The organism is Pseudomonas sp. B20(2017) (assembly GCF_002113125.1).
GTDB lineage: Bacteria > Pseudomonadota > Gammaproteobacteria > Pseudomonadales > Pseudomonadaceae > Aquipseudomonas.
Map to the genome: position 1 here is coordinate 187,291 of NZ_NEJP01000005.1, position 57,210 is coordinate 244,500.

A 57,210-nucleotide genomic window follows, 5' to 3' on the forward strand; every position below is an offset into this window, starting at 1 on the left:
TCACCGATGGTTTGTCCAACGGTTACCTGTCGATGGTAGTGGTCGACGGGCAACATCGGCGCGCGGGCATCGGGCGGGCGCTGGTTGAACATGTAATGGGCGACAACACCGACATTACCTGGGTTCTGCGTGCCGGGCGCGAAGGCGCGGAAGCGTTTTTCGCCAGTCTGGGGTTTGAAACATCGGTTATTGCGATGGAGCGTTTGCGGCTGCAATAGCCGACGTTTACTGTGACCCCGGCTATGCTCCACCCTCCTCCTTTCCAGCATGGATGCTGCGCAATGCTCACGATTCTGCAAAACACCCCGTTGCGGGTTTACCTGATTCTTCTGCTGGTGGTCTGTCTCGGTATCAAGGCATTTTCTCCTCGCCGTGAAAGCCGCGCCTCAATGCTCATAACACCCCCGGCGTTTCTCGCGTGGTCGCTGTACTGCGTGAATCTGACGATCAACCCGACCTTGTTTTTGAGTACCTGGTTCGGCGCGCTGTTGTTGGGCGGTCTCTCGGCCTGGCTGGTGTTCTCCCGGCGGGGCGTAGTGCTCGACGACTCCGCGACCGGGCTGATCATGCCCGGCACGGTAAAAACCCTGATCATGTATTTGATGTTCTTTTTCGCAAACTACTACTTCAATTATCAGCATGACGTGCATCCGGAGCTTTCCTCCTCCCCCGAACTGCTGCTGCTCAAGTCCGGTATTGCAGGTTTCATGTGCGGCCTGATCGGTACCCGCTCGTTGAAGCTCTACTGGACGCTGCGTGACCTGGCGTCCCGGCGGTTGCCGATAAATGCCGTCGCCAATGAATAACGCAGGGCGCTCGCGGTGCCTGGTTACCCTTCAGTAAACATCAGGATAAATAATCGGCACCGCCGGCCCCTTGCTCCGTGACAACGCCGCCGCGCTCCCCTAAATTAGTCGGCCTGAAAAAGCCTTCAGCGCTTTCTCGTCTCATCTCAAGTTAAAAAAGTAGTGAAATTTCAATGTCCGATTTCAACACCGCTGAATCCGTAGTCACTCTGTCGTCCAAAGCGGAATACGAAAACTCCATCAATCTTTCACAACACATCCCACAGGCGAAGATCATCAGCGAGATGGTGCTGGACGCCTTCCAGTCGAGCCGCGAGAGCGATCAGATCCGCGAGTTGCGCGCCGCGATCCGCCAGGCCCACGACCGCTTCGATGACGACCAGGCTTACGAACTGATGGGTCAGCTCAAAGCGCTGAAAGATGCCGAGGCCGCTGACACCGCCGCGCTCGAAGACCTGAGCAACAAATTCCCGATCAGCCGCATCCTGTCCAGCTTCAAGGACGATCCGGCGTTTCAGGAAATCGTCTACGGCTTGGCCCTCAAGGTTCTGAACCAGACCCATCAGGCGATCAGCAACCCGAGCGGCGGCAAGAGCAAGGCCGCACGCGCCAAGAAAGACGTCGAAGTGTTCAGCATCAGCAAGGACGGCATCAGCGTGACCCTGCCGATGCGCACGCCGCGTTCGCGCCTTAGTGTGGATCGCGAGGCGCTGGAATTCCTCGGTTTCAGCTTTGTGGGTGAAGGTGATGAAGCCGAAGTCGAAGGCGAAACCTTCGTCGACAACGCCGGCACCGAGCACGCCATCAACCGCAAGAACATCATTACCGCGCTGCAACAGCAGACCGCGTTCGACGGCTACAGCATCGCTGCCCAGTAACACTGGCGCTGACGAAAAAGCCCCGCTCTGAATTTCAGGCGGGGCTTTTTGTTGTGCGGTGATTGGAGGTTATGCCGATGGATGCACGGCGGCAATCATGTCGACTTCGATGGCTGCATTCTTCGGCAACTGATAGACGCCGACGGTGGTGCGAGTGTGACGCCCGACATCGCCCAACACATAACTGAATACATCCGACGCGCCGTTGGCGACTTCACTGAGGTCGACGAAATCCGGCGTGGACTTCACGTACACCGTGACCCGCAACAACGATCTGACTTTGTCCAGCGAACCGACCGCATCGACGATAAAGGCCAGGCAGCGCATCGCGCTGATGCTCGCCGCCGCCTGCGCATCCTTGAGCGTCAGCTCCTGGCCCACACGCCCCGGATACTGAATCTTGCCCTCGGTGCGCGGCACCATGCCGCTGATGTAAATCTCATCGTGATGACGGATCAACGGCGCGTAATTGCCACCCACCGTGTTCTCGCCATTGATGTCGTAGTTCAGCTCTTTTGCCAGGGCAATGAAGCGCTCGTCGCAGGTCATCCTCTCAGTCATTTCACCCAGCCTCTTGATCGATGCATGAAAACCGCAGATTACGACAGTCGAGCGCCGAGCAGTGCATGGCGCCATAACTGACAGGGTTGGATCCAAATCTAGAGGGTTTGCAATACGGTCGCAACCTGAAGAACGATGCTCGCCAGATAGTCCTTGCCGATGAATAGCCATCTCCTGAACTCCGAGCATCAATTCGTCAAACAGATCGCGTTTTTTCATATAACCCTGGCTTCCAAGAATGGGTACAAATACTGGCTACAATTCTCAATCAGGCTGATCGTACCTGTGAGAACCCATGCCAACATCGGGAGCTTTCCTAAACGCTAGTCAGCACTTTCCTAAATAGCTTGAGCGGCAATCACCCTGATCAAGGAAAGAGGAAGTGATGGAACTGTTCACCTACAAGTTGACCCATGACACTGGCTTTGCTCCCAACCCCTTCGGCCATACGCTCACGCTAGCAACGTGCAAGCCGTCAATACGACTGAACAAATCACCAGGCCAGTGGATCGCAGGATTCACTTCGAAAACGCTGACCGGCGAACCCGTGGGGAGTGAACGGCTGGTTTATTTAATGCGTATTGGCGAGAAGTTACTTTTACGTGATTACTTCACTGATCCACGCTTTCGGGACAAGATTCCAAGGAATGACAGCGACGATCCAGTCAACCAGGTTGGAGATAACATCTATCGTCCCTTGGTACCCGGAGCTTTTGAACCCTCTCACTTCGAGCAACTTAAAAACCCAAACCATTGGGGCTCTTGCGGACAGTGTGAGTTTCATCGCAAACGAGACATAGAGGGCCAATACGCTTTGATTGCTGATGAGTTTTACTATTTTGGCTCCTGCGCACCGGCCATTCCTGTTGATTACCAGCCATGCATTCCAAGAAATATGAGCAGATACGGTTGTGGCAACTCAGTTGAACAGTCCGATATTTTCATCAGGTTCATTCAGCAACACTACCAACCGGGAATACATTGCAAACCCACAAAATGGGAAGGTGAAAGAAAAAATGCCTCCTGTTCTAACAGTTCTTGCCACAGCCCTGGTAAACGTTGATTTGCCTCTGACGTATGAACTACTCACAACAAAAAACCCCGCTCATCTCTCGATGAACGGGGTTTCTCGTACAACGTTAAAACCTTACGGCGCGTACGTCATCAGCAGATCGCCCGGCACTTTGAAGTCCACGGACATCATGACGCTCAACGCGGTGATGGTGAAGATCGAGAACACGAACAGCTTGCGTGCCCAGACCTTGTCATCGACTGCCTTGTAGCCAGTCCAGGCCATGTACAACCAGTACATGCCCATGGCCGCGGCGACGGCGAGATAGCTCACACCGGCGTAGCCGCTGAAGGTCAGCATCAAGGTCGCCACGAGGAACGCCAGGATGTAGTAGAGGATGTGCTTCTTGGCCACTTCAATCCCGCGCTTCACTGGCAGCACCGGAATCGATGCGGCCAGGTAATCGTTGAAGCGGAAAATCGCGATGGCGTAGGAATGCGGCATCTGCCACAGGCTGAACATCACCAGCAGGGTCAGCGCGGCCATGTCGAAGCTGTTGCTTACGGCCACGTAACCGATCACCGGCGGCATGGCGCCCGACAGACTGCCCACCAGCGTGCCGTGAACCGACTTGCGCTTGAGGTACAGGCTGTAGAAGCCGACGTAGATGATGAAGCCGATTACGGCGAACAATGCAGCCAACGGGTTGGCCACCTTGTACAACAACGCAACGCCGAGAACACCCAGGACGGTCGCATAGGCCAGGGCCAGTTTCAGGGAGATCAAGCCCTGAACCAGCACCCGGTTCTTGGTGCGTTCCATCTTGATGTCGATGTCGCGGTCGATGCAGTTGTTGAACACGCAACCGGAGGCCACGACCAAGGAAGTGCCAATCATGGCTGCCAGAAACACCGCCAGATCGACATGCCCTTTCGAGGCCAGGAAGAACCCGCCTGCCACAGAAAGCACGTTACCGAAAATGATCCCCGGTTTGGTGATTTGGATAAAGTGCTTGAGCGACATCGGGTTTACCTCACTTCGCCATCATGTAGGTGTGGATGCTGAACATGATCCACAGCGACAGACCGACCAGCAGCACGATCACGATGGCCGTAAAGACGAACGCAATCACGTTGTTACGCTGAGCGATGGAACGGTCCAGGTGCAGGAAGTAATACAGGTGAACGATCACCTGGATCACGGCGAACAGCAGGACGATTGCCAGCGTCGTCGACTTCGGCAGGGTTGGGTACATCACCAGGCCGAACGGGATGACGGTCAGGATTACCGACAGGATGAAGCCGATGGCGTACGACTTTACGCTGCCGTGGCCAGCATCATGGCTGTCATGGGAGTGTGCATTAGCCATTACAGGGTCCCCATCAGGTAAACAACGGTGAATACGCAGATCCACACCACGTCCAGGAAGTGCCAGAACAGGCTCAGGCAGCTCAGACGGGTCTTGTTGGTCGCCGTCAGGCCGTGCTTGTTGACCTGGTACATCATGATGCCCATCCAGATCAGACCCGCGGACACGTGCAGACCGTGAGTACCGACCAGGGTGAAGAACGCGGACAGGAAGCCCGAACGGCTAGGACCGAAGCCCTCGGAGATCAGCAGGTGGAACTCGTTGATCTCCATGGCGATGAAGCCTGCGCCGAGCAGGAAGGTCATGAACAACCAGCCCAGAACCTGCTGCTTTTTACCTTTGTACAACGCCAGCATGGCGAAGCCGTAGGTGATCGAACTGAACAACAGCAGAGCGGTTTCGCCCAGCACGTATGGCAGTTCGAAGATGTCGTGGCCCGACGGGCCACCGGCGACGTTGTTTACCAGTACCGCGTACACCGCGAAGATCGACGCAAACAGAATGCAGTCGGTCATCAGGTAGAGCCAGAAACCGTATACGGTCATCTCGCCCGAGTCGTGGTGATGGTCATCGTGCCCATGGTCATGACCATGGGCGTGTCCAGCATTGGTCACTAAGTTCGACATTGTTTAAGCCTGTTCCAACTTGGTTTCAACACGGGTTGCGGAAGCAGGGATCTTCCCGGCCGCTACCAGACGCTTGTGCTGCTCGGCTTCGATGCGCTCGATTGTTTCAACCGGCACCATGTAGCCCTGATCGTCACGTGCTGCGTGGATCACGAAGTAGATGACAGTGCCGGCCAGGCTGGCGATCGCCAACCACCAGATATGCCAGATCATCGCGAAACCGAATACGGTCAGGAGTGCGCCCATCACCACGCCAGTGGCGGTGTTGTTCGGCATGTGGATCGGTTCGTACTTGGCCGGAGCCTTGTACGCGGTACCGTTTTCCTTGGCCTCGGTGAACGGATCGATGCAGTCTGCTTTTGGCAGTACAGCGAAGTTGTAGAACGGAGGTGGCGACGAGGTCGACCATTCCAGGGTATGGGCATTCCACGGGTCACCGTGTTCGCACATGTTTTCCGGTTTCTTGCGGTCACGCACCGACACGTACAGCTGGATCAGCTGGCAGGCGATACCCACAGCAATCATCAGCGCACCGAACATGGCAACGTACAGGTACGGTACCCACTCAGGGTTGGTGGTGGCGTTCAGACGACGGGTCATGCCCATGAAGCCCAGAGCGTAGAGCGGCATGAACGCGACGAAGAAGCCCGAGATCCAGAACCAGAACGCTGCTTTACCCCAGCCTTCGTGCAGCTTGAAGCCGAACGCTTTCGGGAAGTAGAAGCCGAAGCCTGCGATGTAGCCGAATACCGCGCCGCCGATGATCACGTTGTGGAAGTGCGCGATCACGAACAGGCTGTTGTGCAGAACGAAGTCAGCACCCGGGATGGCCAGCAGTACGCCGGTCATGCCGCCGATGGCGAAGGTCACCATGAAGCCCAGGGTCCACAGAACCTGGCTGGTGAAGCGCAGACGGCCCTGGTAGATGGTGAACAGCCAGTTGAACAGTTTCACACCCGTCGGGATGGAAATCAGCATCGTCGCCAGACCGAAGAAGGCGTTGACGCTGGCACCCGAACCCATGGTGAAGAAGTGGTGCAGCCAAACCATGAAGCCCAGTACCGAGATCGCGCCCGAGGCGTAGATCATCGAGTGGTGGCCGAACAGTTTCTTGCCGGTGAAGGCCGAGATGACTTCCGAGAAAATGCCGAATGCCGGCAGGATCAGGATGTAAACCTCAGGGTGGCCCCATGCCCAGAACAGGTTGACGTACATCATTGGATTGCCACCAAGTTCATTGGTGAAAATGTGGAAATCCATGTAACGGTCAAGAGTCAGCAGTGCCAGGGTAGCGGTCAGGATCGGGAACGAAGCCACGATCAGAACGTTTGCCCAGGTGCAGGTCCAGGTGAAGATCGGCATGTCCATCAGCTTCATGCCTGGGGTACGCATTTTCAGCACGGTCGCGAGGAAGTTAACCCCCGTTAGCGTTGTACCCAGACCCGATAGCTGTAGCGCCCAGATGTAGTAGTCCATCCCCACGCCAGGGCTGTATTGCAGACCCGACAGCGGTGGATAGGCAACCCAGCCGGTCTTGGCGAATTCGCCGACGCCCAGGGACAGGTTGATCAGCACGACGCCGGACACCAGCAGCCAGAAGCTCAGTGAGTTCAGGAACGGGAACGCAACGTCACGCGCGCCGATCTGCAGCGGCACTGCAAGGTTCATCAGGCCGGTGAAGAATGGCATCGCCATGAAGATGATCATGATCACACCGTGAGCGGTGAAGATCTGGTCATAGTGTTCAGGTGGCAGGTAGCCAGGCGAACCCTCGGTGGCCATGGCCAGCTGGGTACGCATCATGATGGCGTCGGCAAAACCGCGCAGCAGCATGACCATGGCGACGATGATGTACATCACGCCGATTTTCTTGTGGTCGACCGATGTCAGCCACTCGGTCCACAGGTAAGTCCACTTCTTGAAGTAGGTGATTGCAGCGAACAACGCCAGACCACCGAGCGCGATCATCGAGATGGTGACCATCACGATCGGCTCGTGGAAAGGGATCGCTTCCCAACTTAATTTACCAAACATCGTTTACTCCTCTGCCCCGGCAGCTGAATGCGAATTCGAGTCCATATCCGTTGCCGCCACTTCTTTCTCTTTCTTCTCGTGCTTCAGCGGCTTGCCCGGTTTCATGCCTTCGTACTTGTCGACGATGGTCTGGAACAGGTTCGGCGTGACCGAGGAGTAGAGCTCGACTGGATTGTTCTGGCTTGGCTTGGCAAGGGCTGCGTATTCAGCTTGTTCAAGCTGTTTAGGTGCCTTTTTGACTTCACTTACCCAGGCGTCGAAATCTTCCTGAGAAGTTGCGATAGCCTTGAATTTCATACCGGTGAAACCAGCGCCGCTGTAGTTGGCGGAGATACCGTCCATTTCAGCGTTGCGGTCAGCGATCAGGTGCAGCTTGGTAGTCATGCCCGCCATCGCGTAGATCTGGCCGCCCAGGCCCGGGATGAAGAACGAGTTCATCACCGCGTCCGAAGTGATCCGGAAGTTAACTGGCGTGTGCGCCGGGAACACGATCTTGTTGACCGTGGCGATGCCTTGTTCCGGGTAGATGAACAGCCACTTCCAGTCCAGCGCGACCACTTCGATGGTCACCGGCTTGACGTCGGATTCGATCGGACGATACGGATCCAGCGAGTGGGTCGACTTGTAGGTGATGTAACCCAGGGCAATGATGATCAACACCGGGATGGTCCAGACTGCCACTTCGATCTTGGTCGAGTGCGACCATTTCGGGGTGTAGACGGCGTTCTTGTTGGACGCACGGTACTTCCAGGCGAACAGGAAGGTCATGACGATGACCGGCACAACAACCAACAGCATCAGCAGCGTAGCGGTGATGATCAGGTTGCGCTGTTCCAGGCCGACCTGGCCCGTTGGATTGAGCAAGGTCATGTTGCAGCCTCCCAGCAACAACGTGCCGAGCAGCGGCACTAGGCCTAGTAATCTGGGGTACCTGTTTTTACTCATCTCACGACCTCTAAAGCAGCTTGCGCAATGCAGTTGGGTTTTGATCGCCAACACTTCACCCTGCCAAGGGTTGGCATTTTCTTTGGATTGAATAAGGGCCGCCCGTCGCGCGTCAGACGCTCGACAAAACCTGGGACAGCGGTCAGTTCTTATTCGAATTCGTGGTCAAAGGCCTTGTTACAGACCAATTCCATTTGGTGCGGAAAGTTGGAAGGCACCGACACCTGGGTGTCTCGCAAGCCGCTCGGCTGCTCGACACCCGACTTCCTGCTCGCCTCCTTAATAAAGGCTGAACAGTGCCGGGAATTCAGTGCGGGCGATTGTAGATAGGTAGCGCCCTATACACCATGTCTTATCCCGAAATAATTTTTATCGCTCAGAGCAACAATCCATCACCGTTTTTGCAAAAGTTCCGCATGTTATCGAAATCGATTCTCAACAAAAACACCAAAAAATGTAGGTCTATCGGCCTCAGTTCAGACAGCTCCGAGAGCTTTTTCCCACCGCGCGATCCGCGCAAAGCCCGATATGCCAAGGCTTTTGGCCATCTGTCGGAGTCTGTTAAAACTGCCTGTTCCGGCACACGCGTGCAAAAACCGAAAAACGCTTAAACAGACCAATCCTTTTTTGTAACAGCACTCCAATCCGGGCCTGTGAATCGCCCTGCGACAGGGCGTGTGTGACAACATGTCGCACACCTGTCGCACCCTTCCTTGCCGTTCGTCACGGTGTTTTCACACAGACCCTGAAATGCAAAACGCCTCGAGTCGCATCACTGCAAATCGAGGCGTTTGTTTTATCGGCGCAGGCGCCGAAAAGTTGATTCAGCGCAGCGCTTTTCGGTTACGCGAGGTCAGCAGCGGCACCAGAACCACCACTAGCACGAAGGCCACCAGTGCCCATTGCGCCAGCGACAGGCCGAGGATCGGCGGGTACGGCGTCGAGCAGAAACCGTCGACCTGGAAGCCCAGCGGGAAGATCTTCGCCAGCGGCAGATCATCGACGATCGGCTGCAACACATCGATGCCGCAACTCACTGCCGGATAGAACTGGGTGTACACGTGATGCCCGGCAACGGCAGCCCCGGCGATGGCACAAATCACCACCAGCACCTCAAACACCGTGATGCTGCGCCGGGTGCGCATGGCCGCGCCGATGAACGCAAACAGCGCGATCAGCAGCAACGCATATCGCTGCAGGATGCACAGCGGGCATGGTGCCTCGCCCAGCACGATCTGCATGTACAGCGCGCCGCCGATCAGCGCCAGGCAGATGATGCCCAGCAACACCAGATAGCGCCGCTCACGTCCCAATCGAATCGTTTCCTCGCTCATCGCGTTTCCCTTTCATGTCCATGGTTCAGCTGGCCGGCGGCTGCGCTTGCAGTTGCGCCATCAGGCTGATGTTGTCTTCGATATGCCAATTGGCCGCGATGCGACCGTTGTCGATCTGATAGATATCGGTTGCCCGGAAGTCTACACGCTGGCCCTGCCCTTTGAGAGCCTTGAACGTGCCGGTGAAATGCCCGCGAAAGTGCAGATGCACCACCACGCGATCACCGGCGACGATCATTTGCTCGATCTCGCAACTCAAGTCCGGCACCGCCGTGCGAAAGAACTTCGACGCCAGCAACGGCCCGGTCGGCCCCTGCACCCGGCCTTCCGGAGGGGTCTTGTCGATGAACTGCGGCGACAGGGCGGCGGTGGCCAACGCCTCCTCGCCCGTGTTCCAGAAACTGCCGTAACGCCGCGCCGCCAGTTCCATTGCATCACGCTGCGCCTTGGGCAGGCTCTGATCGACGATCAGGGTCTGGGGTTCGATCAAGGCGGGCTCGGCGAACGCAAACGGACTGGACAACAAGGCAACCGACAGGCCCAACGCGGCCAGGCTGAAACGACGGGAAGAGGCGAAGTGCGACATGGGGGCGATCCTGATCATGTAAACGAACGAGCGCCTATCATCAGCATCGGGGAATAAACGATAAACCGGTTAAGAAACGATTAACCTTTAAACAGAATTTAAGAATCAGGACCGTGTAACGGCCTTCGCGAGCAAGCTCGCTCCCACAAGAATCGATGTCGTATACACATTCTGTGAACGACGCCAAACCTGTGGGAGCGAGCTTGCTCGCGAATGAAGGCGACTCTGTTCCGAATTATTCCAGAGCAGCAGCCGGCCCGAAGAACTCATACCGGCTCTGCTTCTCCGGCACACCCAGCGCCTTCAGGTGACGTTTGATCGCCCCCATGAAACCTTTCGGTCCAAGGAAGTAGGCGTCCACATCACGCTCCGCCGGCAGCCACTCGCCAAGTTGTTCTTCACTCAACAACCCGAACTTGTCAGCCGCCGGGCTCACGCCGTCATCTTCGGCGTAGCAATAGAAGCGCTTGAGCTGCGGATGACGTGCGGCCAGACCATCAATCCAGTCACGGAACGCATGCACGCTGCCGTTGCGGGCGCTGTGGATGAAGTACACCGGACGCTCGGTTTCCAGTGCCGCTTCCAGCATCGCCAGCGTCGGCGTGATGCCGACGCCGCCGCTGATCAGCACCAGCGGTTTGTCGCTGGCGGTCAGGGTGAACTCGCCCGATGGCGGGAACAGCTGAATGCTCGCACCGACGTGCAGTTGATCGTGCAAGTGATTGGAGGCACGGCCACCCGGTTCGCGCTTGACGCTGATGCGGTACTGACCTTTGTTGACCAGGGCCGACAGCGAGTAATTGCGGCGGATTTCTTCGCCGTCGAGGATCAACTTCATGCCGATGTACTGGCCTGGCTCGGCTGCGAGGATCGGGCCCTTGTCCGCAGGCTCGAAGTAGAACGAGGTAATTTCCGCGCTCTCCTCGACCTTGGCAGCGACGATGAACTCACGCGCCCCGCGCCAGCCGCCGACGGCCTGCTCTTTCTGGTCATAGATGGCGGTTTCTGCGCCGATCAGGATCTCGGCCAACTGACCGTAGGCCGCGCCCCAGGCATTCATCACTTCCGGCGTGGCAATTTCATCGCCCAGCACTTCGGAGATAGCGCGCAGCAGGCAGGTGCCGACGATCGGGTAGTGTTCCGGCAGGATTTGCAGGGCCACGTGCTTGTTGATGATCTTCGCCACCAGATCGCCCAACTGGTCGAGTTGATCGATGTGACGGGCGTACATCAGCACACCGTTGGCCAGGGCGCGGGGCTGGTCACCGCTGGCCTGGTGAGCCTGGTTGAACAGCGGGCGGACTTCCGGATACTCGGAGAGCATCATCCGGTAGAAATGGGTGATCAGCGCTTCACCGCCGCTTTCCAGCAGAGGCACAGTGGATTTGACGATGGCACGATCCTGGACGCTAAGCATAAGGGTGACTCCTGGCTTTCTCTAAAAGTGCCTTATCCATTCCAGTATTCGTGCCAACTATTTTTTATATATAAATCAATAGCTTGAAAATTATGTAGTCAGATCGACACAAGCACCTCTATAGTCGCTTCGACTACAACGCGTCTCTTTGACTACAAACCTATGTCCGCCAAATCATTGCTCACCGCCCTGCTCCCGCTGGTCTCCGACCTGTCCCGCGAACTGCCCGAAGGCGAGCGCTATCGACGCCTGCTCGAAGCCATGCGCGCCCTGCTGCCCTGCGATGCCGCCGCACTGTTGCGCCTAGACGGTGAATGGCTGGTGCCGCTGGCGGTGGATGGCTTGAGCACCGACACTCTTGGCCGTCGCTTCAAGGTCAGCGAACACCCGCGCTTTGAAGTGCTGCTGGCCGGTAAAGGGCCGACCCGTTTCGCCGCCGACAGCGATCTGCCCGACCCCTATGACGGGCTGGTCGACGGCCTCGACGATCACCTCGAAGTTCACGACTGCCTCGGCTGTCCGTTGTTCGTCGATGAAAAACTCTGGGGCCTGATCACCTTGGATGCACTCGATCCAGAGCGTTTCGAACCGATCGAACTCGATGCCCTGCAAGCCTTCGCCAGCCTCGCCTCCGCCACGGTCAACGCCGCCGAACGCATCGAACGTCTGGCGATTCGCGCTGAAGACGAACATCAGCGCGCCGAGGTCTATCGCCAGGCCAGCGGTCAGCAGAATCGCGAAATGATCGGCCAGAGCAAGGCGCATAAAAGGCTGGTGGAAGAAATCAATCTGGTCGGCGGCAGCGACCTGACCGTGCTGATCACCGGGGAAACCGGGGTCGGCAAGGAACTGGTAGCCCAGGCGATCCACGCCGCCTCCAAGCGTGCCGACAAACCGATCATCAGCCTCAACTGCGCGGCCCTGCCGGACACGCTGGTGGAAAGCGAACTGTTCGGCCACGTGCGCGGCGCCTTCACCGGCGCCACCAGCGACCGGCGCGGCAAGTTCGAACTGGCCAACGGCGGCACACTGTTTCTGGATGAAGTCGGCGAGTTGTCGCTGACCGTCCAGGCCAAGCTGTTGCGGGTGTTGCAAAGCGGCCAGTTGCAACGTCTGGGTTCGGACAAGGAGCATCAGGTCGATGTGCGCCTGATCGCCGCGACCAACCGCGACCTGGCCGAAGAAGTGCGCAGCGGCCGCTACCGCGCCGACTTCTACCATCGCCTCAGCGTCTACCCGTTGCGGGTGCCGGCGCTGCGTGACCGGGGCCGCGATGTGTTGTTGCTCAGCGGTTATTTCCTGGAACAGAACCGCTCGCGCATGGGCCTCAACAGCCTGCGCCTGAACAGCGACGCCCAGGAGGCGCTGCTGGCTTACACCTGGCCGGGCAACGTGCGGGAGCTGGAGCATTTGATTGGACGCAGTGCGCTGAAGGCGTTGGGCAACTGCAAGGTGCGGCCGAAGATTCTCAGCCTGAGCGCGATGGACCTGGATCTGCCGCGCGAGGTTGTGGATAACTCCACGGAGCCGGCCTCTGGTGGCGCGACACCTTTACCACTGATCAGCGGCGATTTGCGCTTGGCCACCGAGCAATATCAGCGGCAATTGATTGCTGCGGCGCTGGAACGCAATCACGATAACTGGGCGAGCGCGGCGCGGGAGCTGGGGCTGGACCGGGCGAATCTGGGGCGGATGGCGAAGCGGTTGGGAATGAAATGAACGCCCCGCCGTCGGATTGGCGCCAGAATCCCTAAAGCCTGCCGCTTACAAGTCGATAACCCGGCATCGATACCTGCTGGCGATCCGTGCGATCGCCGCTCACCTTTCTCCACAGAAGGTTTTTATGTCTTCCAACAAAGCCCGCGCAGATTCACTTTCGCTTCTGCTGTTTACCTTGCGCAGCGGCAAGCTGATGGCGATCAACCTGCTGAAGGTCAGTGAAATCATCCCCTGCCCGCCACTGACCAAGCTGCCGGAGTCGCACCCCCACGTCAAAGGCATCGCCACTTTGCGCGGCGCTTCGCTGTCGGTGATCGACCTGAGCCGTGCCATCGGCGAGCGGCCGCTGGAAGACCCGAACGGCGGCTGCCTGATCGTCACCGACGTCAGCCGTTCGAAACAGGGTCTGCATGTGCAGGCGGTGAGCAAAATTGTGCATTGCCTGACCACCGACATCAAACCGCCGCCGTTCGGTTCCGGCGGTTCGCGCGCCTACATTACCGGCGTGACTTCGGTGGACGGCACGCTGGTGCAGGTGCTGGACATTGAAAAAGTCATCCACGGCATCGCCCCGGCGCAGATCGAAATGGCCCCGACCGAGCTGAGCATGGAAGACGCCGAAGTGCTGGGCAACGCGCGAATCCTGGTGGTCGACGACAGTCAGGTGGCGCTGCAGCAATCGGTGCACACCCTGCGCAACCTCGGCTTGCAATGCCACACCGCGCGCAGTGCCAAGGAAGCCATCGATTGCCTGCTGGATCTGCAAGGCACGGCGCAGCAGATCAACCTGATCGTCTCCGACATCGAAATGTCCGAGATGGACGGTTACGCCTTCACCCGTACCCTGCGCGAAACCCCGGACTTCGCCCACCTCTACGTGCTGCTGCACACCTCGCTGGACAGCGCGATGAACAGCGAAAAGGCCCGCCTCGCCGGGGCCAACGGCGTGCTGACCAAGTTCTCCTCGCCGGAGCTGACCCACTGTCTGATCGAAGCGGCCAAATTTGTCGCCGCTCAGGGCCACTGAGTCTTGAGCGAAACGTTCTGTTTTCTGATGCGGCGCGACCTGAGCCAGGACGTGCCGACCATCGAATGGCCGAACGGCATCGAACTCACGACCTACAGCGCCGAACGCGCATCCGCCGTGCATGAACTGATGCAAATCGGTTACCGCGAAGGCGGTGGTCGGGTGCCGGCGCTGGACGTCTGGCAACAGCAGTTCGAAAACGATCCGGAATACGATCCGGCGCTGTGTTTCATTGCCAGCGATACCCAAGGCGTCATTGGCGTGGCGCAATGCTGGACCAGTTCCTACATCAAGAATCTGGTAGTGCATCCTCGCGCTCAGCGTCTTGGATTGGGCCGGGCGTTGTTGCTTCACGCGTTCAAGGCATTTCGGGATCGACACGAAGGGTTTGTCGACCTGAAGGTGCTGGAAGACAACCGGCGAGCGCAACGCTTGTACGAAAGATCTGGAATGTACGTGGTTCGCCGGGAATTGGTGCCGGACTGACAGACTGCCATCGCTGGCAAGCCAGCTCCCACAGGTTTCCGGGTGCTTGCAAAATCTGTATACGCCATCAATCCCTGTGGGAGCGGGCTTGCCCGCGATGAGGGCCTCAAGACAACTTTTCCCGCTCAGGCATACTCCAACCTTGGCCTAAACCCAAGGATGCCCGAACCATGAAACGCCTCGCCCTCTCAGTGCTTTGCCTCATCGCCCCGTTGGCCCACGCCTCCAGCCCCGACGCCTGGGCGGCCTACGACAAAACCGTACTCGCCAGTTGCACCAAGGCCAGCGGTCTGAAAAACGCCAAACCGGTCGGCAACGCCGCGCAATTCGATGACCGCGTCGGCTACACCGCCCTGTTGCTGCAAGGCCAGTACCCGCAAAAACACATGAAGGGCCAGCAAGGCACCGAGCTGTGCCTGTACAACAAAAAGTCGAAAACCGCGTTCGTCACCGAATGGGACTCGATCCGCACGACCGCCAAACCCTGAGCGGATGGCGCACAACTTGCTTCACTCCGGGCCTGTACGGCGGCTTTACGTCGCCGATTCACACCCTGATTGAAGATTGCCCGCTCAATGAATACGACCTTTTCCTGCGTAGGCTGCGGCAAATGCTGCACCGATCACCACGTGCCTCTGACCCTGGCCGAAGCCCGCATGTGGGCGGACGACGGCGGTCAGGTGATCGTGCTGGTGGAGGCGTTTCTCGCCAACGGCCTGGGCCTGCCGGAACAGCAGCGCGAGCATGCGCAACGCCGTTCGGCGGTGGTGCGCAGCGGAATGTCCGACGCCCATGTGGCGATCACTTTTGCCGCCTACAACGTCGGCCCCTGCCGGAATCTTGACGAAGACAAGCTGTGCCGCATCTACGAGCGCCGGCCGTTGGTGTGTCGTATCTATCCCGCCGAAATCAATCCGCACATCCCGCTGAACCCCGCTGCCAAGGACTGCCCGCCAGAGTCCTGGGAGCAAGGCCCGGATCTGATCGTCGGTGGTGAACTGGTCGATCAGGAACTGGTGACGCTGATCCAGCGCTCCCGCCAGGCGGATCGCGATGACATCCGGATCAAGGATGCGATCTGCGGCTTGCTCGGCATCCGCACCACCGCGCTCAAGGGCGACGGGTTTACCGCGTATTTGCCGGACATGGGCGCGTTTGCCTCGGTGATCGATCAGGTCACGGCGCAGCCGTTGAGCGAAGTTTCCAGCGAATGGCTGTTCCATGTCTCCGGCGACGACATCGCCGGGCAAGTACGGGCGGCCGGGGCACAAGTAGTGTCCGAACCGCCGCAGACCTACGCGTTCATTTCGTTGCGGGCGGCTTGATCCGGAGTTTTCGCCAAGGCTAATGGCCCCTTCGCGAGCAGGCTCGCTCCCACAGAGGAATGCATTTCAAATGTGGGAGCGAGCCTGCTCGCGAAGAGGCCGGCCCAGGCAACCTCAATCCCGAACCTGCCGTCGCCCCCAGAACTCCCGCGCCAGCGAACGCAAATCCCCCGCCAGCCCCGCCACATCCTGTGAGTTGAGCTGGCTCTGGCGCCCCTCATCCACCGTCAGCTCGCACGCCGTGCGAATGCTGACGATATTGCGGTTGATGTCCTCGCTCACCGCGCTCTGTTCTTCGACCGCTGCGGCAATCTGCAGACTCATCTCGGTAATCTGCTCGACCCGCCCGCTGATCCCGTCCAAGGCCCGGGCCGCACGCTGCGCCTGTTCGACGCTGTTATCCACATGCTCGCTGCTCTGCTGCATCACCAGCACCGCATCCCGTGCGCCGTTTTGCAGGGTGCTGATCATCCGTTGAATCTCGTTGGTCGACTGCTGGGTACGCTGAGCCAGACCGCGCACCTCATCGGCTACCACCGCAAACCCGCGCCCCGCATCCCCGGCCCGCGCCGCTTCGATCGCCGCGTTGAGCGCCAGCAGATTGGTCTGCTCGGCGATGCTACGGATCACCTCCAGCACCCCGGAAATCTCGCTGCTGTGACCTTCGAGCTGATGAATCACCTCGGTCGCCCGGCCCAACTCCTCGGCCAGCCGCAACACCGCACTGCGACTCTCGCCGACCAGCAGATGCCCCTCACGGGTTTCCGTCCCGGCCATATCCGCCGCCACCGACGCCTGCTGCGCATGGCTGGCGACTTCCGCCACACTGGCCGCCATCTGATGAATCGCCGCCGCCACCTGATCGGTTTCCGCCTGCTGCGCCAATGTGCTGGTGTGACTGCTGTGCAGATGATCCACCAATTGCGCCGCATGCCCGGCCAGCCGTTGCGACGCATCGCCGATCCGCCCGACCACCGCACCGACCTGCGCTTCGAGCATCTGCAAGGCGAACTCGATCTGCCCGAACTGATCCCGCCGCCCGGTGTAAATGCCCTGACTCAACGGGTTGTCGGCAATCTGTTTCGCGCGTTCGGTCAGCCGCTCCAACGGCCGCAGTAACCAACCCACGCCCAGCGCACACGCGCCACTGCCGGCCACCAGCGCAGCGGCTTCGATGCCCATGGACTCCGGCCGCAGCCAGGTTTCAATCCCCAGCACCACCGCCAGCACCGAACTGGTCAACGCCATGATCTTCGCCCGCAAACCCAACACCGGCAGCCGCTGCCAACGCGCCACCCGCCCCTCGCGCAACTGCGCATACGCCCGTTCCGCCGCCGCAATCTGCCGCGCATCCGGCCGCGTGCGCACCGACTGATACTCCACCGCCGCACCGTTCTGCGTGACCGGCGTGACATAGGCACTGACCCAGTAGTGATCACCGCTCTTGCAACGATTCTTCACCAGCCCCATCCACGACCGACCGCGCTTGAGCGTCTGCCACATATGGGCAAACGCCTGCGCCGGCATGTCCGGATGACGCAGCAAATTGTGCGGCGCACCCAGCAGCTCGTCGCGGCTGTAACCGCTGATTTTGATGAAATCGTCGTTGGCGTAGGTGATCGCGCTGGTCAGATCGGTGGTCGAGAGAATGTTCGCATCCGGCGCAACATCGACATTGCGCCCGGTCACCGGGAGATTGATCTTCATGGAAAGCGCGCTCGTTTTATTGGAAAGAGTCGGCAGGGCTGCTGACTCTAAGCGCACTAACTGGTTAAACGTTGATCTGGCTCAGGAACTGAGCAATTAGCCATCACTGTGACCGAAAATCACAGCGACGGCCGAGGCGGGAGTGAATCAGCGCTTGCCCATCGAACGGCGAGTGCCCGACGGCGCCACACCCGGAGTCTTGGCGTGACGATCACCGTCCTTGCCCTTGAACTGCGGCTGTTTGGCCGCTTTGGCAGCCGCCAGCTCACCCGGCTTGAACGGAAACTTGAACGCAGGAATGGTCGGCTTGGATTCGCCGGCCTCGGCCAGCTCTGCCGGGACATCGCTCACAGCGTTGTCGATTGGGGAAGTCATGAAAGCTCCGGAAAGCAAAAAGTCCGGCCCGGTGGATGAGCCGCGAAGGCGCGCAGTATACCTGCGCGCGCGGACTTTAAAGAGTCCCCGAAAGGGTACGACCGGTCCCTTTTGGGGACTGCTCGACTAACGGATCACGTCTGCGGATCAACCCGATCCAGCGCCCGATTCACAGCAAGCTCCGCCAGCATGATGATCTGCTGGATTCCCAACGCCGTACTGCGCTGCGGCCCCGAAAGCTCATTGGCGAAATTGCTGGCAATGGTACTGGCCGAGGCCAGGGACTCGCAGGCATTGGCCAACAGGCTTTCGGTGTCCATATTGGGAGTGACCATATACATCGTGCTCGGGCGAAGCTTGGAAGGATTGGGGCAGAGGTAGTAGTCGAGGGCGCGTTTGATCGCTTCGCGGTTACGGGCGAGGTCTTCGGCGCGCATGGCTTCTTCGAGTGGGGTGGGTGATTCGAGGGGTGGGTCGGGTACGGGCTTCGTCATTGAAATGTTCCTGTTCAATAGCCAGCACTCGTCGTTTCTCACGCGACGAAGTGGTGGCAGCTATGTGCGGAGTGAGAAACCGGTAGGAACAGATCCGGCCGGACCGAAGTCCGCCCGCACACAGCCGCCATAAAACATTGCAGGCAGCAAATAAGCCGGCGGCAATTATGGTGGTACTGATGATGGATTAACAGTTCCTAAGGGTTCTCACACCCGATCACAGAGTTTTCTGCGACAACCAAAGACTAGAGAGCGTGCTTCCGACGGACAACCTGAAAACATTGTGGGAAGGTTCGGTAAACCCCACACATTTTTAAACATTCAAAAATGGAACGCGGAGCGTCCCGGGCTGCATTCCCACGCGGAGCGTGGGAACGATCAATCCCCACAAGATCTGGTCGGCTATCATGCCGCCATCGCCAGCAAGCTGGCTCCCACAAAAAAGCAGTTCGCTTCTCGCTTCTCGCTTCTCGCTTCTCGCTTCCCACCACTCAACACGATGAGCGTTAGCTCGAGTAAAGCTTTTGACGTGCCGGCCCCATCGGAAGGCTGAGTGGAGGGATTTATCCGGGGGTGGGAGCGCAGCGACCGTGCGGCGAAGCCGCATGCATCGAGAGGAGGTGCAGCGAAGCAAACCGTAGGCGATGCCCCCGGATGAATCCCGGAACGAAGGAACACCGAGCCACAGCGAGGCGCCGAACGCAGGGGCCAAGCCTTTTGCTTACTTTTCGGCGTTTGGAAAAGTGAGCCGCTGTAAGAGCGGAACCGCCAGCCGCAACACCCGAAGAAACGGATATACACCCAAACCCAAAACAGCATGGTCGGCCCAAAGGCCGCCAAGTCAAAAGCCGAAACTGACAGCGCCGTCAGCTAGCCGTCACCCTCCTGACCCCCAAACGAGTTTATAAAGAACCAACCTGCCCAACCTCCGTCCCCTGGCGCCCCAACGCATGCAAATCCAGAAGAAAAAGGCCCTGCTCGCCACCCTGCTGATCGCCCTCGCAGTCGCCGGCCTGTGGTATGCGATAAAACCCGCACCGGCCAAACTCGCCGCCCCGACTGCGATCCCGGTCAGAGTCGTCGCCGTCAGCGAAAAAGACGTCCCCCGCTACACCAGCGGTATCGGCTCGGTCATCTCTTTGCACAGCGTCGTAGTGCGCCCACAGATCGACGGCATCCTCACCAAGCTTTTGGTCAAGGAAGGTCAACTGGTGAAACAAGGCGACCTGCTCGCCACCATCGACGACCGCTCGATCCGCGCCAGCCTCGATCAGGCCCGGGCGCAACTGGGCGAAAGCCAGGCGCAACTACAAGTCGCCCTGGTCAACCTCAAGCGCTACAAACTGCTCAGCGTCGACGACGGCGTGTCCAAGCAGACCTACGACCAGCAACAGGCACTGGTCAACCAGCTCAAGGCCACCGCCCAAGGCAATCAAGCCTCTATCGACGCAGCGCAGGTACAGCTTTCCTACACCCAGATTCGCTCCCCGGTTACCGGCCGCGTCGGGATTCGCACGGTCGACGAAGGCAACTTCCTGCGCATGACCGACACTCAGGGTCTGTTCACCGTGACCCAGATCGACCCGATCGCCGTCGAGTTTTCCCTGCCGCAACAAATGCTGCCGACCCTGCAAGGCCTGATCAGCGATCCGCAGCGCGCCCAGGTCAAGGCCTACATCGGCGCCGACACCGACGGCGAAACCGGCAACCTGCTCGGCGAAGGCCACCTGACCCTGATCGACAACCAGATCAACGCAAACACCGGCACCATCCGCGCCAAGGCCGAGTTCGACAACCCCAACCAGAAACTCTGGCCGGGCCTGCTGGTGACGGTAAAGATTCAGACAGCGCTGGATAAAGATGCGCTGGTGGTCCCGCCCACCGTCGTACAGCGCGGCCTCGATCAACACTTCGTGTACCGGGTCAACGGCGACAAGGTTGAAGCCGTGCAGGTGCAGATGGTTTATCAGGGCAGCGGTCAGGACATCATCAAGGGCGTGCAACCCGGTGACGTTTTGGTCAGCGACGGCCAGTCGCGGCTCAAGCCCGGTTCGACCGTGCAGGTCATGAGTGAACCGCCGCAAGTGGTGCAAGCGGAGCCCAAGCCATGAAGCAGCACAAAGGCGTTTCGACCTGGTGCATCGATCACCCGGTGGCGACGATTCTGCTGACCATCGCGCTGGTGCTGGTCGGGGTGATTGCCTTCCCGCGCCTGCCGATTGCCCCGCTGCCGGAAGCGGAATTTCCTACGATTCAAGTCTCAGCACAGTTGCCCGGCGCCAGCCCGGACACCATGGCTTCGTCCGTGGCCACGCCGCTGGAGGTGCAATTCAGCGCCATCCCCGGCATGACCCAGATGACCTCCAGCAGTGCGCTGGGCTCGACCCTGCTGACCTTGCAATTCACCCTCGACAAGAGCATCGACACCGCCGCCCAGGAAGTGCAGGCCGCGATCAACACCGCTGCCGGCAAACTGCCGAAAGACATGCCGACCCTGCCGACCTGGAAGAAGGTCAACCCGGCCGACAGTCCGGTGTTGATCCTCAGCGTCAGTTCCACGCAAATGCCAGGCACCGAGCTCAGCGACCTGGTGGAAACCCTGCTTGCGCGTCAGATCAGTCAGATCGACGGCGTAGGCCAGATCAACATAACCGGTCAGCAACGTCCGGCGATTCGCGTTCAAGCTTCGGCGGACAAACTGGCGGCCATCGGCCTGACGCTTGCCGACATTCGTCTGGCGATCCAGCAGACCAGCCTCAACCTCGCCAAAGGTGCTTTGTACGGCGAATCGAGCATTTCCACGCTGTCGACCAACGACCAGTTGTTCCACCCCGAGGAATACAGCCAACTCATCGTTTCCTACAAGGACGGCGCCCCGGTTCACCTCAAGGATGTCGCCAAAGTCGTCAACGGTTCGGAAGATGCCTACGTGCAGGCCTGGGCCGGCGATCGTCCGGGCGTGAACCTGGTGATCTCCCGCCAGCCCGGCGCCAACATCGTCGAAACCGTGGACCGGATTCAGGCCGCCCTGCCCGGCCTGGAAGCCATGCTGCCGGCGTCGGTGCAGGTCAACACCCTGATCGACCGTACCCAGACCATCCGCGCCTCGCTGCATGAAGTGGAAATCACCCTGCTGATCGCGATCCTGCTGGTGGTGGCGGTGATGGCGCTGTTCCTGCGCCAGTTGTCGGCGACGATGATAGTGTCGGCGGTGCTCGGCGTGTCGCTGACCGCCAGTTTCGCGCTGATGTATTTACTCGGCTTCAGTCTGAACAACCTGACGCTGGTGGCCATCGTCGTGGCGGTAGGTTTCGTGGTCGACGATGCAATCGTGGTGGTGGAAAACATTCACCGCCATCTGGAGGCCGGCGACAGCATGCGCGAAGCCGCGATCAAGGGCGCCGGCGAGATCGGTTTCACCGTGGTGTCGATCAGTTTCTCGCTGGTGGCGGCGTTCATTCCGCTGCTGTTCATGGGCGGCGTGGTCGGGCGCTTGTTCAAGGAGTTCGCCCTGACGGCCACTTCGACCATCATGATTTCCGTGGTGGTATCCCTGACGTTGGCGCCAACACTGGCGGCGCTGTTCATGCGAAAACCGGTGCATCACGCCCATGACAAACCGGGCTTCAGCGAACGCCTGCTCGGCTGGTACGAAAAAGGCCTGCGCCGCGCCCTCGCCCATCAGAAACTGATGATCGGCGTGTTCGGCATTTCCGTCGCGCTGGCGATTGGCGGCTACGTGTTTATCCCCAAAGGTTTCTTCCCGGTGCAGGACACCGGTTTCGTCCTCGGCACCACCGAAGCCGCCGCCGATATCTCCTACAGCGACATGGTGAAAAAACACTTGGCAATGGCCGAAATCGTCGCCGCCGACCCGGCCGTTCAGGCGTTTTCCCACTCGGTCGGCGTGTCCGGCAGTAACCAGACCATCGCCAACGGCCGCTTCTGGATTGCCCTGAAACCACGGGGTGACCGCGATGTTTCGGCCAGCCAGTTCATCGACCGCATCCGTCCGCAACTGATGAAAGTCCCCGGCATCGTGCTTTACCTGCGCGCCGGCCAGGACATCAACCTCAGCTCCGGCCCGAGCCGTGCGCAGTATCAATACGTGCTCAAGAGCAACGACGGGCCGACCCTCGCCACCTGGACCCAGAAACTCACCGAGAAACTGCGCAGCATCCCGGCGTTCCGTGACATTTCCAACGACCTGCAACTGGGCGGCAGCATCACTCACATCAGCATCGACCGCAGCGCCGCCGCGCGTTTCGGCCTGACGGCGAGTGATGTCGACGAGGCGCTGTACGACGCCTTCGGCCAGCGGCAGATCAATGAGTTCCAGACCCAGGTCAACCAGTACAACGTGATCCTGGAACTGGACACCAAGCAGCGCGGCAAGGCCGAAAGCCTCAACTATTTCTACCTGCGCTCGCCGCTCAGCGGAGAAATGGTGCCGCTGTCGGCGCTGGCCCGATTCGACGCGCCGACCATCGGCCCGCTGTCCATCGCCCACGACGGCATGTTCCCGGCCGCCAACCTGTCGTTCAACCTGGCGCCCGGTGTGGCGCTGGGCGATGCGGTGATCCTGCTCAATCAGGCCAAGGCCGAGATCGGCATGCCGACCGCGATCAGCGGCAACTTCCAGGGTGCGGCCCAGGCGTTCCAAAGTTCCCTCGCCAGTCAACCATGGCTGATTCTCGCGGCGCTGGTGGCGGTGTACATCATCCTTGGCGTGCTCTACGAGAGCTTCGTCCATCCGCTGACGATCATCTCGACCTTGCCGGCGGCGGGGCTGGGTGCGGTGATCATGCTGTGGATCTGCGGTCAGGACTTTTCGATCATGGCGCTGATCGGGCTGGTGCTACTGATCGGTATCGTCAAGAAGAACGGCATCCTGATGATCGACTTCGCGCTTGAGGCGCAGCGTCATCGCGGGCTGTCGCCGCAGGATGCGATTTTCGAGGCATGTATCACGCGGTTCCGGCCGATCATCATGACCACGCTCGCCGCCCTGCTCGGCGCTCTGCCGCTGATGCTCGGCTACGGCACCGGCGCCGAACTGCGCCAGCCGCTGGGGATCGCGGTCGTGGGCGGATTGCTGGTCAGCCAGATGCTGACGCTGTTCACCACGCCGGTCATATACTTGTGGCTTGAGCGGCTGTTCCACAAGCCCAAACCATCGCCCGTCGCGGCGCTGGCAACGACAGACTGAGGCGGGTCATGCGCGTTCTGATTATCGAAGACGAAGAGAAAACCGCGGACTATCTGCACCGCGGCCTGACGGAACAGGGTTATACCGTGGATCTGGCCCGCGACGGCGTCGAGGGCCTGCACCTGGCGCTGGAAAGCGACTACGCGGTGATCGTCCTCGACGTGATGCTGCCGGGCCTCGACGGCTTCGGCGTATTGCGCGCGTTGCGCGCGCGCAAGCAGACGCCGGTGATCATGCTCACCGCCCGCGAGCGGGTCGAAGACCGGATCCGGGGCCTGCGCGACGGCGCCGACGATTACCTCGGCAAACCGTTTTCCTTCCTCGAACTGGTGGCGCGCCTGCAAGCGCTGACCCGGCGCAGCGGCGGTCATGAACCGGTGCAGGTGAGCATCGCTGACCTGTGGATAGATTTGATCAGCCGCAAGGCCACCCGCGCCGGCACCCGGCTGGATCTGACCGCGAAAGAGTTTTCGCTGCTCAGCGTGCTGGCCCGGCGTCAGGGCGAAATCCTCTCGAAAACCGCGATTGCCGAGATGGTCTGGGACATCAATTTCGACAGCGACGCCAACGTGGTCGAAGTCGCGATCAAGCGCCTGCGGGCCAAGCTCGACGGGCCATTCGACGAGAAACTGCTGCACACCATCCGTGGCATGGGTTATGTGCTGGAGAGCCGTGGTGTCCAGTAACTCGATTGCGCTGCGCCTGAGCGGGATGTTCACGCTGGTGGCGCTGCTGGTGTTCCTGCTCATCGGCGGCGCGTTGTATCAACAAGTGGACAAAGGCCTCGGTCTGCTGCCGGAAGCGGAACTGGATGCGCGTTACAGCGTGCTCGAATCCGCGCTCAACCGCTATGGCACGCCCGAGCACTGGGTGAAGATCAACGCCAAGCTCAAGCTGCTTGGCGAAGAAGACAAGCGCATCCATTTCTGGGTGGTCAGCGGCAATCCGGGGTACGAATTCGGCGAGCCGGATGCCTTGATCCGTGCGTTCGCCCAAGGTGCGCCGGGCATGCACGACCTGCAACTGCCCGACCATCCTTACCCGCTGAAAGTGCTGCTGACCGAACTGCCGGCCAAGGATCAGCGCCCGCCGCTGCGCTTCATGATCGGCATCGACACCGAGACCCTTCACCAGACCCAGCATCAGTTGCTGATCGCGCTGATTAGTCTGGCGGTGATCGGCGTGCTGCTGGCCTCGGCATTGGGTTACTGGGTGGCGCGAATCGGCCTCAAACCGCTGATCAAACTGTCCCATGAAGCCCAACGCCTGGCGCCGCCGTTGCGGGCCGGACGTCTGCGTCTGTCGCCGTTGCCACCGGAACTGGAGCAGTTCGTCGACTCGTTCAACTCGACGCTGGAGCGAGTCGAACAAGCCTATTCGCGGCTGGAATCCTTCAACGCCGACGTCGCCCATGAGCTGCGCTCGCCGCTGACCAACCTGATCGGCCAGACCCAGGTCGCCCTCACTCGCGGGCGTTCCGCCGAACATTATTTCGAAGTGCTGCAATCCAACCTCGAAGAGCTGGAACGCCTGCGCTCGATCATCAATGACATGCTGTTTCTGGCCAGCGCCGATCAGGGCAGCAAGGCCACCAAACTGACCTCGACTTCACTGGCCGATGAAGTGGCGACCACCCTCGAATACCTCGACTTCATCCTCGAAGATGCGCAGGTCCAGGTTCGGGTAAGCGGCGACGCGCAGGTGCAGATCGAGATCGCTCATCTGCGCCGGGCCTTGATCAATCTGCTGAGCAACGCGGTGCAACACACCGCGCCCGGTCAGGTAATCGAAGTGCAGATCGCGGTCGAGGAACATCAGGTCAGCATCGGCGTGGCCAACCCCGGTTCGCCGATTCCCAGCGAGCATTTGCCTCGGTTGTTCGAGCGCTTCTACCGGGTCGATGCTTCGCGCAGCAACAGCGGCAACAATCACGGGTTGGGGCTGGCGATCGTCAAGGCAATTGCGCTGATGCATGGCGGTGATGTGTTCGTGCGCAGTGATAGCGGGATGAACACCTTCGGGATTCATTTGCCGGTCTGACCCCACCCCTCATCGCTCCCACGCTCTGCGTGGGAATGCCGCCCGGGACGCTCAGCGTTCCAGAGTCGGACACAGAGCTTCCATCAAGGTGTTCCCACGCCGAGCCCAGTAATGTTCACCTGTTGATCTTTGCTTGCGCTGTAACAGTCATTTATGAAAATCACGCTGTTTCCCAACGCCCGGCAACCTTATCTTTGCCCGCACCAAACAGCACTTGCCAAGCAAGAAGGTTTTCAAGATGTCCAACAGTATGGGTATTGCCAGCGCTTTCGTTTTGTCCTCATTGATCCTGTCGCCGATGGCGATGGCTGAAGAATCGCAGTCGTTCGTAGCGCAAAATGCCGCTCGCGCTCACGCTTTCGAACAGCATCAGGCAGAAGTGATGGCCAAGGCTCAAGACGCTACGCAAGCCCCTCAGGCCGCAACGTCACAGGCTCAAGCATCCGAGAAAGACAGCTGAGTCGCACACCGCGAAACGTTTCCCTCGACGCGGTTGTTTGGCTCTTCCCGTTCAACCGTCGTCATTCCAGGCCGCTGATTTTCAGCGGCCTTTTTTCGTTGTGGTCTGAAAGCTGTCCGGTTCGTCTTTAACAATTAGAATCATCCCGCACCTCAAGACATTGAAGTGTCAGTTGACCCAAGGAGCTTTACCGCACGTGCGTTACCCAGTTCGCTTCACCCCGTTGTTCATTGCAATTGCCGCAACGATTGCCACCGCCGCCCATGCTGCCGAAGCCGAGAAACAAGGATTCGTCGAAGGCGCTAGCCTCAACCTCAACGCCCGCAACTACTACATGAATCGCAACCGCTTGCAGAACGCGGACGACAACATCGAGTGGGGCCAGGGCTTCCTCGGCAAATTCGAGTCGGGCTACACCGAAGGCACGGTCGGTTTCGGCATCGATGCCCACGCCATGCTCGGCTTGAAGCTCGACGGCGGCGGCGGCACGGACAACTCCAGCATCGTGCCGGTCAGCGACGGCAACGGCAAAGCACCAGGCTCGTTCTCCACGGCGGGCGGCACCCTGAAAATGCGTGCGTTCGATACCGAGCTGAAGGCCGGTGATCTGTTCCTCGCCAACCCGGTGATCGCCGGTGGCGAGACGCGCATGCTGCCGCAGACATTTCGTGGCCTCAGCCTGACCAACCACAGCTTCGACGGCTGGATGATCGAAGGCGGCCAGGCCAGCTTCACCAAACCCTACAACCAGAGCGGCCACAAACGCATCGGCACCTCGTACGGCAGCCTCGCGGATGGCGACAAGAGCCAGCACCTGAACTGGGCCGGCGTAGCCTTTAGCGGCGTCGAAGGCCTGACCAGCAGCCTTTACGCTTCCGAGCTGAAGGACATCTGGAACCAGTACTACTACGACCTCGACTACACCTGGGCGCTGAACGATCTGGTGACCCTCAACCCGGGTCTGCACTTCTATCACACGCAGGACACCGGCGACGCGCTGCTGGGCAACATCGACAACAACACCTACAGCCTGCATTTCACTGTCGGTATCGGCAGCCACAGCGTTACCGCCGCGTATCAGCGGGTCAACGGCAACACGCCGTTCGACTACATCAGCCAGGGTGACAGCGTTTACCTCGACAACTCGCAGCAATATTCGGACTTCAACGGCCCGAACGAACGCTCGTGGAAACTCAAGTACGCCTACGACTTCGCCGGCGTCGGCCTGCCGGGGCTGACCTCGGCCGTGTCCTACTCACGCGGCACGCTGGACCTGACCAAGGTCGATCCGGACAGCAAGGGTTACGCCTCGTGGTACAGCGCTGAAGGCCGCAACGCCAAGCACTGGGAGCGCGACATCGACCTCAAGTACGTAGTGCAAAGCGGTCAGGCCAAAGACCTCGCTGTTCGCCTGCAATGGGCGACCAACCGTGGCGGCAACGGTTACGGCGCGCTGGACACGGACACAGATGAATACCGTGTGATCATCGACTACCCGATCAACGTCTTCTAAGATCGGCGCTACAGTAAAAAGGCCAGCCTCGCATGCTGGCCTTTTTCTTGCCTGTAGCACCAAAGCGGGTACAACTACGCTTACAAGAATCTTCAACCGATAACCGAACCATGATCGCGAGCCGTACCCCACCTGCTCCGGGCAAGACCGGACGCCCCGAGCTGCTGTTGATCCTCGGCAGCCTGCTGAGCGTGATCGCGATTGTCTGCATCGTCACGTTCCTGCTGATCCGCGAACACGCCAATGCTCAGGAGTCGGCTACCCGTGGTGCGACCACCATCGCCCAATTGATCGACGCCGATGTGCTGCGTACCGTCGAGCTGTATGACCTGACGCTGCAAGGCCTGATCGCCGCCGCCCAGCGTGACGACCTGAAAGACGTGTCGCCGCAGATTCGCCATCTGGCGCTGTTCGATCGCTCCACCACGGCACGCTTCAAGGGCGACATTCTGTTGCTCGACAAGCATGGCGAAGTGATTGCCGACTCTTCGCGGGTCGATCCGCTACCGGGTAATTTCGCCGACCGTGACTACTTTCTCGCCCACGCCTTCAACCGCGACACCGGCATGTTCATCAGCCGTCCTTTCAAGCCCCGTTGCGACTGCGATGATGCTGACCAGTGGCGGATCAGTTTCAGCCGGCGGATCTCCTCCGACACCGGCGAGTTTCTGGGCGTGGCCGTGGCGTCGATGAAGCTCGATTACTTCGATCAGTTGTTCAATAGCCTCGACATCGGCATCGACAGCACCCTCAACATCATCAACAACGACGGCATCCTGCTGGCGCAAAAGCCTTATCTGCAGAGCGATTCGATCGGCAAGAGCTTTGCCGCCCGTCCCAATGTGGTGCGAATTCTGCGCGACAGCGGCGGCAATGGCAGTTTCAGTAGCATTTCGAGCATGGATTACCAGCAACGGCTGTACACCTATTCGCGGGTCGGCAATTTGCCGTTGACCGTGATCGTTGCCCTGTCCAGCGAGGAAGTGTTCGGCGCGTGGAAACGCACAGCAATTCTGATCAGCGGCGCTACCGGGGTGCTCTGCACCGGCCTGCTGTGGCTGACCTGGCTGTTGGCCCGGGAACTGCGATTACGTCATCGCGCTGAACGTGAACTGGCGCAATTGGCAGCGACCGATGCCCTGACCGGCGTCGCCAACCGGCGGATGCTCGATCAGTCGCTGCGGCACGAATGGTTTCGCGCCCAGCGCTCGGGCAAACCGTTGTCGTTGCTAATGGTCGATGCCGATCACTTCAAGGCATTCAACGACAGGCATGGCCATCAGGCCGGAGATCAGGCGCTGCGTGAACTGGCGAGGGTGATCACCGCCAATGTACGGCGCCCGGCGGATCTGGTCGCGCGTTATGGCGGTGAGGAGTTTTCGGTGATCCTCGCGGAAACCGACAGCATCGGAGCGCAACAGATCGCCGAGCACATTCGTGCGGCGGTGGAGCAGTTGCCCAGCGTGAATGAAGGCCAGTCGCCGATGACCGTGAGCATCGGCATCAGCACCTGGACGGCGACGAGCGAGATCAGCCTGGAACAGCTTTTGTTCGCAGCGGACAAGGCGTTGTACCAGGCCAAGGAAGGTGGCCGGAACCGGGTCGTCGTGGCCTGAAAACAGACATAAAAAAAGGCCACCCAAAGGTGGCCTTCAAAAAACTAGAGAGGTTTTTTACTTACACCGCCGCAACCGGGCGCATGTAAGAGATTGGTGCGGTGCTGGCGTCTTCGAACGTCACGACTTCCCAAGCATCTTTCTGCTCAATCAACTTGCGCAGTAGCTGGTTGTTCAGTGCGTGGCCGGACTTGAAGCCCTTGAACTCACCAATCAGGCTGTTGCCCAGCAGGTACAGGTCGCCAATTGCATCGAGGATCTTGTGCTTCACGAATTCGTCTTCATAGCGAAGGCCGTCTTCGTTCAGTACGCCATCGGCATCGACCACGATCGCGTTTTCCACGCTGCCGCCGAGTGCGAGGTTGTGCTTGCGCAGGTACTCGATGTCACTCATGAAACCGAAAGTACGGGCGCGGCTGACTTCTTTTACGAACGAAGTGCTGGAAAAATCCACGCTTGCACTTTGGGTGCGGTCCCGGAAAACCGGGTGATCGAAATCGATCTCGAAGCTCACCTTGAACCCTTCGAAAGGGACGAAAGTGGCGCGCTTGTCGCCGTCTTCCACTGTCACTTCACGCAGGATACGGATGAATTTCTTGGCAGCGTCCTGCTCTTCCAGGCCAGCCGATTGAATCAGGAATACGAAAGGTCCTGCGCTGCCATCCATGATCGGGACTTCAGACGCGGAGAGCTCGACGTAGGCGTTATCGATGCCCAGGCCAGCCATGGCCGAGAGCAGGTGCTCCACCGTGTCTACCTTCACGTCACCGTTGACCAGCGTCGTCGACATGGTTGTCTCGCCGACGTTGGCCGCGCGAGCCGGTATCTCGACAACCGGATCGAGATCGGCACGGCGAAAGACGATCCCGGTGTCGATCGGTGCAGGCTTGAGGGTCAGGTAAACCTTCTCCCCGGAGTGCAGACCTACACCGGTGGCACGGATAATATTTTTCAGTGTGCGTTGTTTAATCATGGCATGGGCCGCTTCAGCGCAAATTGCGAACTGGTATCAACAAAGGCTGGCGATGATAGCAGACCGAGCCTTTGCTGAACACCAATCACCTGAATACCCCTGATACATTTCATCAATCGGCCTGACGACGCAGGAAGGCCGGGATGTCCAGGTAGTCCAGGTCATCTTGCGGATTCATCTTCGCGGCAGTCGCAGCACCGGCCTGAGCCTGGTTGCGCATGACGGTCGGACGGTCCAGGTCACGGTAATTCACCGCTGGCTGCTCCTGACGAGCGGGTGCCGGTTGCTGCACTTGAGCAGCCGCCATCGAGGTGTGAACGGTGTTGTCGATGACCTTCACAGGCTTCTCGATTTTCGCGCCCAGACCGGTAGCAACCACGGTCACGTGCAGTTCGTCGCGCATGTCCGGATCGATAACGGTACCGACCTTGACCATTGCGTGCTCGGAAGCGAAGGCTTCGATGATCGAACCCACGTCGGAGTACTCACCCAGGGACAGGTCAGGACCGGCAGTGATATTCACCAGGATGCCGCGTGCGCCTTGCAGGTTCACGTCTTCCAACAGCGGGTTGCGGATGGCCGCTTCGGTCGCTTCACGTGCACGGTTCGGACCGCTGGCGCAGCCAGTGCCCATCATCGCCATGCCCATTTCGCTCATCACGGTACGTACGTCGGCGAAGTCGACGTTGATCATGCCCGGACGCTTGATGATGTCGGAGATACCGCGAACGGCACCGGCCAGTACATCGTCAGCCTTGGCGAAAGCCGACAGCAGGCTTGCGTCCTTGCCGAGGATGGTCAGCAGTTTTTCGTTCGGAATGGTGATCAGCGAGTCAACGCTTTCCGAGAGCATGCGGATGCCTTCGTCGGCGATCTGCATACGCTTGCGGCCTTCGAACGGGAACGGACGGGTCACGACCGCAACGGTCAGGATGCCCATTTCCTTGGCCACTTCGGCGATGATCGGCGCAGCACCGGTACCCGTACCGCCGCCCATGCCGGTGGTGATGAACACCATGTTGGTGCCGGCCAGCACTTCAGCGATGCGCTCGCGATCTTCCAGCGCGGCCTGACGGCCGACTTCCGGGTTGGCGCCGGCGCCCAGGCCTTTGGTCACGCCGGTGCCCAGTTGCAGAATGGTGCGCGCGCCGATGTTTTTCAGCGCTTGAGCATCGGTGTTGGCGCAGATGAATTCCACGCCTTCGATGTTGCTCTTGACCATGTGGTTGACAGCGTTGCCGCCGCCACCGCCAACACCGATAACCTTGATTACCGGGCTTGCGGGGATGTTGTCTACGAGTTCGAACATTTTCCCTCTCCTTACATTCTCTAGTTTTTTCGCCTACTGCTGTTTGTTGCGGTGCTGCGGTAAAGCTTTAGAAGTTGCCTTGAACCCACTTCTTCAAACGGTCCAGCAACGGCGCCTGCGGCTCATCGTTGCTGTAGCTGTCGCGGCTGCCGATGCCCGAGAACGAGATCCCGTCGGACTGCTTCTGCAGGCCGTACATCAACAAGCCGACGCCAGTGGAATAAATCGGGTTGCGTACCACGTCATCCAGACCTTTCACGCCATGCGGCACGCCCAGGCGGACCGGCATGTGGAAGATTTCTTCGGCCAGTTCAGTGGCGCCTTCCATCTTCGAAGTACCGCCGGTCAGCACGATGCCGGCCGGGATCAGGTCTTCGTAGCCGCTGCGACGCAGCTCGGCCTGGATCAGGGTGAACAGTTCGTCGTAACGCGGCTCGACCACTTCGGCCAGGGCCTGACGAGACAGTTCGCGCGGTGGACGGTCGCCGACGCTCGGCACCTTGATGGTTTCGCCGGCACCGGCCAGTTTGGCCAGGGCGCAGGCGTAGCGGATCTTGATCTCTTCGGCGTATTGGGTCGGGGTGCGCAACGCCATGGCGATGTCGTTGGTCACCTGATCGCCCGCGATCGGGATCACGGCCGTGTGGCGGATCGCGCCTTCGGTGAAGATCGCGATGTCGGTGGTGCCGCCGCCGATGTCGACCAGGCACACGCCCAGCTCTTTCTCGTCGTCGGTCAGAACCGAGTAGGCCGAGGCCAGTTGCTCAAGAATGATGTCATCGATTTCCAGACCGCAGCGACGCACGCATTTTTCAATGTTCTGTGCGGCGTTGACGGCGCAGGTGACCACGTGAACCTTGGCTTCCAGACGCACGCCGGACATGCCCAGCGGCTCGCGCACGCCTTCCTGGTTATCGATCACGTAGTCCTGCGGCAGGGTGTGCAGCACACGCTGGTCGGCAGGGATCGCTACGGCCTGGGCGGCGTCGAGTACGCGCTCCAGATCCGCCGAGCTGACTTCGCGATCACGGATCGCGACGATGCCGTGGGAGTTCAGGCTGCGAATGTGATTGCCGGCCACGCCGACGAACGCCGAGTGAATGCGGCAGCCCGCCATCAGTTGGGCTTCCTCGATCGCGCGCTGGATCGACTGCACGGTGGACTCGATGTTGACCACCACGCCTTTTTTCAGGCCGCGGGACGGATGAGTGCCGATCCCGACGATATCGAGCGTGCCGTCGTCCGCAACCTCGCCGACCAGCGCCACCACTTTGGAGGTGCCGATATCGAGACCGACGATCATTTTGCCGCTTTGCACGTTTGCCATGGGTCCTGCCTCTTCTTAATTCTTTGCGACAGCGGGTTGGGCTGTCGTCGGCGCTACTGGTTCCCGCCAGCCAACAGCGAGGCCGTTGGCATAGCGCAGATCGATGCGCGCAATGTTCGTAATCTGTTCTTTGAGCGTCTTGTCATAGATGGCAATGAAGCGGCGCATCTTTTCCACCAGGTTGCCGCGTCCCAGCAGCAGCTCGATGCCGGGACCGGAACTGCCGGCACCGGTGGTCAGGAACCAGCTGCCACGTTCACGCAGCTCAAGCCGCGCAATCGAGAAGCCCAATGGCCGGAGCATCTGGCTCAGCACCTGGTATTGCTGCATCACTTGCTGCTGGGCCCGCTGCGGACCGAACAGCTGCGGCAGGTGTTCGTAGTTCGCCAGTTCCTTGGGCGTGAACGCCTGGCCCTGGTTGTTGAGCAATGACTCGTCGCCCCAGCGGGCCACCGGCAGTTGCTCTTCGAGGCGGATCACCACCTGATCCGGCCACACCCGACGAACTTCGGCGTGGGCGATCCACGGCATCTGCTCAAGCTCCGTGCGCATGCTCGCCAGGTCGATGGTGAAGAAGCTCGACGCCACGTAGGGGGCGATCCGCTGCTGCACCGCTTGCTGGCTGATGTAACTGAGGTCGCCCTGCACCGCGATCTTGGTGATCGGCCGGTCGGCGTACGGCAGCAAACGCTGCGCGCCTTCGTAAGTGCCGAACCCCAGGGCCACCAGCAGCACCGGCCAGAACAGACTTTTCAAAAAGCCGAAGTTGGCTTTTGGCAGGCGCGCGGACATCGGCTCTTTGGCCACCATTCGGCTGGCACCCCGCGGCACCGGCTTGCGGCCGGGTGCGGGTGGCTGATGTCTGAGCTGTGCGCCTTGCATGGTCTTAACCTCGCGCCTCTTTCTTGCCATCGGCATCGACACTGGCGGCCAGAATGGCCAGGACCAGTTGCTGGAAATCCAGACCGGCCGCTTTCGCCGCCATCGGTACCAGGCTGTGATCGGTCATGCCGGGAGCCGTGTTGACTTCCAGGAACCAGAATTTGCCATCGGCGTCCTGCATCACGTCCGCCCGGCCCCAACCGGCAATACCCAGCGCCTCGCAGGCTTGCGCCGTGAGGTCCATGAGTTCTTTTTCCTTGGCGGCATCGAGCCCGCACGGAATCCGATACTGGGTATCGTTGGCGATGTACTTGGCGTCGTAGTCGTAGAACGTGTGTGGCGTACCCAGGGCGATAGGAGGCAACACCTGGTCACGCAGGGTGGCAATGGTGAACTCGGGACCGTGGATCCATTGCTCGACCAACACTTGCGAATCGTAGGTACTGGCCGCTTTCCATGCGTCGATCAACTCGGACGCGGAAGTCACTTTGGCCATCCCGATACTTGAACCTTCATGCGCCGGTTTGACGATCAAAGGGAAGCCCAGTTCCGTCGCTGCCGAAATACAATCGGCCTCGCTGCGCAGCACGGCGTGACGCGGCGTCGGAATCCCGAGCGTGTGCCAGACCTGCTTGGTGCGCAACTTGTCCATCGCCAGCGCCGAAGCCAGGATGCCGCTGCCGGTGTACGGAATGCCGGCCACTTCGAGCAGGCCCTGCATGCTGCCGTCTTCACCGCCGCGACCGTGGAGAATGATGAACGCACGGTCGATCTTCTCGCTCAGCAGGCGCTGCAGGATGTCGGCGCCGACATCGATCCCGAACGCATCCACACCCGCGCTTTGCAGCGCAGTGAGCACGGCGTTGCCGGACTTCAGCGAGACTTCACGCTCGGCACTCAGGCCACCGAACAGCACGGCCACACGGCCGAAGTCTTTCGGGGCAATGGTGGAGAACAGATTGGCGTAGGCAGCAGTCATTTCAACTTCCCCTCGACCGATGCCGCCACGGCACCGGCGAACAACTCGCTTTTCAACAGTTTCGGTGCGAGACCGCCGATATCACCGGCGCCCTGGCACAGCAGAATGTCGCCGGCACGCAGCAGCGGCTTGACCAGCGGCGCCAGGTCGACGCCGCGCTCGATGTAGATCGGGTCGAGCTGACCGCGCTGGCGGATGCTGTTGCACAGCTTGCGGCTGTCGGCGCCCGGGATCGGCTCTTCGCCGGCCGGATAGACTTCCATCAGCAGCAGTACGTTGGCGTCGGCCAGTACATTGACGAAATCGTCGTACAGGTCGCGGGTGCGGCTGTAGCGGTGCGGCTGGTAGACCATCACCAGACGGCGCTCAGGCCAGCCACCACGAACGGCTTTGATCACCGCTGCGACTTCGGTCGGGTGGTGACCGTAGTCGTCGACCAGCATCACATTGCCGCCGTCCACCGGCAGTTCGCCGTAGACCTGGAAGCGTCGGCCGACGCCCTGGAACCCGGACAGGCCCTGGACGATGGCTTCATCGCTGACGCCTTCGTCGGTGGCGATGCAGATGGTTGCCAGCGCGTTGAGCACGTTGTGGTTGCCCGGCATGTTCACGGACACATCCAGCGGCTCGCGATCAGGACGCAGCACGGTGAAGAAGGTCTGCATACCCTGCTGGCGCACATTGATCGCGCGCACGTCAGCGTCTTCGCTGAAGCCGTAGGTCACGGTCGGACGCTTCACCTGCGGCAGGATTTCACGCACCACCGGATCGTCCAGGCACATCACCGCCAAACCGTAGAACGGCAGGTTGTGCAGGAACTCGACGAAGGTTTTCTTCAGTTTGTTGAAGTCGCCGTCGTAGGTCGCCATGTGGTCTGCGTCGATGTTGGTGACCACGGCCACCAGCGGTTGCAGGTGCAGGAAGCTGGCGTCGCTCTCGTCGGCCTCGGCGATCAGGTAACGGCTGGTGCCGAGCTGGGCATTGGTGCCCGCTGCATTCAGACGGCCACCGATGACGAAGGTCGGATCCAGGCCACCGGCCGCGAACACCGAAGCGATCAGGCTGGTGGTGGTGGTCTTGCCGTGGGTACCGGCAACGGCGATGCCGTGGCGATAGCGCATCAGTTCGGCGAGCATCTCGGCACGCGGCACCACCGGAATACGACGCTCAAGGGCGGTCGCCACTTCCGGGTTGGAGGTGTTGACGGCGCTCGACACCACCAGCACATCGGCGGCAGCGGCGTTCTCGGCACGGTGGCCGATGAAGATCTGTGCACCGAAGGATTCCAGGCGCTCGGTCACCGGCGAAGCTTTCAGGTCGGAACCGGACACTTCATAGCCCAGGTTCAGCAACACTTCGGCAATACCGCACATGCCCACGCCGCCGATCCCGACGAAGTGGATGCGACGGATGCGGCGCATTTCCGGTTGCGGCATGGCTTTCTGATTCTCAACCATGGGCCACCTCCAGACAGGTATCGACCACGCTACGGGTGGCTTCGGGTTTCGCCAGTCGGCGGGCCGCTTGGGCCATTTGTTCGAGTCGTTGCGGTTGCATCAAGACCTCTGTCAGGCGCGCGGCAAGGTCCGCGGCACCAGTCGTTCTTTGCGGCATCAGGAAGGCAGCGCCTTCGCGGGCCAAATAATCGGCGTTGCGGGTCTGGTGATCGTCGATCGCGTGGGGCAAGGGCACCAGCATCGAGGGCAGACCGGCGGCGGCCAGTTCGCTGATGGTCAATGCGCCGGCGCGGCACACCACCAGGTCAGCCCAGCCATAGGCCTGGGCCATGTCTTTTATGAACGGCTGCACCTGCGCATCCACGCCGGCGGCGCGGTAGCGCTCTGCAGTCACTTCCTCGTGGTTTCTGCCAGCCTGATGGAACACTTCCGGACGCAAGTCGGCAGCGACTTGTGCCAGGGCTTCAGGCAGCAACTTGTTCAACGGCTCTGCGCCCAGGCTTCCGCCCAGGATCAGCAAACGCGCCTTGCGTCCGGCCAGGGCCGGGCGCGGTGTTTCGAGGAACAGCTCGCTGCGCACCGGGTTACCGGTGGTACGGCGGCTGTCCGACAGGGTAAAGGTGTCAGGGAAGGCTTCACACACCCGGGCGGCGAACGGCACCAGCAACCGATTGGCGGTGCCGGCCACGGCGTTCTGCTCATGAACGATCACCGGCACGCCGGCCAGTTTGGCGGCGATACCGCCGGGGCCGGTCACATAGCCGCCGAATCCGACCACGCACACCGGACGCAACCGGCGAATGATCGCCCGCGCCTGCCACACCGATTTCAGCAACATGAACGGTGCCTTGAGCAACGACAGCTTGCCCTTCCCGCGCAGGCCAGTGGCGTTGATGCGGTGCAATTCAAGACCTGCCGCCGGCACCAGATCGTTCTCGATCCCGCGCGGCGTGCCGAGCCAGTGCACGGTGTAGCCGCGCGCCTGGAATTCACGGGCACAGGCCAGCGCCGGGAACACGTGCCCGCCGGTGCCGCCGGCCATGATCAATACGTTAGCGCCCATGGTTCGGCTCCTCGGCGAAGTCGCTCTCATGGAATTCCATCTCTTCACTGCCCAGGTGGGTCCGGCTCTCCCACTCGATCCTCAGCAACAGGCCAAGGCAGGCGCAGCAGATCACCAGGGAACTGCCGCCATAGCTGAGGAACGGCAAGGTCAGGCCCTTGGTCGGCAGCAGGCCGACGTTCACGCCGATGTTGATCAGGAACTGGCCGATCCACAGGAACGACAGCCCGTAGGCAACATAAGCGGCAAAAAACTGTTTGGCTTTCTCGGCCCACAGACCGATGTACATCCCGCGAATACACACGAACACGAACAGCGCCACGGTGCACAGCGAGCCCACGGCGCCAAGCTCTTCGGCCAGAACCGAGAACACGAAGTCGGTGTGCGCTTCCGGCAGGTAGAACTGCTTCTGCACGCTGTTGCCCAGGCCAACGCCCAGCCATTCACCGCGACCGAACGCGATCAAGGCTTGCGACAACTGATAACCGGCACCGAACTGGTCGGCCCACGGGTCGGCGAAGTTGGTCAGACGCGCCATCCGGTACGGTTGCATCTGAATCAGCAACACCACCGCTCCGACGGCCAGCACCACCATCAGCGAGAACCGGAACAGCCCGACCCCGCCGAGGAACAGCATCGCCGCCGCAGCGCCCATCATCACGACGGTGGCACCGAAGTCTGGCTCCATCAGCAACAGGCCCGCCATCGGCAGCAGCACGATGAACGGCTTGAAGAAGCCCATCCAGCTCTCGCGCACTTCTTTCTGGCGACGCACCAGGTAACCGGCGAGGTAGATCACCACGAACACCTTGGCGATCTCGGACGGCTGGACGTTAAAGAAGCTGAAGCCGATCCAGCGCATCGAACCGTTCACCTCACGTCCGATACCCGGGATGATCACCATCACCAGTAATCCGAACGCGCCGATCAGCATCATCCAGCCCAGTCGTTGCCAGGTGGCAATCGGGATCATCATCGTGACGATGCACGCACCCAGGCCCAGCACCACGTAGATCAGGTGACGGGTCATGTAATACAGAGCACTACCCGACTGCGCCGCGCCGACTTCAGTCGATGCCGAAGCGATCATGATCAGGCCCAGACCGAGCAGCGCCAGGCAACCGGCGAGCATCGGGAAGTCGAGGTCGATCCCGCGTCCGGTGATCAGCGGCGACGGGTATGGCTTGATGATGTTTCTCAAGCTCATGCCAGGTCCTCCACGGCGCGGACGAACTGGTGACCACGGTCTTCGTAGTTCTTGAACATGTCGAAACTGGCGCAGGCCGGTGACAGCAGCACGACGTCACCCGGCTGGGCGGCGGCGCGGCATTGGGCGACCGCGTCGACCAGCGTGGTCGCGCGAATCAGCGGCACGGCATCGCCGATCGCTTCGCCGATCTTGTCGGAGTCGCGGCCCATCAGGATCACGGCGCGGCAATGGGTTGCCACCGGATCGCGCAGGTCCTTGAATTCGGCACCCTTGCCGTCGCCACCGGCGATCAGCACGACCTTGCCGTCGATGTCCGCCCCCAGACCTTCGATGGCAGCCAGTGCGGCGCCGACGTTGGTGGCTTTGGAATCGTTGTAGTAACCGACGCCGTCCAGATCACGCACCCACTGGCAACGGTGTTCGAGACCGGCGAAGGTGCGCAGCGCTGCCAGCATGGCGTCGAACGGCAGCCCGACCGCGTGGCCGAGCGCCAGCGCCGCCAGGGCGTTGGACTGGTTGTGGGCGCCGCGAATCTTCAGTTCGCGCACCGGCATCAGGTTCTGGAATTCGAAGGCCAGGTATTTCTCGCCATTCTCTTCGCGCAGGCCGAATGCCTTGAAATCGGGTTTGGTCAGGCCGAAGGTCCAGCACGGCTGGCCCTCGCCCATCAGCGGACGGGTCAACGCATCCTGACGGTTGACCACGAACTGCTTCGCGCCACGGAAGATCCGGTGCTTGGCCAGGTGATAGGCCGGCAGACCGCTGTAGCGGTCCATGTGGTCTTCGCTGATGTTGAGCACGGTCGCCACTTCGGCGTTGAGCTGGTCGGTGGTTTCCAGCTGGAAGCTCGACAGCTCCATCACGTACAGCTCGACGTCATCGCTGAGCAGATCCAGCGCCGGCGTACCGAGGTTGCCGCCCACGGCCACGCGTTTGCCGGCCGCAGCCGCCATCTCGCCGACCAGGGTGGTGACGGTGCTTTTTGCGTTGGAACCGCTGATGGCCACGATCGGCGCCTTCGCGTTACGCGCGAACAGCTCGATGTCGCCGGACAGCTTCACGCCACGGGCCGCGGCGGCTTGCAGGGCCGGGGTCGCCAGCGCCAGGCCGGGGCTCACGTAGAGCTCGTCGGCACGGCACAGGAACTCGACGTCCAGCTCGCCACAACGCACTTCCACGTGCGGATAGTCACGCTGGAGCGTGGCCAGTTCCGGTGGATTTTCCCGCGTGTCGGCCACGGCAAACGCCACGCCCCGGTTCGCCAGGAAGCGAACCAGGGACATGCCGCTCTTGCCGAGGCCGACAACGATGCGGAAGTGGTCAGAAGCGATCAGAGACACTCGTTCTACCTCAGCTTCAGGGTGGCAAGGCCGATCAGCACGAGAATCACGGTGATGATCCAGAAACGGACGATCACGCGCGGCTCGGGCCAGCCCTTGAGTTCAAAGTGGTGGTGAATCGGTGCCATGCGGAACACACGGCGACCGGTCAGCTTAAAGGACGCAACCTGAATGACGACTGACAGGGTTTCCATCACGAACACGCCGCCCATGATGAACAGGACGATTTCCTGACGGACGATTACCGCGATGGTGCCCAGGGCCGCACCCAGCGCCAGTGCGCCGACGTCACCCATGAAGACTTGCGCCGGGTAGGTGTTGAACCACAGGAAGCCCAGGCCGGCACCGATCAAGGCGCCGCAGAACACGATCAGCTCGCCTGCGCCCGGTACGTAAGGGATCAGCAGGTATTCAGCGAACTTCACGTTACCCGACAGGTAGCAGAAGATGCCCAGGCCACCGCCGACCATCACCGTCGGCATGATCGCCAGACCGTCGAGGCCGTCGGTGAGGTTGACCGCGTTGCTCGAACCGACGATCACGAAGTACGTCAGCACGATGAAGCCGGCGCCCAGCGGAATGCTGTAGTCCTTGAGCATCGGCAGGATCAAGGTGGTTTCCACCGGAGTGCTTGCAGTCATATAAAGGAAGATTGCCGCACCGAGGCCGAACACCGACTGCCAGAAATATTTCCAGCGGCTTGGCAGGCCACGGGAGTTCTTCTCGATCACCTTGCGGTAGTCATCGACCCAGCCGATGGCGCCGAACAGCAGGGTCACCAGCAGCACGACCCACACGTAGCGGTTGCTCAGGTCAGCCCACAGCAAAGTGCTGACACCGATCGAAGACAGAATCAGCGCGCCGCCCATGGTCGGCGTACCGGATTTGGACAGGTGCGATTGCGGGCCGTCGTTACGAACGGACTGACCGATCTGACGGTTCTGCAGGGTGCGGATCATCCACGGGCCGTAGCACAGCGACAAGACCAGCGCGGTCAGCACACCGAGAATCCCGCGCAGGGTCAGGTACTGGAAGACCGCGAAGCCTTTGTAGAACTGTTGCAGATACTCCGCTAGCAGCAGCAGCATTAATGTTTCTCCAGACTGGACCCGCACAGGGCCGCAACGATGTTTTCCATCGCTGCGCTGCGCGAACCCTTGATCAAAATGGTGGTGTTTGTGTCCTGCTCGGCGCCGAGGGCCTGGATCAGTTCGGCTTGGGTGCCGAAGTGATGCGCCTCGTTACCGAATGCGTTCACAGCGTGGACCATGTTCGGCCCGACGGCGTAAAGCGCGGAAACCTTGCCCCGGGCGTATTCGCCCACGTCGCGGTGCCCCTGCTCCGCCCAGTCGCCCAACTCGCCGATATCCCCGAGCACCAGGACGGTGCGACCGGAAAAGCCGGCGAGTATATCAATGGCCGCGCACATAGAGGTGGGGTTCGCGTTGTAAGTGTCATCGATCACGCGCATGCCGTTTTTCGCCAGTTGCGCGACGGTGCGCCCCTTGACCGGTTGTACCGCGCCAAGCCCGGTGGCGATGCCGAACAGCGACACGCCCAAAACGTGCGCGGCAGCGGCGGCGGCCATGGCGTTGGCGACGTTGTGGGTGCCGAGCAGATTCAGTTGAACCCGCTCCACACCTTCAGGACTGTGCAGGTTGAACGCCGGGCAGCCACGGGCATCGGTGGCCAGGTCGCTGGCGTAAAAATCCGCCTGAGTGTTGCTCAGGGCAAACGTCAGCACCTTGCGGGCGCCGGCGCGGGTCTTCCAGATGCCAAACGCCTTGTCATCGAGGTTCAGCACCGCGACGCCGTCGGCCGCGAGCCCTTCAATGATTTCGCCCTTGGCTTCGACGATTTTCTCCGGCCCGCCGAACTCACCAACGTGGGCGGTCCCGGCGTTGTTGAGGATCGCCACATGCGGCTTGGTCAGCCCGACGGTGTAGGCGATTTCACCCAGGCGCGAGGCGCCCAGTTCGATCACCGCCGCGCTGTGTTCCGGGGCGAGTTCGAGCAGGGTCAGCGGTACGCCGAGGTCGTTGTTCAGGTTGCCACGGGTCGCGTGTACCGAACCGCGCGTGCGCAGGATGCTCGCGAGCATTTCCTTGACTGTGGTCTTGCCACTGGAACCGGTAACGGCGGCGACCGGCTTGGTGAAGGCGGCACGGTTCAGCGCACCCAATTGGCCGAGCGCCTGGCGGGTGTCCTTGACCAGCAATTGCGGCAGCGTGCTGTCGGCGACTTCGCGCTCGACCAATGCAGCAACGGCGCCTTTGGCGGCGACTTCATTCAAATAGTCATGACCGTCGAAACGCGGGCCGGTCAGGGCGATAAACAGTTGGCCGGCCTTGATCGCGCGGCTGTCGATGCTCACGCCGTCAAAACTGGCGTCGGCACTGATCAGACGGGCATCGAGCGCGTTGGTCAATTCGCTGAGTTTCAGGGCCTTAAGCATGGGCCACCTCCCACGCGGTCAAGGCGTGATCGGCCTCGACCAGATCCGAGAATGCATGGCGTTCGCCGTTGATTTCCTGATAGTCCTCGTGACCTTTGCCGGCCAGAACGATCACGTCATCCGCCGACGCGCCGGCAATCAGTTGCGCGATGGCCTGGCCGCGACCGGCCACGAACGTCACCTTGTCCACAGCCGTGAAACCGGCGCGGATGTCATCAAAAATGACGGCTGGATCTTCGGTACGCGGATTGTCATCGGTCACCAGCACGCGGTCGGCCAGACGCTCGACCACTTCGGCCATCAGCGGACGCTTGCCGCGATCGCGATCACCGCCGCAGCCGAACAGGCACAGCAATTGACCTTTGACGTGCGGACGCAATGCGGTCAGAACTTTTTCCAGGGCATCCGGCGTGTGGGCGTAATCGACCACTACCAGCGGCTGGGTGCCGCCGCCGAGACGCTGCATGCGTCCGGCCGGACCTTCGAGTTTCGGCAACACCTTGAGGATTTCGTCGAGCGCGTAGTCGAGACCGAGCAGCGCACCGACGGCGGCCAGCACGTTGCTCAGGTTGAAACGACCGAGCAGCGTGCTGCGCAGATGGTGCTCGCCCTGCGGCGTGACCAGCGTGGCGCGCACGCCATGATCGTCGAACTGCGCTTCGCGGACATACAGATAGGCGCTGCTGTCGAGCAGGCTGTAAGTGATCAAACGCGACTCACGTTTTTCAGCGGCCAGTTGCCGGCCGAAATCGTCGTCGAGGTTGACCACGCGGCACTTCAGGTCATTCCAGGCAAACAGCCGGGCTTTGGCCTCGGCGTAAGCTTCCATGGTGCCGTGGTAATCCAGGTGATCGCGGGACAGGTTGGTCATCACCGCCACATCGAATGCCAGCGCGGTAACCCGGCCCTGATCCAGACCGTGGGACGAGACTTCCATGGCCACGGCTTTGGCGCCGGCCTTTTTCAGGTCGCCCAGGGTCGCTTGCATGGCAATCGGATTCGGCGTGGTGTGCAGGCCGCTTTGCAGCGCGCCATGGAAACCGGAGCCGAGGGTGCCGACGATGCCGCAATGCTGACCGAGCAGATCCAGCGCCTGCGCTACCAGTTGGGTCACGCTGGTCTTGCCGTTGGTGCCGGTCACGCCGATCAGGTTCAGGTGATGACTTGGCTCGCCGTAAAAACGCCCGGCGATGTCCGACAGCTGCGCCGCCAGGCCCTTGACCGGAATCAGCGGCACTTCGGTGATCGGCAGCACGGTGGCGCCTTCCACTTCATAGGCCACGGCAGCAGCCCCTCGCTGCAAGGCGTCGGCAATGTGCGCACGCCCGTCGAACTTGCCGCCGGGCACGGCGAGGAACAGGTCACCCGCGCGTACGTTGCGACTGTCGAGCGCCAGTTCACGGATCAACAGATCGTGGCCGGCGTGGGGGAAAATCTTGTTCAGACTCAGAGACATCAGCCGCGCCCTCCATTGGCTTTCAGCGGAACGGCCGGGGTGGCGTTGGCCTGTTGTGTGGTCGGCAGGTTGTCCGGGGTGACGTTCATCAGGCGCAAGGTGCCCGACATCACACGGCTGAACACCGGCGCCGAGACCAGACCACCGAAGTAACCGGCCTTGGTCGGTTCATCGATCACTACGACGATTGCATAACGTGGATCGCTCATCGGGCCGAAACCGGCGAACAGCGAGCGGTAAGAGTTTTCGGCGTAGCCCTTGGTGCCGACCGATGTTTTACGCGCGGTACCGGACTTGCCGCCCACGTGATACGCCGGCACCTGCGCACGGAACACGCCGCGCGGGGCTTCGATCACTTGTTGCAGCATGCCTTGCATGGTTTTGGCGACGGCTTCCGGCAACACCTGGGTGGTCTGTGGCGCCTTGTCGGTTTTGATCAGGGTCAGCGGTGCCAGACGACCATTGTTGGCCAGCGCCGAGAACGCGTGCACCAGCTGGATCGCGGTCACCGAAATACCGTAGCCGTAAGACAGCGTCGCGGTCTCGGCCTTGCGCCACTCGCGGTAATTCGGCAGGTTGCCGACACGTTCGCCCGGGAAGCCGAGGCCGGTGTCCTGGCCGAGGCCGACTTTCTGTGCGAGGCGGAAAATGGTTTCGCCGCCGATATCGAACGCGACCTTACTCATGCCGACGTTACTGGAATTGATCAGAATGCCGGTCAGGTCGAGTACCGGACCTTCGGTCTTCGATACGTCCTTGATCGTGTATTTGCCGATCTGCAGGGAGCCCGGATACACCTCGACGGTGTCGCTCGGTTTCCAGCGGCCGGTTTCGATCGCGGCGCTCATCGAGATCGCTTTCATGGTCGAACCGGGTTCGAACACGTCGATCATCGCGCGGTTACGCATCATCGCCGGCTGCAGGTTGCGACGGTTGTTCGGGTTGTAGGTCGGCTGGTTGACCATGGCGAGGATTTCACCGGTCTTCACGTCCATGATCACCAGGCTACCGGCCTTGGCGCCGTTCTCGATGATCGCGTTGCGCAGTTCGCGGTTGGCCAGATATTGCAGACGCAGGTCAATCGACAACGCCAAGGGCTTGCCGGCCTTGGCGTTTTTGGTGACCTGGACATCCTTGATCAGCCGTCCGCGCCGATCCTTGATGACTTGCCGCTTACCGGGCACGCCGGCCAGCCATTCATCGTAGGCCAGCTCGACGCCTTCACGACCGTGGTCATCGATGTCGGTGAACCCGACCATGTGCGCTGTCACTTCACCGGCCGGGTAGAACCGGCGGAATTCTTCGATGCCGTAGACGCCGGGCACTTTCAGGTCGAGCACGGCCTGGCCCTGCTCAGGGGTCAACCCGCGCACCAGATAAATGAATTCTTTGTTGGCCTGGGCTTCGAGACGTTCGGCCAGGGCTTTCGGATCCTGCCCCAGCGCGGCGGCCAGTGCCGGCCACTTCTCTTTGGCGGTCTGCATTTCCTTGGCGTTCGCCCAGAGCGTGGTCACCGGGGTACTCACCGCCAGAGGCTCGCCGTTACGGTCGGTGATCAGACCACGGTGAGCCGGAATCGGAATGTGCCGAAGACTGCGCGCATCGCCCTGGCCTTTGAGGAAGTCACGGTCGACCACTTGCAGGTCGATGATGCGCCAGCAGATGGCTGCGACCATCACGCCGAGCAGTGCCACCATCAGACGGAAACGCCACGGGAAGAGAGCCCCCTCGAGTTTCATCATGGCGCCACCATCTTCACGTCAGCCGCGCCGGGGATGTGCATCTTCAGTTGTTCGGTGGCCAGCACTTCGATCCGGCTGTGGGCGGTCCAGGTGCTTTGCTCCAGGATCAGGCGCCCCCACTCGGCCTGCGCCTTGTCGCGCACGCTCAGTTCGTTGTAAAGGGTGTTGAGCAACTGCCGGTTCCAGTGGGCGCTATAAGACACACCGATGGCCGACACGAGCACGCCGATGAACAGCAGCAGCATGAAAAAGCTGCCGCCGGGCAGTGGCTTGGCGAAAAGCTTGCTCACCGCAGCTTCTCCGCGACGCGCATGACGGCGCTACGGGAACGTGGGTTGGCTTTGAGTTCGGCGTCGGAGGCCGTCTGCGCTTTGCCATGGACTTTGATTTTCGGTTCGAACGCAACGTGGCGAACCGGCAGGTTGCGTGGCAGGTTGTCGGCTTCGCCTTTCACCAGCTTGCGCATGAACAGTTTGACGATACGGTCTTCCAGCGAGTGGAAGCTGATCACGACCAGACGACCGCCCACTTCCAGGCATTCGAGCGCGGCTTCAAGACCCGCTTCCAGATCGCCCAGTTCGTTGTTGACGTGAATGCGCAGGCCCTGGAAAGCGCGGGTTGCCGGGTTCTTGCCCTTTTCCCACGCCGGGTTGGCGACTTTCAGGACTTCGGCCAGATCGGCGGTGCGCTCGAACGGCGTCATGTCACGGCGCTCGGCCACGGCACGGGCCATGCGACCGGAGAAACGTTCTTCGCCGTACTCCTTGAAAACACGGGCGATTTCTTCCACCGGCGCGGTGTTGACGAACTCGGCTGCGCTGATGCCACGGGACGGATCCATGCGCATGTCCAGCGGGCCATCGTTGAGGAAACTGAAGCCGCGCTCGGCATCATCGAGCTGCGGCGAAGACACGCCCAGATCCAGCAGAATGCCGCTGACCTTGCCGGCCAGCCCCTGTTCGGCAACCACCGAGCCGAGCTCGGCAAAGCTGCGCTGCACAACGACAAAGCGGCCGTCTTCGGCCGCTAGCGTTTGCCCGGTGGCAATCGCTTGAGGATCCTTGTCAAATCCGATGAGCCGACCATCCGGCCCGAGCTTGCTCAGGATCAACCGGCTGTGCCCGCCGCGCCCGAACGTGCCGTCCAGATAGCAGCCATCAGGACGTACGGCGAGAGCCTCGACGGCTTCGTCAAGCAGTACGGTGATGTGGTTAAAGCCGCTATCAATAGTCACAGGATCAGATCACGCAGTTCGTCAGGCATGGCGCCCGGTTGTTGTATGGCAGCCAGGTCAGCGGCAGAAACCGCGTTCCAGGCATCTTCGTCCCACAGTTGGAACTTGTTCAGTTGACCCACCAGCATCGCGCGCTTGTCGAGCTTCGCGTATTCGCGCAGGCGCGGCGGCACCAGGAAACGACCACTGCCGTCGAGCTCGAGGTCAACGGCATTACCAATCAATAAACGTTGCAGACGACGGTTCTCTTCGCGAAGCGAAGGAAGCGCGCGCAACTTGGTTTCAATAATTTCCCACTCATCGAGCGGGTAGACACACAAACATGGATCAACGGCATCAATGGTCACGATCAACTGGCCGGAACTGCGCGAATCGAGCTCGTCACGGTACCGGCTCGGCATGGCGAGACGGCCCTTTGCGTCGAGACTGATAGCGTTAGCTCCGCGAAACACGTCTGCGTTTCTCCAATTTTTATCGTTTTGAGCTCAAAAAACCCACTTCATGCCACTTTCCGCCACTTGCGCACACTATAGGAATGCGCCCACCACACCGTCAAGGCGCGGATTAAAGGAAAACCCTTACAGAACGGAGATTTAGGAGCATAAAAGGAGGAGCAACGAGAATCTGGCGGATGCTTTTATCCAATAACTTGAAGCAGCATTGAAAGCTGCGCTCGAAAGTTAAAGTGATTTGTTAAGAGTAAGATTTTTTCGGTATTACAAAAGCGCTTCTGCTGTTGATTGAAGCAAGGTGGGAAATGGCTATTACTGCGTTTGCCGCTGCCGGATTTCCAGCGCAGGCCTGCTGATAATAAACAGCCCTGTCGCCTTTAATTCAAGCAGGGAAAAGAAAAAGGTGGAGAGTCGATCTGTAAGCCGGGTTCTGTCTTGAACAGTCATTCGTCTACGATGGCCATCACTGGACATCTTTAGCAACCTACCCGGTCCCAGCGCGGGCCACGCCTTGGGACCCTATTTGGTCTTGCTCCAAGTGGGGTTTACCTAGCCACGAACTGTTGCCAGACGTGCGGTGCGCTCTTACCGCACCTTTTCACCCTTACCGGCGCCGAAGCGCTTAGGCGGTTATTTTCTGTGGCACTTTCCGTAGGCTCACGCCTCCCAGGCATTACCTGGCACTTCGCCCTATGGAGCCCGGACTTTCCTCCCCCCCCTAATTTTCATAGAGGGCAGCGACTGTCCGATCGACTCTCCGCCGCGCAGGTTAACGGCAGAGCGGCCGAAGAACAAGCGCTAATAGCCCGCAAACCGGTCTGCGCGACGGGTTACGCGTCTTTTTGCTGATCCAGCGCCACCTGATAAAGCACGTTTTTGCGCTCACCGGTGATTTGCGCCGCCAGGGCCGCCGCACGCTTGAGCGGCATCTCTTCCAGCAACAGATTGAGGATGCGCATCGCCTCGCTGCTGACGGCGTCTTCGGATTCCGGCGCAGTCCAGCCCGCCACCACCACAACGCATTCGCCACGTTGCTGATTGCTGTCGGCCTCGACGAATGCCCGCAACTCGCTCAGCGGCAATCCCTTGAGAGTTTCAAAGGTCTTGGTGATTTCACGAGCGAGCAATGCAGGACGATCAGCGCCGAACACCTCTTCCATATCCTGCAGACATTCCAGAATGCGATGCGGAGCCTCGTAGAAAATCAGCGTGCGCGGCTCTTCCTTGATAGCGTCCAGGCGCGCCTTGCGGCCCACGGCCTTGGCCGGCAGAAAGCCTTCGAAGATAAAACGGTCGGACGGCAAACCTGCAGCCGACAACGCCGCGATCAACGCGCACGCACCCGGCACCGGCACCACATTGATCCCGGCGGCACGAGCCTGACGCACCAGGTGATAGCCGGGATCGGAAATCAGCGGCGTACCCGCATCGGAAATCAGTGCGACGTTGTCGCCCGCCAGCAGACGGGTAATGAAGCGACTGCCTTCATCCCGCTCATTGTGTTCATGACAGGCCGCCAGCGGCGTGGAGATGCCGAAGTGCTGCATCAGGCGCTGGGAGTGGCGCGTATCCTCGGCAGCGATCAGCGCCACCTCGCGCAGGATCTTCAACGCGCGGGCGCTGATGTCATCCAGGTTGCCGATGGGCGTCGCCACCACATAAAGCGAGCCCGCAGCGGAATTCAAAGGACCTGGAGCAGTCAAAGCGCACACCTCATGATCGGTAAAAGCCGCCATTGTAGCGCGTCAGGCGCCGGACGATGCGTCCGGGTCGGACACGGTTTGTCGCACCATTGTGAGGCTGCGCACTGTTTGTATCAGCTAAATTGACGGTTTCACGCCAGTAACATCGCGCCCCGGCCAGTGCTTGGGTACAATTCGACGCTAATTTGATCGAGTATCAGGAACACTTACATGATCGCTTGCCTGCGGCTGTTCACTGCCCTCTGCCTCGCTGCCTTGCTGGCGGCTTGCGCCAGCTCCCCTTCCTCCAGCCTTGGCGAACTTCCACGGACTCCGGATGCCACCATCGAGCAACTGCTCGAACAGGCTGCCCAGGCCAAATCGCCGGACAAGGCTGCGCTGCTGCGCCTGAGTGCGGCAGACATGGCTTACCGCCAGGGCAATGCCGGGCAGTCCGCGCAAATCCTGCAGCAAGTGCCAATGGAACAACTCCAGCCGGGCCAGCAGGCATTTGCCAGCACGCTGTCCGCTGAACTGGCCATGACTCGCAATCAGCCGAAAGCCGCGCTGACTGCCTTGGGCCATCCAAGCCTGCAACGCCTGAGCGAAATGTCGGTACCCCTGCAAGTTCGCGCCGGCACTGTACGCGCCCGCGCCCTTGAAGCCGACGGCCAGACCCTGGCTGCCGCCCGCGAGCGCATCTTCATCGCGCCGATGCTGGAAGGCGAAGCCGCCAGCAAGAACCATGAAGCGATCTGGACCCTGATTGCGTCGCTGCCGGCCGATCAACTGCAAGCGAACACCACCGATGACCTCGGCGGCTGGATGAGCCTGGCCCTGGCTGTTAAAACCGCCGGCACCCTGGAGCAGCAGCAAGCCGCCATCGACAACTGGCGCAACCAGCATCCAAAACACCCAGCCGCGATCAACCTGCCGCTGCCCCTGACCAAACTCAAGGAGCTGGCCAGCCAGCCTCTGAGCAAGATTGCCCTGCTGTTGCCACAGGACGGCCAGTTGGCCTCGGTCGGCAAGGCCCTGCGTGACGGTTTCATGGCCGCGCACTATCAGGCTCAGCAAGCCGGCCAGAAACCACCGGCCATCGAGTTCTACGACAGCTCGAAACTGACCAACCTCGACGAGTTCTACCGCAAGGCCCAGGCCGATGGCGTGCAACTGGTCGTCGGCCCGCTGGAGAAGCCGCTGGTCAAACAGTTGAGCACTCGCCCGCAACTGCCGATCACCACCCTCGCCCTGAACTACAGCGAAGGTGATCAAGGCCCGGCGCAGCTGTTCCAGTTCGGCCTGGCTGCTGAAGACGAAGCCCGCGAAGTCTCCCGTCGAGCCCGTGCCGACGGCCTGCATCGCGCCGCCATCATGGTGCCGAAAGGCGAATGGGGCGACCGGGTCCTGCGTGCCTTCAGCCAGGACTGGCAAGCCAACGGCGGCAGCATCGTCGCCACCGAACGTGTCGATCAGCCGGTGCAACTGGCCCAGCAGATCGCCGACATGTTCCAGCTGCGTCAGAGCGAAGCCCGCGCCAAGAGCCTGCAGAATGCTGCCGGTACCAACGTCGCAGCCCAGCCTTCGCGTCGCCAGGACATCGAATTCATCTTCCTCGCCGCCACCCCGCAACAGGCGCAGCAGATCAAGCCGACCCTGAATTTCCAGTACGCCGGTGACGTGCCTGTCTATGCGACTTCCCACGTGTTCAGCGCCAGCGGTGACGTCAACCAGTACAACGACATGAACGGCGTGCGCTTCTGCGAAACCCCATGGCTGCTGGAAACCAGCGATCCGCTGCGCCAGCAGGTCACCGCACAATGGCCACAAGCCGCCGGTAGCCTCGGCCGCCTGTACGCGATGGGTGTCGATGCCTATCGCCTGGCGCCACGTCTGGATCAGCTCAAGGCGCTGCCAGACAGCCGCATCGAAGGTCAGTCGGGCAGCCTGGGCATGACTCAGTCCCAACGCGTCGTACGTCAGTTGCCATGGGCGCAGTTTGTCAGCGGTCAGGTTCAGCGCCTGCCGGACACTCCACGCTGATGCCCGACAGGTCACACCTGCAAAGCGGCAAGGATGCCGAGCGCCAGGCGCTCGAGCATCTGCAACACCAGGGTCTGCGCCTGCTGGCGCAGAACTGGTTATGCAAACGCGGCGAGCTTGATCTGGTCATGCTTGATGGCGATACAGTAGTATTCGTCGAAGTCCGTTACCGAAAGAACACTCAATGGGGTGGCGCACTCGACAGCATCGATGGGCGCAAACGGCAGAAACTGATTTTCGCCGCGCAGTTTTTTCTTCAGCGCGAGTCGCGTTGGGCCAATTCCCCCTGCCGCTTCGACGTGGTGGCCATCGACAGCCACCAGGGTCAGCTGAACTGGTTGCAGAATGCGTTCGACAGTTGACCGCCTGCTCCGACCCGGACACTTTCACTCAACACTTTTGCTCTTTGCTTTGCGGGCTGCACATTCACGTGCCGAACAGCCGCGCTAATTAAGGTCACACAGATGGACATGCAATCCCGAATTCGCCAGCTTTTCCAGGCCAGCATCGACACCAAGCAACAGGCGATGGACGTACTTGCACCGCACATCGAGCAAGCCAGCCAGGTAATGGTCAACGCCCTGCTCAACGAGGGCAAAATGCTCTCGTGCGGTAACGGCGGCTCGGCCGGCGATGCCCAGCACTTTTCTTCGGAGCTGCTCAACCGTTTCGAACGTGAACGCCCCAGCCTGCCGGCGATCGCGCTGACTACCGACAGCTCGACCATCACCTCGATCGCCAACGACTACAGCTACAACGAAGTGTTCTCCAAGCAGATCCGCGCACTCGGCCAGCCGGGTGACGTCTTGCTGGCGATTTCGACCAGCGGCAACTCGGCGAACATTATTCAGGCGATCCAGGCCGCACATGATCGCGAAATGATTGTCGTAGCATTGACCGGACGCGATGGCGGCGGCATGGCTTCGCTGCTGCTGCCCGAAGACGTCGAGATTCGCGTACCGGCCAACGTTACCGCACGTATTCAGGAAGTCCACTTGCTGGCGATCCATTGCCTTTGCGATCTGATCGACAGCCAACTGTTCGGGAGTGAAGAATGACCCCTAATCGCCTTGGCCTTCTGGCCTTGACCCTGTGCCTCGGCATCAGCGGCTGCACGTCGGTGGTGAATGCCAGCCTCGAAGCGCCGATCGAGGACGACCGTGGCACCCGCACTTTCGGCAGCAAGATCGATGACTCGCTGATCGAAACAAAAGTCGGCGTCAACGTGGCCAAGGCCGATCCGGCCCTGGACAACGACTCGCACATCGTCGTCACCAGCTTCAACGGCGTAGTGCTGCTGGCCGGTCAGACTCCGCGTGCGGACCTCAAGGAGAAGGCCGAACAGGCCGCCGCCAACGTTCAGCGCGTGAAAAAGGTCCATAACGAACTGCAAGTGTTGCAGCCCTCCTCCCTGCTGGCCCGCCAGAACGATGCCTGGCTGACCACCAAGATCAAGACCCAGATGCTCACCGACGCCAGCATTCCCGGCTCACGGATCAAGGTCGTGACCGAGAACGGCATCGTCTACCTGCTGGGCCTGCTGACCAAACAGGAAGCCGCCCAGGCGACCAACCTGGTTCAGGGTGTTTCCGGCGTACAGAAGATTGTGAAGTTGTTCGAATACATCGACTGACCCGCAAAATGCAGGCACAAAAAAGGCGATCCAACCGGATCGCCTTTTTTATTACTTCACCACTTTCAGGCTTGGCCGGCCGCTTGGGCGCGGCGGCTCGCTGTCCGGTGGCGGAACATCGTCATCCTGCTCGATCTCGTCCTCGTCATCCATCGGCGACTCCAGATCGAACACCATGCCCTGACCGTTCTCCCGGGCATAGATCCCCAGAATTGCAGCAATCGGCACGTACAGACTGTGCGGGACGCCACCGAAGCGACCTTCAAAGGTCACAACGTCGTTGTCCATGTGCAAGTGCCGCACGGCACTTGGCGAAATGTTCAGGACAATCTGCCCGTCACTGGCAAATCCCTGTGGCACCTGCACCGCCGGGTACTCGGAATTGACCAGCATGTGCGGGGTGCAATCGTTATCCACAATCCACTCGTAGAGCGCGCGGACCAGATAAGGTCGACTGGAGTTCATAGCGGCTCCTTAAGCCTTAGCGCATGTCGCGTTCGACACCAGACAGACTCGCCTGGAAAGCCTCACGCGCAAACTGACGCTCCATATAATCAAGCAGCGGCTTGGCGGGCCGCGGCAGTTCTATACCCAGAATCGGCAAACGCCAGAGTATTGGCAATAGGCAGCAATCCACCAGACTTTGTTCCTCACTGAGGAAAAACGGCTTGTCGGCAAACAGCGGCGACACGCCCGTCAGGCTTTCACGCAATTCCTTGCGCGCCACGGCACGGGCCGCTTCCTTGGTGCGCGAATCCAGAATCAGATCCACCAGACCACACCAGTCGCGCTGAATGCGGTGCATCAGCAGACGACTGTTGGCACGCGCCACCGGGTAAACGGGCATCAATGGCGGATGCGGGTAACGCTCATCCAGGTACTCCATCACCACGGTCGACTCCCACAACGCCAGGTCACGATCGACCAGCGTGGGCAGACTGCCGTAAGGGTTCACTTCAATCAGTTTAGGCGGCTGACGACCAGCCTCCACAAAAATGATTTCGGCGCTGACACCCTTCTCTGCAAGCACGATGCGCACTCGGTGGGAATAGTGGTCGGCGGGGTCGGAGTAACAGGCCAACCGATTGGTCACGCCCATGGCGATCCTCCTCGCTTGTTGAAATAGTCGGAGCCGGAAAAACGCGCGCGCCCAGAGGACGCCTCCCGCAACGACTGGTGAACCAGGCGTTGCGTTTTCAGAGGCGCCCTTGGGCGCGCGCGATTAACAGCAATTGCTTGAAGCGTTATCAGTGCACGTCTTTCCAGTATTCACGCTTGAGCAGGTAGGCGAACACAAAGAAGAACGCCAAGTACAGCAAGACGTAAGTACCGATGCGCTGATGTTGCAGCTTAACCGGGTTAGCCGAGTAAGCCAGGAAGGTTACCAGATTCTTGACCTTCTCATCGAATTGCTCTTCGTTGAGGGTTCCGGTTTTCGGCACGATGGTCAGTTGATCGCACGCTTCATGAGTCAGAGGCGTACCGGTCAGCGGGTCATATTGCTTCTTGCCGTCTTCGACGATCTGTACCTGTTTGCAACCCACGACCTGACGACCCTGCAGGCCGACCAGCACGTTAGGCATGCCGACGTTCGGGAAGACCTTGTTGTTCACGCCCCATGGACGCGCAGGATCTTCGTAGAACGACTTGAGGTAACCATAGAGCCAGTCGGTGCCACGAACACGAGCCACCAGCGTCAGGTCAGGCGGCGCTGCGCCGAACCAGGTCTTGGCGTCGGCCGGCTGCATGCCGATGTTCATGTGATCGCCGATCTTGGCGCCTGTGAACACCAGTTTTTCCAGCATCAGTTCGTGCGGGATGCCGAGGTCATCGGCCACACGCTCGTAACGCTGGAACTTGGCACTGTGGCAACCCATGCAATAGTTGGCGAACGTACGCGCGCCATCCTGCAGGGCAGCCTTGTCGGAAACGTCGATGTCGACTTTTTCCAGTTCCGGACCACCGTGTTCGGCCGCGAAAGACAGCACTGGCAGAGCAGCAAAAATCAGAGCAAAAAATAACTTTTTCATCAGCCAGTCACCCTTTCCGGAACCGGTTTGGTCTTCTCGAGCCTGGTGTAGAACGGCATCAGAATGAAGTAGGCGAAATACAGGAAGGTGCAGACCTGCGACAGCAGCGTACGGCCTGGCGTCGGGGCCAGAACGCCCAGAATGCCGAGGATCACGAACGAAATGCAGAACACCACCAGCCAGATCTTGCTCATCCAGCCTTTGTAGCGCATCGACTTGACCGGGCTGCGGTCGAGCCACGGCAGGACGAACAGCACCGCAATCGCTGCACCCATGGCGATAACGCCCATGAGCTTGTCAGGGACCGCACGCAAGATTGCGTAGAACGGCGTGAAGTACCAGACCGGTGCAATGTGCTCAGGCGTCTTGAACGGGTTCGCTTGCTCGAAGTTAGGTTTTTCGAGGAAGTAGCCGCCCATTTCCGGGAAGAAGAACACAATGAAGCAGAAGATGAACAGGAACACCACGACGCCGACGATATCCTTCACGGTGTAGTACGGGTGGAAGGCGATGCCGTCCAGCGGGACACCGTTTTCGTCTTTGTGCTTCTTGATGTCCACGCCGTCCGGGTTGTTCGAACCGACTTCGTGCAACGCCAGGATGTGCAGCACCACCAGACCGAGAATCACGATCGGCAGGGCAACCACGTGCAGGGCGAAGAAGCGGTTCAAGGTGATCCCGGAAATCAGGTAGTCACCACGGATCCACTGGGTCAGGTCGTTGCCGATGACCGGGATCGCGCCGAACAGCGAGATGATCACCTGGGCACCCCAGTAGGACATCTGGCCCCACGGCAGCAGGTAACCCATGAAGGCTTCAGCCATCAGCGCCAGGTAGATCAGCATGCCGAAGACCCACACCAGCTCACGCGGTTTCTGGTACGAACCGTAGAGCAGACCACGGAACATGTGCAGATAGACCACGATGAAGAACGCCGAAGCACCGGTGGAGTGCAGCAGACGCAGGATCGAACCGTACTCGACGTCGCGCATGATGTATTCGACGGAAGCGAAAGCTTCTTCCGCCGACGGGGTGTAGCTCATCGTCAGCCAGACACCGGTGACGATCTGGTTGACCAGAACGAGCAGCGCCAGCGAGCCGAAGAAGTAGAAGAAGTTGAAGTTTTTTGGAGCGTAATACTTGCTGAGATGGTCTTCCCACATCTTGGTGGCGGGGAAGCGTGCATCAACCCAATCCATGAACTTGCTCATCACGCTTTCTCCGTATCGACGCCAATGACAATCAGGTCATCGGTCTCATAGGAATGCGGGGGTACTGGCAGGTTCAAAGGCGCAGGTTGCGACTTGTAGACGCGGCCAGCCAGATCGTAGTGGGAACCGTGGCAAGGGCAGAAATAGCCACCTACCCAGTCTTTGCCCAGATCCGCGGGCGCCACTTCGGGACGGAAGGTCGGTGAGCAACCCAGGTGAGTGCAAATCCCGATCAGCAGGAGAATTTCCGGCTTGATCGAACGCACTTCAGGGTCGACATAAGTGGGTTGCGTGGAGTTTTTGGAGGTCGGATCGGAGAGCTGACCCTCGATCTTTTTGAGATTCCCCAGGATTTCCTCGGTACGGCGGACAATGAACACCGGCTGGCCGCGCCATTCAGCAATCATCTGCTGCCCTGGCTCGATTTTGCTGACATTCACTTTCACCGGTGCTCCGGCAGCCTTCGCCTTGGCACTGGGAAACCATGACCCCACGAACGGGACCGCAGCCCCCACCGCTCCTGCAGCACCCACCACGGATGTGGCTGCTACCAAGAAGCGACGCCGGCCTGCATTCACGCCGTCATTGCTCATTCAGTCCTCTCCCATCAGCTTTGTGGCCTGTTAAATCAGGCATCTACTAAATATGAATCTATGTACTTATAAAAATTTTGCCGAATGGTAATGAAAACCCCCAATTCTGACAAGGTAATTACCCGGAGGGCTGCCCCTCAAGCCTTGTAGTATAGGGGGTCTACGAATGTGGCAAGTTGTCACAGCGCAATTATTCAAGAAATCGCACGCATAAAAAAACGCCCGGTTCCGTGAGGAATCGGGCGTTCTTTTTGAACGTGGAAGCGAAATTAACGCTTCGAGTACTGCGGACGCTTACGCGCTTTACGCAGACCAACTTTCTTACGTTCAACTTCACGGGCGTCGCGAGTAACGAAGCCAGCTTTGCGCAGAGCGCTACGCAGGGTTTCGTCGTAGTCCATCAGCGCGCGAGTGATACCGTGGCGGATTGCGCCAGCCTGACCACTTACACCACCACCGATGACGGTGACGTAGATGTCGAACTTCTCGACAGTCTCAGTCAGTTCCAGCGGCTGACGAACTACCATGCGGGCAGTTTCGCGACCGAAGAACGTGTCCAGGGAGCGGTTGTTGATGGAGATGTTACCAGTACCCGGACGC

The 57,210-nt window shown here is 60.3% G+C and carries 55 protein-coding genes, 1 other RNA gene and 1 pseudogene (2 of these 57 cut by a window edge); 20 read left to right on the forward strand and 37 right to left on the reverse strand.

The window, feature by feature from the left end:
* From CAF63_RS09425 to CAF63_RS09435, 3 genes are all read left to right on the forward strand, one after another.
* Positions 1-218, forward strand: the 3' portion of a protein-coding gene (locus tag CAF63_RS09425) for a GNAT family N-acetyltransferase (protein ID WP_085684647.1). It extends 187 nt beyond the left edge of the window; only the last 218 of its 405 coding nucleotides appear in the window; its start codon lies off the left edge, out of view; the stop codon is at positions 216-218.
* A gap of 63 nt (positions 219-281) precedes the next feature.
* On the forward strand, positions 282-806 hold the full coding sequence (locus CAF63_RS09430; protein ID WP_085684649.1) for a hypothetical protein: 525 nt from the start codon (positions 282-284) through the stop codon (positions 804-806).
* A gap of 173 nt (positions 807-979) precedes the next feature.
* Complete coding sequence (locus tag CAF63_RS09435) at positions 980-1,684, forward strand: hypothetical protein (RefSeq protein ID WP_085684651.1); 705 nt, start codon at positions 980-982, stop codon at positions 1,682-1,684.
* Positions 1,685-1,753: 69 nt separating this feature from the next.
* Here CAF63_RS09435 and CAF63_RS09440 read toward each other — a convergent pair whose 3' ends face one another.
* Positions 1,754-2,245, reverse strand: coding sequence for a RidA family protein (locus CAF63_RS09440; RefSeq protein ID WP_007956714.1), 492 nt, complete (start codon positions 2,243-2,245; stop codon positions 1,754-1,756).
* A gap of 385 nt (positions 2,246-2,630) precedes the next feature.
* Here CAF63_RS09440 and CAF63_RS09445 point away from each other — a divergent pair, with 385 nt between their 5' ends.
* Entirely contained in the window at positions 2,631-3,308 is a 678-nt protein-coding gene (locus tag CAF63_RS09445) for a hypothetical protein (protein WP_158090784.1), read from the forward strand.
* 84 nt (positions 3,309-3,392) lie between these two features.
* Here CAF63_RS09445 and cyoE read toward each other — a convergent pair whose 3' ends face one another.
* The 8 genes from cyoE to hmpA form a co-directional block, all read right to left on the reverse strand.
* On the reverse strand, positions 3,393-4,280 hold the full coding sequence (gene cyoE / locus CAF63_RS09450) for a heme o synthase (RefSeq protein ID WP_085684653.1): 888 nt from the start codon (positions 4,278-4,280) through the stop codon (positions 3,393-3,395).
* A 10-nt stretch (positions 4,281-4,290) separates the two neighbouring features.
* Complete coding sequence (gene cyoD / locus CAF63_RS09455; RefSeq protein ID WP_011335842.1) at positions 4,291-4,626, reverse strand: cytochrome o ubiquinol oxidase subunit IV; 336 nt, start codon at positions 4,624-4,626, stop codon at positions 4,291-4,293.
* Positions 4,626-5,252, reverse strand: a complete 627-nt coding sequence (locus tag CAF63_RS09460) for a cytochrome o ubiquinol oxidase subunit III (protein ID WP_007956720.1) — start codon at positions 5,250-5,252, stop codon at positions 4,626-4,628. The genes cyoD and CAF63_RS09460 overlap by 1 nt, the downstream gene beginning before the upstream one ends.
* Before the next feature lie 3 nt (positions 5,253-5,255).
* On the reverse strand, positions 5,256-7,286 hold the full coding sequence (cyoB, locus tag CAF63_RS09465; RefSeq protein ID WP_085684655.1) for a cytochrome o ubiquinol oxidase subunit I: 2,031 nt from the start codon (positions 7,284-7,286) through the stop codon (positions 5,256-5,258).
* A gap of 3 nt (positions 7,287-7,289) precedes the next feature.
* Positions 7,290-8,231 (reverse strand): ubiquinol oxidase subunit II, encoded by a 942-nt coding sequence (gene cyoA, locus CAF63_RS09470; RefSeq protein ID WP_065261342.1) that lies wholly within the window; start codon positions 8,229-8,231, stop codon positions 7,290-7,292.
* An 824-nt stretch (positions 8,232-9,055) separates the two neighbouring features.
* On the reverse strand, positions 9,056-9,565 hold the full coding sequence (locus tag CAF63_RS09480; protein WP_085684657.1) for a disulfide bond formation protein B: 510 nt from the start codon (positions 9,563-9,565) through the stop codon (positions 9,056-9,058).
* Between the two features lie 25 nt (positions 9,566-9,590).
* Entirely contained in the window at positions 9,591-10,151 is a 561-nt protein-coding gene (locus CAF63_RS09485; RefSeq protein ID WP_085684659.1) for an ester cyclase, read from the reverse strand.
* Between the two features lie 235 nt (positions 10,152-10,386).
* Positions 10,387-11,568 carry an NO-inducible flavohemoprotein gene (gene hmpA / locus CAF63_RS09490; RefSeq protein WP_085684661.1) on the reverse strand — a complete coding sequence of 394 codons (1,182 nt, stop codon included), beginning with the start codon at positions 11,566-11,568 and terminating at the stop codon, positions 10,387-10,389.
* Between the two features lie 162 nt (positions 11,569-11,730).
* Between hmpA and norR the strand changes: the two genes are divergently transcribed.
* The 5 genes from norR (at position 11,731) to CAF63_RS09515 (ending at position 16,125) form a co-directional block, all read left to right on the forward strand.
* Positions 11,731-13,287, forward strand: coding sequence for a nitric oxide reductase transcriptional regulator NorR (norR, locus tag CAF63_RS09495; protein WP_085684663.1), 1,557 nt, complete (start codon positions 11,731-11,733; stop codon positions 13,285-13,287).
* A 124-nt stretch (positions 13,288-13,411) separates the two neighbouring features.
* Entirely contained in the window at positions 13,412-14,314 is a 903-nt protein-coding gene (locus CAF63_RS09500) for a chemotaxis protein CheV (protein ID WP_007956731.1), read from the forward strand.
* A gap of 27 nt (positions 14,315-14,341) precedes the next feature.
* Positions 14,342-14,800 (forward strand): GNAT family N-acetyltransferase, encoded by a 459-nt coding sequence (locus CAF63_RS09505; protein WP_085684665.1) that lies wholly within the window; start codon positions 14,342-14,344, stop codon positions 14,798-14,800.
* Positions 14,801-14,970: 170 nt separating this feature from the next.
* Complete coding sequence (locus CAF63_RS09510; protein WP_085684667.1) at positions 14,971-15,288, forward strand: hypothetical protein; 318 nt, start codon at positions 14,971-14,973, stop codon at positions 15,286-15,288.
* Positions 15,289-15,375: 87 nt separating this feature from the next.
* The gene (locus CAF63_RS09515) at positions 15,376-16,125 is read left to right on the forward strand and encodes a YkgJ family cysteine cluster protein (RefSeq protein ID WP_085684669.1); all 750 of its coding nucleotides are present in this window, start codon (positions 15,376-15,378) and stop codon (positions 16,123-16,125) included.
* 114 nt (positions 16,126-16,239) lie between these two features.
* Here the strand turns inward: CAF63_RS09515 and CAF63_RS09520 are convergent, their stop codons facing one another.
* The 4 genes and pseudogenes from CAF63_RS09520 to CAF63_RS09530 form a co-directional block, all read right to left on the reverse strand.
* Entirely contained in the window at positions 16,240-17,307 is a 1,068-nt protein-coding gene (locus CAF63_RS09520; protein ID WP_371807399.1) for a methyl-accepting chemotaxis protein, read from the reverse strand.
* A gap of 243 nt (positions 17,308-17,550) precedes the next feature.
* Positions 17,551-17,832 (reverse strand): annotated as a pseudogene (locus CAF63_RS29200) (PAS domain-containing protein); the annotation flags it as partial.
* A 147-nt stretch (positions 17,833-17,979) separates the two neighbouring features.
* Positions 17,980-18,207 (reverse strand): hypothetical protein, encoded by a 228-nt coding sequence (locus tag CAF63_RS09525; protein WP_085684673.1) that lies wholly within the window; start codon positions 18,205-18,207, stop codon positions 17,980-17,982.
* Between the two features lie 134 nt (positions 18,208-18,341).
* Positions 18,342-18,701, reverse strand: coding sequence for a DUF6124 family protein (locus CAF63_RS09530; protein ID WP_085684675.1), 360 nt, complete (start codon positions 18,699-18,701; stop codon positions 18,342-18,344).
* 950 nt (positions 18,702-19,651) lie between these two features.
* Between CAF63_RS09530 and CAF63_RS09535 the strand changes: the two genes are divergently transcribed.
* The 7 genes from CAF63_RS09535 to CAF63_RS09565 all read left to right on the forward strand — a co-directional run bounded on the left by CAF63_RS09535 (position 19,652) and on the right by CAF63_RS09565 (position 29,539).
* Positions 19,652-20,812, forward strand: coding sequence for an efflux RND transporter periplasmic adaptor subunit (locus tag CAF63_RS09535; protein ID WP_085684677.1), 1,161 nt, complete (start codon positions 19,652-19,654; stop codon positions 20,810-20,812).
* A complete protein-coding gene (locus CAF63_RS09540) occupies positions 20,809-23,910 on the forward strand; it encodes a multidrug efflux RND transporter permease subunit (RefSeq protein WP_085684679.1) in 3,102 nt (1,033 codons plus the stop codon). The genes CAF63_RS09535 and CAF63_RS09540 overlap by 4 nt, the downstream gene beginning before the upstream one ends.
* Before the next feature lie 8 nt (positions 23,911-23,918).
* On the forward strand, positions 23,919-24,596 hold the full coding sequence (locus CAF63_RS09545; protein WP_003228008.1) for a heavy metal response regulator transcription factor: 678 nt from the start codon (positions 23,919-23,921) through the stop codon (positions 24,594-24,596).
* The gene (locus CAF63_RS09550; protein WP_085684681.1) at positions 24,586-25,950 is read left to right on the forward strand and encodes a heavy metal sensor histidine kinase; all 1,365 of its coding nucleotides are present in this window, start codon (positions 24,586-24,588) and stop codon (positions 25,948-25,950) included. Before CAF63_RS09545 ends, CAF63_RS09550 begins: the two co-directional genes overlap by 11 nt.
* A gap of 238 nt (positions 25,951-26,188) precedes the next feature.
* Positions 26,189-26,410 carry a hypothetical protein gene (locus CAF63_RS09555; protein WP_085684683.1) on the forward strand — a complete coding sequence of 74 codons (222 nt, stop codon included), beginning with the start codon at positions 26,189-26,191 and terminating at the stop codon, positions 26,408-26,410.
* Between the two features lie 196 nt (positions 26,411-26,606).
* The gene (locus tag CAF63_RS09560) at positions 26,607-27,923 is read left to right on the forward strand and encodes an OprD family porin (protein ID WP_085684685.1); all 1,317 of its coding nucleotides are present in this window, start codon (positions 26,607-26,609) and stop codon (positions 27,921-27,923) included.
* A gap of 110 nt (positions 27,924-28,033) precedes the next feature.
* Positions 28,034-29,539 carry a sensor domain-containing diguanylate cyclase gene (locus tag CAF63_RS09565; protein WP_085684687.1) on the forward strand — a complete coding sequence of 502 codons (1,506 nt, stop codon included), beginning with the start codon at positions 28,034-28,036 and terminating at the stop codon, positions 29,537-29,539.
* 61 nt (positions 29,540-29,600) lie between these two features.
* On the opposite strand, the gene lpxC is transcribed toward CAF63_RS09565, so the two are convergent.
* From lpxC to rsmI, 18 genes are all read right to left on the reverse strand, one after another.
* Positions 29,601-30,512, reverse strand: a complete 912-nt coding sequence (gene lpxC / locus CAF63_RS09570; RefSeq protein ID WP_085684689.1) for a UDP-3-O-acyl-N-acetylglucosamine deacetylase — start codon at positions 30,510-30,512, stop codon at positions 29,601-29,603.
* Positions 30,513-30,624: 112 nt separating this feature from the next.
* Positions 30,625-31,821 carry a cell division protein FtsZ gene (gene ftsZ / locus CAF63_RS09575; RefSeq protein ID WP_007956754.1) on the reverse strand — a complete coding sequence of 399 codons (1,197 nt, stop codon included), beginning with the start codon at positions 31,819-31,821 and terminating at the stop codon, positions 30,625-30,627.
* A 67-nt stretch (positions 31,822-31,888) separates the two neighbouring features.
* Entirely contained in the window at positions 31,889-33,148 is a 1,260-nt protein-coding gene (ftsA, locus tag CAF63_RS09580; RefSeq protein ID WP_065261511.1) for a cell division protein FtsA, read from the reverse strand.
* 15 nt (positions 33,149-33,163) lie between these two features.
* A complete protein-coding gene (locus CAF63_RS09585; protein ID WP_085684691.1) occupies positions 33,164-34,030 on the reverse strand; it encodes a cell division protein FtsQ/DivIB in 867 nt (288 codons plus the stop codon).
* A 4-nt stretch (positions 34,031-34,034) separates the two neighbouring features.
* Complete coding sequence (locus CAF63_RS09590; protein WP_064383956.1) at positions 34,035-35,009, reverse strand: D-alanine--D-alanine ligase; 975 nt, start codon at positions 35,007-35,009, stop codon at positions 34,035-34,037.
* Positions 35,006-36,466, reverse strand: a complete 1,461-nt coding sequence (gene murC / locus CAF63_RS09595) for a UDP-N-acetylmuramate--L-alanine ligase (protein WP_085684693.1) — start codon at positions 36,464-36,466, stop codon at positions 35,006-35,008. Before murC ends, CAF63_RS09590 begins: the two co-directional genes overlap by 4 nt.
* Positions 36,459-37,529, reverse strand: coding sequence for an undecaprenyldiphospho-muramoylpentapeptide beta-N-acetylglucosaminyltransferase (gene murG, locus CAF63_RS09600; RefSeq protein WP_085684695.1), 1,071 nt, complete (start codon positions 37,527-37,529; stop codon positions 36,459-36,461). Before murG ends, murC begins: the two co-directional genes overlap by 8 nt.
* Positions 37,519-38,736: a putative lipid II flippase FtsW gene (gene ftsW / locus CAF63_RS09605; protein WP_039766247.1), complete on the reverse strand. Its 1,218-nt coding sequence runs from the start codon at positions 38,734-38,736 to the stop codon at positions 37,519-37,521. The genes murG and ftsW overlap by 11 nt, the downstream gene beginning before the upstream one ends.
* Positions 38,733-40,079, reverse strand: a complete 1,347-nt coding sequence (gene murD / locus CAF63_RS09610; RefSeq protein WP_085684697.1) for a UDP-N-acetylmuramoyl-L-alanine--D-glutamate ligase — start codon at positions 40,077-40,079, stop codon at positions 38,733-38,735. Before murD ends, ftsW begins: the two co-directional genes overlap by 4 nt.
* 5 nt (positions 40,080-40,084) lie before the next feature.
* Positions 40,085-41,167, reverse strand: coding sequence for a phospho-N-acetylmuramoyl-pentapeptide-transferase (gene mraY / locus CAF63_RS09615; protein ID WP_007956769.1), 1,083 nt, complete (start codon positions 41,165-41,167; stop codon positions 40,085-40,087).
* Positions 41,167-42,534, reverse strand: a complete 1,368-nt coding sequence (gene murF / locus CAF63_RS09620) for a UDP-N-acetylmuramoyl-tripeptide--D-alanyl-D-alanine ligase (RefSeq protein WP_085684699.1) — start codon at positions 42,532-42,534, stop codon at positions 41,167-41,169. The genes mraY and murF overlap by 1 nt, the downstream gene beginning before the upstream one ends.
* Complete coding sequence (locus tag CAF63_RS09625) at positions 42,527-43,990, reverse strand: UDP-N-acetylmuramoyl-L-alanyl-D-glutamate--2,6-diaminopimelate ligase (RefSeq protein WP_085684701.1); 1,464 nt, start codon at positions 43,988-43,990, stop codon at positions 42,527-42,529. The genes murF and CAF63_RS09625 overlap by 8 nt, the downstream gene beginning before the upstream one ends.
* A complete protein-coding gene (locus tag CAF63_RS09630) occupies positions 43,990-45,729 on the reverse strand; it encodes a penicillin-binding protein 2 (protein WP_170929382.1) in 1,740 nt (579 codons plus the stop codon). The genes CAF63_RS09625 and CAF63_RS09630 overlap by 1 nt, the downstream gene beginning before the upstream one ends.
* A complete protein-coding gene (gene ftsL, locus CAF63_RS09635; RefSeq protein WP_007956777.1) occupies positions 45,729-46,022 on the reverse strand; it encodes a cell division protein FtsL in 294 nt (97 codons plus the stop codon). The genes CAF63_RS09630 and ftsL overlap by 1 nt, the downstream gene beginning before the upstream one ends.
* A complete protein-coding gene (rsmH, locus tag CAF63_RS09640) occupies positions 46,019-46,966 on the reverse strand; it encodes a 16S rRNA (cytosine(1402)-N(4))-methyltransferase RsmH (RefSeq protein WP_085684703.1) in 948 nt (315 codons plus the stop codon). Before rsmH ends, ftsL begins: the two co-directional genes overlap by 4 nt.
* A complete protein-coding gene (gene mraZ / locus CAF63_RS09645) occupies positions 46,963-47,418 on the reverse strand; it encodes a division/cell wall cluster transcriptional repressor MraZ (protein ID WP_007917012.1) in 456 nt (151 codons plus the stop codon). Before mraZ ends, rsmH begins: the two co-directional genes overlap by 4 nt.
* Before the next feature lie 403 nt (positions 47,419-47,821).
* An RNA gene (gene rnpB, locus CAF63_RS09650) (RNase P RNA component class A) lies at positions 47,822-48,175 on the reverse strand.
* A 73-nt stretch (positions 48,176-48,248) separates the two neighbouring features.
* Positions 48,249-49,154: a 16S rRNA (cytidine(1402)-2'-O)-methyltransferase gene (rsmI, locus tag CAF63_RS09655; protein ID WP_085684705.1), complete on the reverse strand. Its 906-nt coding sequence runs from the start codon at positions 49,152-49,154 to the stop codon at positions 48,249-48,251.
* A gap of 177 nt (positions 49,155-49,331) precedes the next feature.
* Between rsmI and CAF63_RS09660 the strand changes: the two genes are divergently transcribed.
* The 4 genes from CAF63_RS09660 (at position 49,332) to CAF63_RS09675 (ending at position 52,776) form a co-directional block, all read left to right on the forward strand.
* Entirely contained in the window at positions 49,332-51,143 is a 1,812-nt protein-coding gene (locus tag CAF63_RS09660) for a penicillin-binding protein activator (protein WP_085684707.1), read from the forward strand.
* Entirely contained in the window at positions 51,143-51,505 is a 363-nt protein-coding gene (locus CAF63_RS09665) for a YraN family protein (protein ID WP_085684709.1), read from the forward strand. The genes CAF63_RS09660 and CAF63_RS09665 overlap by 1 nt, the downstream gene beginning before the upstream one ends.
* A gap of 102 nt (positions 51,506-51,607) precedes the next feature.
* Entirely contained in the window at positions 51,608-52,201 is a 594-nt protein-coding gene (locus CAF63_RS09670) for a phosphoheptose isomerase (protein ID WP_007928463.1), read from the forward strand.
* Positions 52,198-52,776, forward strand: a complete 579-nt coding sequence (locus CAF63_RS09675) for a BON domain-containing protein (RefSeq protein WP_085684711.1) — start codon at positions 52,198-52,200, stop codon at positions 52,774-52,776. Before CAF63_RS09670 ends, CAF63_RS09675 begins: the two co-directional genes overlap by 4 nt.
* Before the next feature lie 51 nt (positions 52,777-52,827).
* Here the strand turns inward: CAF63_RS09675 and CAF63_RS09680 are convergent, their stop codons facing one another.
* From CAF63_RS09680 to rpsI, 6 genes are all read right to left on the reverse strand, one after another.
* Positions 52,828-53,241: a ClpXP protease specificity-enhancing factor gene (locus CAF63_RS09680; RefSeq protein WP_007956787.1), complete on the reverse strand. Its 414-nt coding sequence runs from the start codon at positions 53,239-53,241 to the stop codon at positions 52,828-52,830.
* A gap of 16 nt (positions 53,242-53,257) precedes the next feature.
* A complete protein-coding gene (locus tag CAF63_RS09685) occupies positions 53,258-53,875 on the reverse strand; it encodes a glutathione S-transferase N-terminal domain-containing protein (RefSeq protein ID WP_065261495.1) in 618 nt (205 codons plus the stop codon).
* 148 nt (positions 53,876-54,023) lie between these two features.
* Positions 54,024-54,806 (reverse strand): cytochrome c1, encoded by a 783-nt coding sequence (locus CAF63_RS09690; protein ID WP_085684713.1) that lies wholly within the window; start codon positions 54,804-54,806, stop codon positions 54,024-54,026.
* Positions 54,806-56,017 carry a cytochrome bc complex cytochrome b subunit gene (locus tag CAF63_RS09695; RefSeq protein ID WP_085684715.1) on the reverse strand — a complete coding sequence of 404 codons (1,212 nt, stop codon included), beginning with the start codon at positions 56,015-56,017 and terminating at the stop codon, positions 54,806-54,808. Before CAF63_RS09695 ends, CAF63_RS09690 begins: the two co-directional genes overlap by 1 nt.
* Positions 56,017-56,610: a ubiquinol-cytochrome c reductase iron-sulfur subunit gene (gene petA / locus CAF63_RS09700; RefSeq protein WP_007917031.1), complete on the reverse strand. Its 594-nt coding sequence runs from the start codon at positions 56,608-56,610 to the stop codon at positions 56,017-56,019. Before petA ends, CAF63_RS09695 begins: the two co-directional genes overlap by 1 nt.
* A gap of 269 nt (positions 56,611-56,879) precedes the next feature.
* Positions 56,880-57,210 carry the 3' portion of a 30S ribosomal protein S9 gene (rpsI, locus tag CAF63_RS09705; protein WP_007956794.1) on the reverse strand. 62 nt of this gene lie beyond the right edge of the window, so 331 of the gene's 393 nt are visible here — the last part of the coding sequence; the start codon falls outside the window, past its right edge; it ends in the stop codon at positions 56,880-56,882.

Coding starts and splice junctions, on each gene's coding strand:
- ftsZ (WP_007956754.1), bottom strand. CDS start 31,821: ATGTTCGAACTCGTAGACAACATCCCCGCAAGCCCGGTAATCAAGGTT.
- CAF63_RS09500 (WP_007956731.1), top strand. CDS start 13,412: ATGTCTTCCAACAAAGCCCGCGCAGATTCACTTTCGCTTCTGCTGTTT.
- CAF63_RS09685 (WP_065261495.1), bottom strand. CDS start 53,875: ATGGGCGTGACCAATCGGTTGGCCTGTTACTCCGACCCCGCCGACCAC.
- CAF63_RS09515 (WP_085684669.1), top strand. CDS start 15,376: ATGAATACGACCTTTTCCTGCGTAGGCTGCGGCAAATGCTGCACCGAT.
- CAF63_RS09625 (WP_085684701.1), bottom strand. CDS start 43,990: ATGTCTCTGAGTCTGAACAAGATTTTCCCCCACGCCGGCCACGATCTG.
- murC (WP_085684693.1), bottom strand. CDS start 36,466: ATGGTTGAGAATCAGAAAGCCATGCCGCAACCGGAAATGCGCCGCATC.
- murG (WP_085684695.1), bottom strand. CDS start 37,529: ATGGGCGCTAACGTATTGATCATGGCCGGCGGCACCGGCGGGCACGTG.
- CAF63_RS09660 (WP_085684707.1), top strand. CDS start 49,332: ATGATCGCTTGCCTGCGGCTGTTCACTGCCCTCTGCCTCGCTGCCTTG.
- CAF63_RS09675 (WP_085684711.1), top strand. CDS start 52,198: ATGACCCCTAATCGCCTTGGCCTTCTGGCCTTGACCCTGTGCCTCGGC.
- CAF63_RS09430 (WP_085684649.1), top strand. CDS start 282: ATGCTCACGATTCTGCAAAACACCCCGTTGCGGGTTTACCTGATTCTT.
- cyoD (WP_011335842.1), bottom strand. CDS start 4,626: ATGGCTAATGCACACTCCCATGACAGCCATGATGCTGGCCACGGCAGC.
- CAF63_RS09525 (WP_085684673.1), bottom strand. CDS start 18,207: ATGACTTCCCCAATCGACAACGCTGTGAGCGATGTCCCGGCAGAGCTG.
- CAF63_RS09440 (WP_007956714.1), bottom strand. CDS start 2,245: ATGACTGAGAGGATGACCTGCGACGAGCGCTTCATTGCCCTGGCAAAA.
- CAF63_RS09555 (WP_085684683.1), top strand. CDS start 26,189: ATGTCCAACAGTATGGGTATTGCCAGCGCTTTCGTTTTGTCCTCATTG.
- murF (WP_085684699.1), bottom strand. CDS start 42,534: ATGCTTAAGGCCCTGAAACTCAGCGAATTGACCAACGCGCTCGATGCC.
- CAF63_RS09680 (WP_007956787.1), bottom strand. CDS start 53,241: ATGAACTCCAGTCGACCTTATCTGGTCCGCGCGCTCTACGAGTGGATT.
- CAF63_RS09435 (WP_085684651.1), top strand. CDS start 980: ATGTCCGATTTCAACACCGCTGAATCCGTAGTCACTCTGTCGTCCAAA.
- CAF63_RS09545 (WP_003228008.1), top strand. CDS start 23,919: ATGCGCGTTCTGATTATCGAAGACGAAGAGAAAACCGCGGACTATCTG.
- ftsW (WP_039766247.1), bottom strand. CDS start 38,736: ATGAGCTTGAGAAACATCATCAAGCCATACCCGTCGCCGCTGATCACC.
- CAF63_RS09530 (WP_085684675.1), bottom strand. CDS start 18,701: ATGACGAAGCCCGTACCCGACCCACCCCTCGAATCACCCACCCCACTC.
- hmpA (WP_085684661.1), bottom strand. CDS start 11,568: ATGCTTAGCGTCCAGGATCGTGCCATCGTCAAATCCACTGTGCCTCTG.
- CAF63_RS09630 (WP_170929382.1), bottom strand. CDS start 45,729: ATGAAACTCGAGGGGGCTCTCTTCCCGTGGCGTTTCCGTCTGATGGTG.
- CAF63_RS09695 (WP_085684715.1), bottom strand. CDS start 56,017: ATGAGCAAGTTCATGGATTGGGTTGATGCACGCTTCCCCGCCACCAAG.
- CAF63_RS09520 (WP_371807399.1), bottom strand. CDS start 17,307: ATGGGCATCGAAGCCGCTGCGCTGGTGGCCGGCAGTGGCGCGTGTGCG.
- CAF63_RS09445 (WP_158090784.1), top strand. CDS start 2,631: ATGGAACTGTTCACCTACAAGTTGACCCATGACACTGGCTTTGCTCCC.
- petA (WP_007917031.1), bottom strand. CDS start 56,610: ATGAGCAATGACGGCGTGAATGCAGGCCGGCGTCGCTTCTTGGTAGCA.
- cyoA (WP_065261342.1), bottom strand. CDS start 8,231: ATGAGTAAAAACAGGTACCCCAGATTACTAGGCCTAGTGCCGCTGCTC.
- CAF63_RS09540 (WP_085684679.1), top strand. CDS start 20,809: ATGAAGCAGCACAAAGGCGTTTCGACCTGGTGCATCGATCACCCGGTG.
- CAF63_RS09590 (WP_064383956.1), bottom strand. CDS start 35,009: ATGACTGCTGCCTACGCCAATCTGTTCTCCACCATTGCCCCGAAAGAC.
- cyoB (WP_085684655.1), bottom strand. CDS start 7,286: ATGTTTGGTAAATTAAGTTGGGAAGCGATCCCTTTCCACGAGCCGATC.
- CAF63_RS09485 (WP_085684659.1), bottom strand. CDS start 10,151: ATGTCGCACTTCGCCTCTTCCCGTCGTTTCAGCCTGGCCGCGTTGGGC.
- CAF63_RS09510 (WP_085684667.1), top strand. CDS start 14,971: ATGAAACGCCTCGCCCTCTCAGTGCTTTGCCTCATCGCCCCGTTGGCC.
- rsmI (WP_085684705.1), bottom strand. CDS start 49,154: ATGGCGGCTTTTACCGATCATGAGGTGTGCGCTTTGACTGCTCCAGGT.
- lpxC (WP_085684689.1), bottom strand. CDS start 30,512: ATGATTAAACAACGCACACTGAAAAATATTATCCGTGCCACCGGTGTA.
- CAF63_RS09690 (WP_085684713.1), bottom strand. CDS start 54,806: ATGAAAAAGTTATTTTTTGCTCTGATTTTTGCTGCTCTGCCAGTGCTG.
- CAF63_RS09585 (WP_085684691.1), bottom strand. CDS start 34,030: ATGCAAGGCGCACAGCTCAGACATCAGCCACCCGCACCCGGCCGCAAG.
- CAF63_RS09665 (WP_085684709.1), top strand. CDS start 51,143: ATGCCCGACAGGTCACACCTGCAAAGCGGCAAGGATGCCGAGCGCCAG.
- CAF63_RS09505 (WP_085684665.1), top strand. CDS start 14,342: ATGCGGCGCGACCTGAGCCAGGACGTGCCGACCATCGAATGGCCGAAC.
- mraY (WP_007956769.1), bottom strand. CDS start 41,167: ATGCTGCTGCTGCTAGCGGAGTATCTGCAACAGTTCTACAAAGGCTTC.
- CAF63_RS09670 (WP_007928463.1), top strand. CDS start 51,608: ATGGACATGCAATCCCGAATTCGCCAGCTTTTCCAGGCCAGCATCGAC.
- CAF63_RS09480 (WP_085684657.1), bottom strand. CDS start 9,565: ATGAGCGAGGAAACGATTCGATTGGGACGTGAGCGGCGCTATCTGGTG.
- norR (WP_085684663.1), top strand. CDS start 11,731: ATGTCCGCCAAATCATTGCTCACCGCCCTGCTCCCGCTGGTCTCCGAC.
- ftsA (WP_065261511.1), bottom strand. CDS start 33,148: ATGGCAAACGTGCAAAGCGGCAAAATGATCGTCGGTCTCGATATCGGC.
- CAF63_RS09565 (WP_085684687.1), top strand. CDS start 28,034: ATGATCGCGAGCCGTACCCCACCTGCTCCGGGCAAGACCGGACGCCCC.
- CAF63_RS09535 (WP_085684677.1), top strand. CDS start 19,652: ATGCAAATCCAGAAGAAAAAGGCCCTGCTCGCCACCCTGCTGATCGCC.
- CAF63_RS09460 (WP_007956720.1), bottom strand. CDS start 5,252: ATGTCGAACTTAGTGACCAATGCTGGACACGCCCATGGTCATGACCAT.
- cyoE (WP_085684653.1), bottom strand. CDS start 4,280: ATGTCGCTCAAGCACTTTATCCAAATCACCAAACCGGGGATCATTTTC.